Source organism: Synechococcus sp. MU1611, assembly GCF_020514255.1.
Classification (GTDB): domain Bacteria; phylum Cyanobacteriota; class Cyanobacteriia; order PCC-6307; family Cyanobiaceae; genus Parasynechococcus.
Genome location: NZ_VTLC01000002.1, coordinates 109522 through 164075, shown reverse-complemented (window position 1 = coordinate 164075; position 54554 = coordinate 109522). Strand labels below are relative to the sequence as shown.

The window sequence follows — 54554 nt, the reverse complement described above, 5'->3', positions numbered from 1 at the left end:
GCGTTGCTTCCTCTGAAAAGAGGCTCTCTCCAATAATGGCTCCTGTTTGTTCAATGGCGAGCTGGCGTTCGCCGTCAAGGATTTGAACAAGTCCATCCAGGATGAACACCATGCTGTCTGAGGGTTCGCCCTTCTTCATCAAGATGGTTTCTGCTTGGATCACCTCGATCGAGACATATTCAGCGAGGCTTTTGATCTCATCGGTGTTGAAGGAATGCTTCAGGTTGCCTTCGCGCTGAAGAATCTCGATCAGTGCGTTGCGATCCATAATCGATAAAACGTTGATCAGACCTTAAGGGTTTTTTGTCAATCAGCTGTGCACTTGGCAAGACGCAGCCGTTGTTCTTAGTCCTGAAGGTATGTGGTTTGTTGAAGGCTGCTTTCGAGGTGATCAAGAAGACGACGTGATTCGTCGATGCGGAGTTGGCCGTTGTTGATGGCCGCCTCCGCCGCCACCCGCAAGCGCTCAAGTAAGGCGCGGGGGTCGTGCTCCATGGCCTCGAGCACATTGGCATTGGTGTCACCCCGTACGACGTGGTCAATGCGATAGCTACCGCCTGGGCTGAGGCGGATGTGGACGGCGTTGGTTGTGCCAAAAAGATTGTGCAGATTGCCCATCACTTCCTGATAGGCGCCGCTGAGAAAAAGCCCGATTAGATACGGGCTGTTGTCATTGAGCTCGTGGAGCTCTAGCAGATGTTTGGGTTGTCCATCCCCGATGAAGCGATCCAGGCGTCCATCGGAATCGCAGGTGAGGTCGGCGAGATTGGCCAGTCGTGTCGGCCGTTGATCCAGCTGTTGGATGGGCACAACTGGAAACAGCTGATCGATGGCCCAGGTGTCGGGTGCCGAGCGGAAGATCGACAAGTTGGCGTAATACGTTCCTGCCAAGGCTTTGCTGAGGGCTGAGAGCTCTTCAGGGATGGCTTGATCTTTTGGCAGCCGTTTTGCAATGGCATCGGCGCAGGCCCACGTCAGCTGTTCGGCTGTGGCTCGGTCGGGCAGACCCATGTATCCAAGCCGGAATGCGGCGAGAGCATCCTGCTTGAACTTCAAGGCGTCGTTCCAGGCTTCCTGAAGCCGCACCAGCTGCGCATCCGCTTTCACCGACAGCTGTTGGATGGTGGCGAGGGTGTCCCGGAGGTTGCGAACGGTGAGTGGTTCGTCTCCTGTGGCGTTGGGAATCGAGGCCGGGAGTGCGCTACTTCCCAGGATGTCGAACACCAGCAGGGAGAAATGACTGGCAATGGCGCGGCCGCTTTCGCTTACCAGCGTGGGCACGGCAACATCATTGGGTTCGCAGCATTCCCGCACCGTGGCCACGACATCGTTGGCGTAGTTCTGGAGCGAGTAGTTCGTGGAGGCTGCCGATGCTGTGCGGCTGCCGTCGTAGTCGATGCCGAGTCCGCCGCCGACATCCAGGAATCCCATCGGGGCCCCTAGGCGGGTGAGCTCCACATAGATCTGCCCCGCTTCTTGGAGAGCGTCCTTGAGAACGGCAATGTCGTTGATCTGACTGCCGATGTGGAAGTGCAGCAGGCGGAGATCCTGGAGCAGATCGTGGTCCCGAAGACGTTCCACCGTTGCCAACAACTCGGGAATGGAGAGACCAAATTTGGCCTTGTCGCCGACGGAACTGCCCCAGCGCCCTGTGCTGCGGCTGGAGAGCTTGGCTCGCACACCGATGTAGGGCGCAGCACCCAGATTTTTGCTGGCTTCAATAATTCGGTCGACTTCGTCTGGCTGTTCAATCACAACCACAGGTTGCCGTCCCAGGCGTCGCGCCAGGATTGCCGTTTCGATGTACAGGCGATCTTTGTAGCCGTTGCAGATCAACAAGGCTTCGGGATCGTCCAGCAGCGATAGAGCGATCAGCAGCTCCGCTTTGCTGCCAGCTTCCAGCCCGAAGTTCCAGCGGTGGCCGCAGCTCACCAACTCCTCCACCACGTGGCGTTGTTGGTTGCATTTCACCGGGAAGACACCTTGGTATCGCCCTTGGTAGCTGTATTGCGCGATGGCGCGTTCAAAGGCTGCGTGGAGCCGTTCCAAGCGGTCTTCGAGGATGTCGTCGAAGCGAATCAGCAGCGGCAGGGCAAGATTTCGGCTTTTGAGCTCCGACACCAGATCCACCAGATCCAGGCTTCCGCCGCGATCTCCTTGGGGTTGGACGCTGATGTGCCCGCGCCCGTTGATGGAGAAGTACGGATCCCCCCAGCGGTCGAGCCCGTACAGCGCAGCACTGTCTTCAATCGACCAGCCTTCGCTGTCAGCCACTGGCATTCGTCGTGGGGAATGGACGGAATCTAGGGACATTCCCTGCGCTGCCCAAGGCCTGTGCTTGCCAAGCGGGGTGGCCAGCACTGACGATGGCGGCGCTTTTAATTGACACACACCATGGCCGAACGCACGTTCATCGCCATCAAGCCCGACGGCGTCCAGCGCGGCCTGGTTGGCGAGATCCTCGGCCGCTTCGAGCGCAAGGGGTTCAAGCTGGTGGGCCTGAAGCAGATCACCCCCAGCCGCGCCCTGGCTGAGCAGCACTACGGCGTCCACAAAGAGCGTCCCTTCTTTGCCGGTCTCGTCGACTTCATCACATCCGGTCCTGTGGTGGCCATGGTTTGGGAAGGCGATGGTGTGATCGCCAGCGCCCGCAAACTGATCGGCGCCACCAAGCCCCTCGAGGCTGAGCCCGGCACCATTCGTGGCGACCTGGCCGTCAACATCGGTCGCAACGTGATTCACGGTTCCGATGCGCCCGAAACAGCTGCATTTGAGATTGGTCTTTGGTTCGAAGCCTCTGAGCTGAACGACTGGTCCCCATCCGATCAGGAGTGGCGGGTCGAGGGCTGATCGCTCAGTTTTCGAATCGGTTCCAGTGGAAAGCCTCCAGCAACGCCTTTGCGGCCGCGTTGGGGGCTTTTTGCATCACGGCGCCGGCAGTGAGCTCGGCGGTGATGGCAGCGAGGAGAACACCATTGCGGTGATGACCGCAGGCCAGCCAGAGTCCTGGAAATGGGCCTGACCCAAGCAAGGGGCCTTCGTCTGGCGTGCAGGGTCGGAACCCCCACCAACGCTCCATGGGCGGCCAGTTAGCGGCCATGGGGAGCAGGCTGGTGATGCCTGTTTGGAGTTGTTTTTGGCCATCGGGTGTGAGGCCTTCCGCGAATCCAGCGTCCCGTTCGCTGGTGGCCCCCACAACGATTAGTCCGTCCTCACGTGGAACCAGATAGGTCCCGGGGCCGAAGATCACGCGCTTGAGCGCTTCCCGCGGCCCTTGCAGGGAGAGCATTTGACCCTTAACAGGGAACACCGGGAGCTCGGGCACCAGGTGTTGACTCCAGGCGCCGCTGCAAAGCACCGCTTGTCGGCAGTGCAGCTGTTGCTCGCTTCCTTCGGCACTGCGCAGATGGATCCCGCAGAGGTGTCCCGCGGAATCACGCTCTAGAGCAATCACTTCGGCGCCTTCCATGAATTGAACGCCCAAGGAGACGCAGGCGCGCTCTAGAGCTCGCATCAGTCGACGGCGGTTGTCGATTTGGCCGTCTTGTTCGAAGAGCAACCCTGTCGTCCAATCCGGGCCCAAACCTGGAATCTCTCGATCCAGGCTGGCGCGGTCGAGTGTTTGTCCGAGCTGGGCCGTTGGGTAGGCGTCCCGTTCGCTTGCTGTGCGGAATGGCACCACGATGCCGCTGGTGCGAAGTCCGCAGCTCAAGCCGCTGTCACTTTCGATTTGGGCGACCCAGCGGGGAATCCCCTCCAAGCTGGCCTGCCCCAGGCGTAGTAGATCGCCGCTCAGGCCTTCGGCATGGGGCGCCAGCATGCCCGCAGCAACAAAACCTGCCGCTTCGCTGCGGCGTCGGCTGATCACCAGCACTGTTTGGTTGTGACGGGCGAGTTGATGGGCAATGGCTAAGCCCATCAACCCACCCCCCAGCACGAGCGTTGCTGGCGTCTGTGCAGGGGTCATGGCTGGCTTAACTCTCCAGGCGGGGTGATGCAGCGACCGTCAGCAGATGCTCCAGCTGGCCAGCCGCTTGTTCCATGCTGTCAGGCCCTTGGCGCAGTGTGCTGCAGATGCTCGCCAGTGAAGTGGCATCACCGCGTGATGAGGCATCAATCCCATCCAGCAACAGGTTGATCATCCGGTTGCTGTTGCGGCAGCGTTCACTGCTGAGCAGCAGCATTTCAGCAGCCAGTTCAGCGTCGAAGAGAACCGCACTGTGAAGTGCCTCTCGCGAAAATCGCAGGATTTCTGTGTTGGCCTCCAGCACCCGAACCCGCGCGCCGTGCCGGGTCTCTCCTATTCCAAACAGGGCCATTTCCCCAAGAACTGCGCCCGCCCCCACTTCAGCAATGGTTCGGGACGCGTTCCCGTTCTGATGGATTTCGATGGAGAGATGGCCCTGTTGCACCAGCAAGAGCGAGTCAGCGACATCGCCTTGTTCAATCAGAACGGCATTGTGTTCAGGGAGAAGCAGCTCGGGTTCAAGTTGCTTCAAATGGGTCTGAAGCAGATGCCACAGCCTGAGGTTGATGGGTTCTTGCTCCTGTGCTTCGGGGTCCATTCCGGCCAGGCAACGACACCCATCCTGATTGGCCAGGGCCTGATTCCATAGGATCCCGGAAACTGCAACACACCAGGGGCGCATGGCCGACGCAGCAACCCAACCGGCCTGGGAGGCCGTGATCGGTCTCGAGACCCACGTGCAGCTGGGAACGGACAGCAAAATTTTCACCGCGGCGTCGACCACCTTTGGCGATGACCCCAACACCCACATTGATCCGGTGGTGTGCGGTTTGCCCGGCACGCTGCCTGTTCTGAATCAGAAGGTTCTCGAATATGCGGTGAAGGCCGCGATGGCGCTGAATCTCAACATCGCCGAACACAGCAAGTTCGACCGTAAGCAGTACTTCTATCCAGACCTGCCGAAGAACTATCAGATCTCTCAGTACGACCAGCCGATCGCTGAGGAGGGTTGGATTGAGGTGGAGGTTGCTGAAAAGGGAAAAGACACCTACCTCAAGACGATCGGGATCGAGCGTCTGCACATGGAGGAGGACGCCGGCAAGTTGGTGCATGCCGGCAGCGACCGCCTGGCGGGATCCACCCATTCCTTGGTGGATTACAACCGCGCCGGTGTGGCCCTGGCCGAGATCGTCAGCAAGCCGGATCTGCGCACCGGTCGCGAGGCGGCGGAATACGCCTCAGAGATCCGCCGGATCATGCGTTATCTGGGTGTGAGCGACGGCAACATGCAGGAGGGATCCCTGCGTTGCGACGTCAACATCTCGGTGCGCCGTGGGCCGGATGCGCCCTTCGGCACGAAGGTGGAGATCAAGAACATGAACTCGTTCTCGGCCATCCAAAAGGCCTGCGAGTACGAGATCAAACGTCAGATCAAGGCCTACGAAACCGGTGAGCCGATCGTTCAGGAGACCCGCCTCTGGGATGAGGGCAAGCAGCTCACCAAGAGCATGCGCAGCAAGGAGGGGGCCAGCGATTACCGCTACTTCCCTGATCCCGACCTGGGCCCCATCGAAGTAAGCGCCAATCAGCGGGAGTCCTGGCGCTCGGAACTTCCGGAGCTGCCGGCAGCCAAGCGGCATCGCTATGCCCAGGACCTGGGTCTGTCCCAGTACGACGCCAGGGTGCTCACCGACGAGCGGCCGATGGCGGATTACTTCGAGGTTGTTGTGAGCGCCGGTGCCGACGCCAAGCTTGCAGCGAACTGGATCACCGGCGACATCGCCGCCCATGTGAACAGCAACCGGCTTAGTTATGCCGAACTGCCCTTCCGCCCGGAGCAGTTGGCTGAGATGGTTCAACTGATCGATGGTGGCAAGATCAGTGGAAAAATCGCCAAAGAGATCCTTCCGGAGCTGCTTGAAAAAGGCGGCTCTCCCAAGGCGATCGTCGATGAGCGTGGCCTCGGGATGATTAGCGATCCGGCTGCGATTGAGGCGATCGTCGACGAGCTGCTCGGTGCTCATCCCGATGAGGTGGAGGCCTTCCGTGGTGGCAAGACCAAGTTGCAGGGCTTTTTCGTTGGACAGTTGATGAAGAAGACTGGTGGTAAGGCCGATCCCAAGCTGGCCAACCAGATTCTCAGCAAGAAACTCAAGGGTTGATGAGCGGAGCAGCAGCCATTCCCGACACCTGGAAGGAGTGGTTGCTGCAGAACCGAGATCGTGGCTGTGATCCTGAGGAGCTAATGCAGCGGGCTCTCGGTCAGGGTTTTGCGCGAGATGCGATTGCGGACGTTCTCCAATCGACATCGCAGGCGCCGACTGCTAAGGGCTCACCCACGGCTGATTGGCTCACCTGGTTCGAGGCACCCCTGACTCGTCCTGAACATCGGCCGCGTGCCTGGCGCCTGGATACGTCTCTCGCCCAGGTCTATGAGTTGCCTGCACTTCTCAGCCACGAGGAATGCGAGGCGGTGATCGAAGCCATCAATGCGTCACTGCAGCCATCGACGGTGACCCGTGGCACCAGCGATTACCGCACCAGCCGAACCTGCCATCTGCGTCAGAACCATCCGCAGCTTGCTGCGCGTCTTGATCAGCGGTTTGCGGCGCTGTTTGGCGTGGATCCGCGTCTGTCGGAACCCATCCAGGGTCAACGCTATGACCCAGGCCAATACTTCAAGGAACACACGGACTGGTTTGCGCCTGGGACGAAGGAATACGCCACGCACACAGACAGCGGTGGGCAACGCACTTGGACGGTGATGGTCTATCTCAATGCTGTTGAACGTGGCGGAGAAACCCTGTTCCGCCGCCTTGGCCGTTCCTTCACGCCTTTGCCTGGTATGGCGTTGGCCTGGAACAACCTTCAGGCCGATGGAACCCCCAATCCCTTCACGCTGCATGAAGCCCTGCCCGTGGAGGAGGGGAACAAATGGGTGATCACCAAGTGGTTCCGTGCCGACGTTGGGCGGAACGGTTAACCACGATTCGCCTCCCCCATGCTGCTGAGCAGCGCCATGGCTTGGGTTTGCCAAGCACCGGGTTTGCCTTGATTGGAAAGAACGTGATCCGCCAGGGCACGTTTGCGACTCAGGGGCCATTGGGCGGCGATGCGGCCTTGGGCGGCTGCAGGACTTAGGCCGTCGCGCGCGATCAATCTCTTGAGTTGCTGGGATTCATCGCAGTCCACAAGCCAGATTTCGCTGCAGAGTGATTCCAAACCCGCTTCGAACAACAGCGGAATCATCAACACGATCGCTGGCGTCTCGGCATGGCGTGTGAGTTCTTGATCGAAGCGGTCCCGCACGATCGGGTGAATCAGTTGCTCGAGCCAGTGCCGCTCAGCGGAGTCTTGGAACACGATCCGACCCAGTGCCGCTCGGTCGATGGTCGCTGCCTCCTTTGCTTGAACTGCTGAGCCATACCGCTGCAGCACGGTATTGGTGGCGTTTCGACCGGGCTCGAGGGCCTCTCGGGCGAATTGATCCGCATCCAACACCGGGAGGCCTTGTTGCGCCAACCAACGGCCCACGCTGCTTTTGCCGCTGGCAATCCCGCCTGTGAGCCCGATGCGTCGTTGCGAGAACCGCTCGCCAGGCGCCATGGTGTCGGAGCAGGATGCATTCAGTGTCTCGCGGCGGATTAGCGGTGGCGATGGCTTCTTCTTGGCAACCAATCCAGGGTGGTGTCACGGCATCGGAGGGGTTCCAAGCGGCAGGCATCGTTGCGGGTCTCAAGCCCTCGGGCAAGCCAGATCTGGCCCTGTTGTTGGCACCGGAGGCGGCCGTTTGTGCTGGCACCTTCACCACCTCAGTGGTGCGGGCGGCCTGTGTTGATCTTTGCCGTGATCGCCTCTCCAGCAATGGTGGCCAGGTCCGTGCGGTGTTGATCAATTCTGGTCAGGCCAATGCCTGCACCGGTGATCGCGGTCTGGTCGACAGCCAGCGCGCCACCCAAGTGCTCGCTGATCAGCTCGGCTTGGATGCGGAGTCGGTGTTGATCTGCTCCACCGGCGTGATCGGTGTGCCGATCCCGATGACGACATTGTTGGCCGGGTTGGCTCCTTTGGTGGAGACCTTGGATGATGAGGGTGGTGATGCCGCTGCCAACGCCATCCTCACCACAGATCTGGTGGATAAGCAGGTGGCGCTTGAACTGGAGCTGGAGGGTCGCCGGGTGCGCATTGGAGGGATGGCCAAAGGCTCGGGAATGATTCATCCCGACATGGCCACGATGCTTGGCTTCTTCAGTTGCGATGCCGGCGTCGACGCCGCCGTCTGGCAGGGGATGGTGCAGCGGGCGGTGCAGCGTTCCTTCAATGCCATCACCGTGGACGGAGACACCAGCACCAACGACACCGTGCTGGCCTTCGCGGCAGGCCCGCCGCTGCCGAAAGAGCACCATGCAGTTCTGGAACAGGGCCTCACCCAGGCGATGCAGCACCTCGCCAAGGCCATTGCCCGGGATGGCGAAGGAGCGACCTGTTTGATCGCAGTACAGGTCGAGGGAGCTGTGGATGAGGCCTCGGCGTTGCAGGTGGCGCGCACGGTGTGTGGCTCTTCCTTGGTGAAAACCGCTGTCCATGGCCGGGATCCGAATTGGGGGCGGATCGTGGCTGCTGCAGGTCGCTCCGGCGTGTCCTTTGATCCAGATGCGGTCGCCCTGTGGATTGGTGCGCATCAGTTGATGGCGGCAGGTCAACCCTTGGCCTTTGATCGTGGTGCAGCCAGCGAAGTGTTGCGGCAGGATCACGTCACGATTCGCCTCTCCCTGGGGAATGGCACAGGCTGCGGTCAGGCCTGGGGTTGTGACCTTTCGGATCAATACGTGCGCATCAACGCCGATTACACTACGTAAGCTAAGAACCCTGTGATCACCCCCATTCGGAGGAATTGATTTCTAGGGGTAACATCCTTCAGTTACGTAATTAATTCCTGCTCTAGTCCACCGAAATCAACAGGAATCACGGGTGATATCGATGCAGCGCTTTCAGATAGAGAACCAATGATTCATCAGACGTGTTCATTGGGATGCAAAAGCTCCCGAGGAAGTTCTTTGTTGCCAGAAAAAGCCGAGCAGGCTAATGCTTCTTGCGCAAAATTCCTTGCCAATTGGCGCGATTAACCCTTTGAGTGCAACACTATGGGGCAATAATATGTTACGTGCCCTTCTGGATTTGCGTGGCATATTCTTGGTGCTTGGCAAAGGCAAGTCGAATAACCGGATTCAATCTTTTTAATTCAAGAAAGCTAGTCGTCAAAGTGTTAATTGCTGCCCCGGAAGTATTGTTGGCTCAGTGCACATATTTACAGCCCTCAAAGGAGTAATGCACAAGGTGCATGGCATAAGCTATTTTCTGGCTTCTCGCAGATACTTAAATAGGTCTTCCTCAGTAGAAAGATTATAAATATTGCCATAAGATTCCATTGTTTTGATATAGTTGATTGACCCAAGATTTTCGGTGAGAGAATGAAGCAATTCGCGGTTATCAAATCTCTTAAAAGGAGGCTTATGCTCAGGATTGAACAACGACCTTTTCCATATTACTGTCTGAGGATTGCCAGATTTAACTATTGTGGAATAATCATAAGAACGCAAATAATGATTTATTAAGTAGAGAACCTTGTAAGTATCGCCATGCCATTTTTGAGAGACTTCAACATTATCTTGAACACTCCAACGCCTTGCTTCATAGCATAATTCTTGCGATCTAAGAGAGCTGTACATGTCACTTGGAAGAGTGTCGTCTATCAGAATCAATGACTCCGGCCTGCAAAAGCAGAGAGAGTTGCAGAGGTCCGCAAAAGTTTGTTCATATGTGTGAAGCCCGTCCAAATAGACAATATCAAACTTAATGTCTTGACGGAAGCCGTTGAAAAATTTGTCGCTTTTTGTGCTATAAAACAACACCTTTGAGCTTGAGTATTGTTGAGTATCAAACTTAAATCTTGGGTCAACAGCGACCTTAGTCCCATCAAATGACAAGCTATTGAATACCTGCCCTTTCCATACTCCGATCTCAAGATAGTTCTTTGCATCAATAATAGCGCTTAATTCATTAATCCTTCTAATCGTATCGATGGTCATTTTGAGATTTTAAGAAAATAACAACCAGTTAAGCATTGGATTAGATGAAGTTGCGGATTTCATTAAGGTTTATATGAACTGACGCTATGAGCAGTTAAGTATTCAAAAAAAATCAAACTGCTCAATTAATAAATCAGCCTGTCCCTTCAGTAAAATGAAGTCAAGTCGGTGGTTGCGTTGCTAAGCGTCTTCAGCAAATGAAAAGACTTTTCGCCACTGCAATCGCCTTATCAATGCTTTGTGCGCTGCCAGCAGCCGCTGAAACTGTGCTTAGCCATCGTGATTTGTCTCATAACTAATCTACTGAACATAGCAACAGTTTAATATGGCTTATTCTTAAAATAGAAATGAATGATTTAGAATAATGCAATGAAAATGGCGCCTTGTATATGGCCAATCAGGCAATCTAATCTTTTTATCGAGAGAGTAGAGATTCATTTGTGGTGAAGATAAGTAAATGAAGCACCTAATTGCTGTTGCTTCTCTAATGGCTTTTCTATTCCTGCTCAGGCGGAGGCAATTTATCTACTAATTAAATCAGATGTGAAGGGTGCTGGTTTAGCAGTTCACTCAATCCAAATGTCCTCACAAGAGCGGTGTGCAGAGGAAGCTGCTTCATTAGTGATTAGATGTTAGGGTTACATCTATCAGGATTTGAGATCTGCGTGGACAGCGTGAAAGAATTGCAAGAGCAGCTGAGAAAGGTTGCCTATGATTTTATTCCAAAAATCAAAGAGCCCCTACGGCATATACACACACGCAAATACAAATTCAGTTGTATAGATAAAAAAGGAGATGACAAACAAGAAAATTCCAGCCTCTTCTCTCTGGTTCTCGTTGAAACCAGAAAATCGCAGAGTCGAGCGCTGAAAATAGCAGTCAAAGCTCTCCTGAGGAAGGTCAATGCGCCATTAACTTTGATATGCGGGAGCAAGAATGCAGTAGACGTTTATAATATAATGCAATCGTTAGAATGCGGAACTTACAAAATTCTGCTGATAGAAGAAATTATTCAATGCGCAAATGACTATAACGAGTTACTGATGAGTATTGATTTTTGGAATAACATTTACCGTACGGAAAAGGTCATTGTTTTCCAGGCTGACTCAGCGGTATGCGAAAAGAGTGATTTTATAATTAACGATTTTCAGAATTTTGATTATATTGGTGGCCAATGGAAAATTTGTCGCCCTTGCGGTCTTGATATCTACGGTGGATCTGGGGGTTTTAGTCTCAGAGACAGGAAATTTTCTATGCAAGCACTGCAATTATTTGGAGACGTGCCTTGGCAATTCGGTGAGGACGGTTTTTATGGTTTTTTTATAGACGTCCTTGGAGGAAATGTAGCCAGAGAAGAAGAGATTAATCAATTCTGCTCAGAGAAACAATGGAAAGAGGGCTGCTTTGCTGTTCACAAGCTGAGGGTTGATCTTGACGATCAAGAACTTATTCAATCATTGGCAATTCATTGTCCCCAATGGTTAAAAATAAAGAATATTGATCATCGCATTTTTAATGTTGATTAGCTTCGACTGCGCGATTTGAAGCCTCCGTTCTGAATCCCTGTCACAATCCGAGTCTTCGTCAGACCACCTGTGGACAAGACCAGCACTCCTGACGCTCCCGATGTGACCCAGCCCCGTTTCTGGGTGGGCCCCCTTGTGGCTGGTTGTTGTTTTGCCCTCGGCTACGGCATCACCGATCGGGTGCTGACGCTGCAGACCAATGCTGAAGATCCCGCCCCTCAGGCCTTCGCTCCGCTTGCGTTTCCAGGGGATTCCTTGCAGGAGATCCGAGCCCGGTTCAGCGATGGCGATGCAGATCTGCAAGTGGATGTCACAGCCCTAGAGGCCGCCGATGCTGCGAGCCGACCGGCCAAGCCAGCGGTCAAGACAACGATCAAACCCGATCTCGCTCTGCAGACGCCCCAACCCCCGGTGTGGACGGCCCCTGTTTGGTCTGATCCCCAAACCATCGCCCCAGATCCCGAGCTCGATCTGCAGCAGGCAGTCCCCGAAGCAGGTGGACCCGCGCCATCCACAGTCCAGGAGGAGGAGCTGGACTTGGGTCTGGTGGATGACGGCACCAACGATTCGCTGGTCTTCCCTGAGCCCACAGATGCCGCCCCTGCTGTTGTCCTCCCTGCCGATGATTCATCGGTGTTGATGGCTGAGCCGGGTTCAGCTGTAGTGCCCCCGGGCGCGGAAGCTTTTTTTGAAACCATTGAGCCCGTGATCCCTCCTCAGCCCTGATCTCCTGTTGGATCTGCCACAGTTGAGCCTGTCTGCTTTCGGTTCATGGGTTCCTCGGAGGCCTTGATTCGCGCCACCGTGAATCGCATCAGCGCGCGCCTGGGCCACGGCTTTGCGGACGCTGCAGCGGAGCTGGCGGTGTTGGCGCAAGACGCCCCGCAGCGGCTGCGTCAGGAATGGGATCTATTTCAGGACGAGGTGCTTGCAGAGGCGGAACGGATTGAGCGGGGTGATCAGGCAGTGGTAAGCACGGATGGGGAGCCCTCCGCGGAACAACCGGAGACCCCTCAAGCGGTCATTGATCGCCTCCGGGCCACGGTGGCTGATCTCAGTCAAGCGGTCGAGGCACGCCCCTGATGCTCGGACTGCTGCGAGCGCTTCGGATCTGGCGCTCTGTCCTGACCCTGCTGCTGTTGCTTTGGTGGGATGGTCAGTCCTGGACTTATCGCGGTGGTGTGACGGCGGAGCGTCGTGCTCGTCGTCAGCAAGGCCGAGCTCGCTGGTTGACGTCTGAGCTGCTGTCTCTGGGTTCAGCTTTCATCAAGCTGGGGCAGCTGCTGTCTGCAAGGCCAGACATCCTCCCTGCGGGCTGGGTGGCTGAACTTGAGGCGCTGCAGGACAGCGTTCCGGCATTCAGTTTTGATCAGGTGCAGACCGTTCTCGAACGAGAGCTTGGTCAGCGCTGTGCAGAGGTCATCGACCTTGACCCGGAGCCCCTTGGTGCTGCCTCTTTGGCCCAGGTGCACCGCGCCAGCCTGCGGAGTGGCCGGCAGGTGGTGCTCAAGGTGCAGCGGCCTGGCCTGGACCGTCTGTTTCGCCTTGATCTTGAGGTGATGCAGCAGGTGGCGGCTGTGCTGCAGCGCCACCCCAGTTGGGGCCGTGGTCGAGATTGGCCGGCGATGGCACGCGAATGTCGACGTGTTCTGCTGCGTGAGCTGGATTTCCGGGTTGAGGCCCAGTATGCGGCGCGTTTTCGTCAACAATTTCTGGATGACGAACGGATCAGGATCCCAGGTGTGATCTGGGAGTTGAGCAACCGCCGTGTGCTTTGTCTCGACTATCTGCCAGGCATCAAGGTCAATGACCGTGAGGCGTTAATCGAGGCCGGTATTGATCCAGTCAAAGTGGCTGAAGTGGGTGCGGCCAGCTATCTCAAGCAGTTGGTGCGGTTTGGTTTCTTTCATGCCGACCCCCATCCCGGCAACCTTGCCGTCGCTAGCGATGGCGCTCTCATCTACTACGACTTCGGAATGATGGGCCTGTTGTCGGATGGTTTGCGTCGACGCCTCGGGGCCATGGTTCGCGCTGCTGCCGCCAGGGATTCAGCGGCGTTGGTGGAGGAAATGCAGGCTGCCGGGGTGATCTCCAGAGGCATTGATGTTGGTCCGGTCCGTCGTCTTGTGCGGCTGATGCTGCAGGAGGCCCTGACCCCACCGTTCACGGCCAATGCGATCGACAAACTCTCCGGAGATCTCTACGACCTGGTCTACGGGCAGCCCTTCCGTCTGCCGGTCGAACTCATCTTCGTGATGCGAGCGCTATCCACGTTCGAGGGAGTTGGCCGCAGTCTCGATCCCGCTTTTAGCTTGGTTGCAATTGCCAAGCCCTACCTCCTTCCACTTATGACCTCAAGCGGCTCTGGCAGCAATGATCTGTTCAATGAACTCGGCCGTCAGGTCGGGGCTCTCAGCAGCCGTGCTGCTGCCTTCCCACGACGTCTTGATGAAAGTCTTGAACGCCTAGAGCAGGGCGACCTTCAGCTTCAGGTGCGTCTCGGTGAATCGGATCGCCAGTTCCGCCGGATGGCCCTTGCACAGCAGTCCATCGGCCAGTCGGTGCTGCTCGGATGCTTGGCTTTGGCCACAGCCATTGTTGGTGCGAGTGCCCGCCCGCTCTGGTCGATTCTTCCGGCTGCTGCTGCTTTGCCTGTTGGATTGGGCTGGTTCCAAATGCAGGTCAAGATCCGTCGCGATCAACGGTTGGAGCAGTTGCCCGGTTCCAACCGTTAATCGTCTGGGGCCTGAGATCAGGCCTTGCCGCGGGGGCCCTGGGCGACAGCACCGGCGTAAACGGCCTGGCTCCCCAGTTCGTCTTCGATGCGCAGCAGCTGGTTGTACTTCGCGACCCGCTCACTGCGGCTGAGGGAACCGGTCTTGATCTGCCCGGCGCGTGTGGCGACGGCGAGATCGGCAATCGTGGTGTCTTCGGTTTCGCCACTGCGGTGGCTGATCACGCTGGTGTAACCGGAGCGACCTGCTAGATCGATGGCCTGAAGGGTTTCCGTGAGTGAGCCGATCTGGTTCACCTTGATCAGGATCGAGTTGGCCGTGGCGCTGTCGATGCCTTGCTGAAGGCGCTTGGTGTTGGTCACGAACAGGTCATCACCCACGAGCTGCACCTTGCCGCCGAGGCGTTCGGTTAGCAGCTTCCAGCCATCCCAGTCGTCTTCGGCCAGGCCGTCTTCGATCGAAACGATTGGGAATTTGTCCACCAGTTGTTCCAGCTGGCCGACCATCTCTGCGCTGGTGTAGCTGCCACCATCAAAGGCATAGCGACCGTTCTCGAAGAATTCGGTGCTGGCGACGTCCAGAGCAAGGGAGATCTGCTCGCCGGGCTTGTATCCCGCCTTGGTGATCGCTCCCACCAGGATTTCACCGGCTTCCACGTTGCCCAGATTGGGGGCGAAACCGCCTTCATCGCCCACGGCGGTGCTCATGCCTTTGGCACTGAGCAGCCCTTTGAGTGTGTGGAACACCTCGGTTCCCATGCGCAGCGCTTCGCGGAAGCTCGGAGCCCCATGGGGGACCAGCATGAATTCCTGGAAATCCAGGCTGTTGGCGGCATGGGCGCCACCGTTGATCACGTTCATCAACGGCACCGGCAGCAGGTTTGCCATTGGACCGCCGAGGTAGCGGTAGAGGGGAATTCCCAGGCCGTTGGCGGCAGCGCGAGCGGTGGCCATGCTCACCGCCAGGATGGCGTTGGCACCCAGGTTGGATTTGTTGTCGCTTCCGTCCAGCTCCAGCATCGCGGCGTCCACAGCGGCCTGATCCAGGGCCGAAAGGCCGCAGAGGGCTGGTGCGATCCGCTCTTCGATGTGATTCACGGCTTGGCCTACACCTTTGCCCATGTAGCGGTCGCCGCCATCACGCAGTTCGTGGGCTTCGTGGGCGCCGGTGCTGGCACCACTGGGAACGATGGCCCGTCCCATGGCACCTCCTTCGAGCAGCACTTCGGCTTCAACCGTTGGGTTGCCGCGGGAATCGAGCACCTCTCGGGCCACGATGGTGTCGATGACGAGGTCGAGGGAATCGATCACGTTGGGACGCACGCTTAACCCGGGGATCCTATGAGTCGCCCCTCTCTCCCCTGTTGTGACGGGCCATACCTGGCCAGAATGATGGGAGGTAAATCCTGAACGACGCTCACCCATGCGGATGCTTCACACCATGCTTCGGGTTGCTGATCTGGAGCGGTCTTTGAGCTTCTACACCGAAGTTCTGGGCATGCAGCTTCTGCGTCGAAAGGATTACCCCAGCGGCCGCTTCACCCTGGCTTTTGTTGGCTATGGATCAGAGCAGAATCACACGGTTCTGGAACTCACCCACAACTGGGACACCGAGAGCTACATCTTGGGTGACGCCTATGGCCACATCGCTCTGGGGGTTGAGGACATCCGCAGCACCTGTGCCGGGATTGCCGATAAGGGAGGCCGCGTGGTGCGGGAACCTGGCCCGATGAAGCACGGCACCACCGTCATCGCCTTTGTTGAGGATCCGGATGGCTACAAGGTGGAATTGATCGAGTTGTCCTCCAAAGTCCCCGCCTGAAACGGATGACCCCATCCCCAGCGTTGAACGGCAGCCTCACCCATGAGCCGGATCGCTTCAGCGATGCGGCCTGGGATCTTTTGCTGAGTGGTCAGGACGTCGCCCGTCGCTGGCGCCATGAGCAGTTGGATGTGGAGCATCTGATTCAGGTGCTGTTCACCGACCCCTCCTGCCGCCGCATGGTGGAGGGATTGCCCCTCCCAACCGATGCGCTCTTGGATCGATTGGAGGATGTGCTGGCCGATCAGCCCTCTGGGCGCGGCGATGAGTTGTTCATTGGTGATGACCTGGAGCAGCTGCTCGATGCGGCCGATGCCATTCGTCGGCGCTGGAATGGCGACGTCATCGATTTGCCGGAATTGCTGATGGCCATCGGTGCTGATCCACGGATCGGTGCCGAATTATTTGCTGGCTTTGGTGTTTCAGCGGATGAGCTTGAGCAGCTGATCCAAAGGGGTTCCGCTGAAGCCTCTCCCCCCCAGGAGGCTCCACGCCGCCAACGGGTGGCCCGCGCTCCGTCATCGTCCCGTCAGCCCCGTGCGTCGGTTCCTCCCAACGCAACTCTTCTCTCCCCTGACCCTGAGGTCGTTGCGCCCGTCCTCGCTCCAGAGCCTGCGCCGCAGCAGCCCACGGCGTTGGAGTCCTATGGGCGGGATCTCACCGAAGAAGCAGAGGCGGGCAGCCTCGATCCGGTGATCGGTCGCGATTCCGAAATTCGCAACTTGATCAAGGTGCTCTCACGCCGGAGCAAAAACAATCCGGTGCTGATCGGTGAACCCGGCGTTGGCAAAACAGCGATTGCGGAGCTGTTGGCCCAGCGGATCGTGGCGGGTGAAGTGCCGGAATCTCTACAGGGTCTGCGCCTTGTGGCTCTGGACCTTGGGGCCTTGATCGCCGGCGCCAAGTTCCGTGGTCAGTTCGAGGAACGCCTGCGGTCGGTGCTTGAGGAGGTGAGCGGCTCCGATTCCGGCGTGGTGTTGTTCATCGATGAGCTCCATACCGTTGTTGGCAGCGATCGCAGCAGCACCGATGCCGGCAGCCTGTTGAAGCCAGCCCTCGCCCGTGGTGATTTGCGCTGCATCGGCGCCACCACGCCGGAGGATTACAGGCTCACGGTGGAGAAGGATCCTGCCCTCAACCGCCGCTTTCAGCAGGTGGTGATCCGGGAGCCAGATCTGGAGTTGAGCCTCGAAATTCTGCGGGGCTTGAAGGAGCGCTACGAGCTTCATCACGGCGTCACGATCACCGATGAAGCGATTCAGGCGGCCAACCGTCTCGCCGATCGCTACATCAGCGACCGCTGTCTGCCGGACAAAGCCATTGATCTGATCGATGAAGCGGCGGCGCAACTGAAGATGGAGGTCACCTCCAAGCCGCAGGTGGTGGAGGAAGCCGAGGCGGATCTGCGCCGCGTTGAACTGGCCTTGCTCGCTGCTGAGCAGGCGCCTGAATCGGAGCGGATTCAGTTGCAGCGCAACCGGCTTGAAGTGTCGACGCGATTGGACGATCTGCGGCGTCGCTGGCAGCAGGAGCGCGGTCAGCTGGAGGAACTCGGTCAGCTGCTTCAGCAGGATGAAGACCTGCGCCATGCCATCGCTGAAGCCGAGCGGGATGGCGACCTCGAGGAGGCGGCTCGGTTGCAGTACGACCAGTTGCATCGGGTGCAGCAGCGTCGGGATGAATTGGAGGCGTCCCAGGCGGAGGCGCAGACCTCCGGAACTGCTCTGCTGCGCGAGCAGGTGGAGGCCGGTGACATCGCTGATCTTGTGGCCCGCTGGACCGGGATCCCAGTGCAGCGGCTGCTGGCGGGTGAGCGCCGCAAGCTGCTGCAACTGGACGCCCATCTCGCCGAACGGGTGATTGGCCAGGGCGAGGCGGTGATCGCCGTTGCCGCTGCCATTCGCCGTGCCCGTGCTGGCATGAAGGATCCGCGTCGCCCGGTGGGATCGTTCCTGTTCCTCGGGCCGACCGGCGTGGGCAAGACCGAGCTGGCCAAGGCGCTTGCAGCGTCGTTGTTCGATGAAGAGGAGGCGCTGGTTCGCCTCGACATGAGTGAGTTCATGGAGCGCAATGCCGTGGCTCGGCTGATCGGTGCTCCTCCTGGGTATGTCGGCTACGAGGAAGGCGGGCAGCTCACTGAGGCTGTGCGGCGTCGTCCCTATGCGGTGCTGCTCCTCGATGAAGTGGAGAAGGCGCATCCCGATGTATTCAACCTGCTGCTCCAGGTGCTGGATGACGGCCGACTCACCGATTCCCAGGGCCGCACCGTCGATTTCCGCCACACCGTGGTCGTCATGACGAGCAACCTGGCCAGTCCGGCGATCCTTGAACATGCCCGCTCGGGATCCACGGACGAGTCAGCCCTTCAACAGCAGGTGGATGCAGCGCTGTCGAGTCAGTTCCGGCCTGAATTCCTGAACCGTATCGATGAGGTGATTCGTTTCCGCCCCTTGGAGGTGGCTGATCTGGTGCGCATTGTTCAGTTGCAACTGCAAGATCTCGCCGCCCTGTTGGCCGAGCAGGGTCTTGCTCTTCTTGTGGATGATGCTGTCGCCGAGGCCATGGCCCGTCAGGGCTATGAACCCGAGTACGGGGCGAGGCCACTGCGACGGGTGTTGCGGCGCCAGCTGGAAAATCCGCTCTCCACGCTGCTGCTCGAGGAACGCTTTACCGGTGCCAGTGGTGTGACGGTGCGGTTGGGCGAGGCCGGTGCAGATTCCTTGGTGTTTGATCCCATGGGAGTTTGAGGGCATCCGGTAGGGTGGTTGTTTGGCGAAGTGCCAGCCGGCACCGTTGTCAACTTCCGGTCCCATCCCCGTGACCAGCCCCATCTCTGAGGACACCACCACATCTGACGGCTCAAAGGCCGCCGCCGATCCCACCCAATCCGGTGGATTTTTGGCGGACACGGTTGATGAGCTGAAACTCGTGGTTTGGCCCAGCCGCCAGCAATTGTTCAGCGAATCCATCGCTGTGATCCTGATGGTCAGCCTTTCGGCGGCCACCATTGCGGCTGTCAGTCGCTTCTTTGGGTGGGCTTCGTCCCAGGTGTTCCGCTGACTCGATATCACCTTTCTCGCCGTGCCCGACGACCTGACCACACCGGACGCCCCTGAGGTGCTTGATCTGCCAGCCCCGAATGAGGGGGAAGATGGCACCTTGCCTTTGGAAGCTGTCGCCAACACGGCCATTGCCCGCTGGTATGCCGTTCAGGTGGCCTCCAGCTGCGAGAAAAAGGTCAAGGCGACCCTCGAGCAGCGCGCCGTCACCCTGGGGGTGAGCAATCGGATTCTTGAAATTGAGATTCCCCAGACGCCTGCCGTCAAGTTGAAGAAGGACGGCACCCGTCAGTCCACTGAGGAAAAGGTGTTTCCCGGCTATGTGCTCGTCCGGATGGTGCTGGATGAGGACACGATGATGGCGGTGAGAAGCACCCCGAACGTGATCAATTTCGTGGGTGCTGAGGACCGCCGTGCCACTGGTAAGGCCCGTGGTCACATCAAGCCACGTCCCCTCAGTCGGTCTGAGGTTGATCGCATCTTCAAGCGGGCGGCTGAGAAGAAGACCGTCGTCAAGGTGGATCTGACCGAAGGCGATCAAATTTTGGTGACGGCGGGTCCGTTCAAGGATTTCCAGGGAGAGGTGATCGAGGTGTCCGGCGAGCGCAACAAGCTCAAGGCCCTGCTCTCCATCTTTGGTCGAGAGACGCCGGTTGAACTGGAGTTTTCTCAGATCAGCAAACAGAACTGATCCATGCGGCGGCCGTCTCCCTGCGGAGGGCGGCCTCAGGAGTGGGCAACCATTCCGCCGCACCCGACCCGAGGGTCTGGTGATCCGCAGCTGTCCAAACCACCCAGCCGATGGCCAAGAAAGTCGTAGCTGTGATCAAGCTGGCCCTAGATGCCGGCAAAGCAAACCCCGCGCCGCCGGTGGGCCCTGCCCTCGGTCAGCACGGTGTGAACATCATGATGTTCTGCAAGGAGTACAACGCTCGGACGCAGGACAAGGCCGGTTATGTGATTCCGGTGGAGATCTCGGTCTTTGAAGACCGCAGCTTCACCTTCATCACCAAGACGCCTCCGGCGTCGGTGTTGATCACCAAGGCCGCGAAGATCCAAAAGGGATCCGGTGAGTCTGCCAAGGGCAGTGTTGGATCGATCAGTCGGGCTCAGCTCGAGGAAATCGCCAAGACCAAGCTCCCTGACCTCAACTGCACCAGCGTTGAGTCCGCTATGCGGATCATCGAAGGCACCGCCCGCAACATGGGCGTTTCCATCAGCGACTGACGTCGCTGCATCTCTTCTCCAACCCATTCGGGGGAGACATCGCTGATGTCGCCTGAACCCCACCTCTGAACATGCCCAAAATCTCTAAGCGCCTGGCCAGCCTGGCCGGCAAGATCGAGGAACGTGCTTACGCCCCCCTCGAGGCGATTGCCCTGGTAAAGGACAACGCCAACGCGAAATTCGACGAGACGATGGAGGCCCATGTGCGCCTCGGCATCGATCCCAAGTACACCGACCAGCAGCTGCGCACCACTGTGGCCCTGCCCAATGGCACCGGCCAGAGCGTGCGCATCGCTGTGGTGACCCGTGGTGAGAAGGTGGCTGAAGCCAAGGCCGCGGGTGCTGAACTCGCCGGTGAAGAAGAACTGGTGGAAACCATCAGCAAGGGCGAAATGGATTTCGACCTGCTGATCGCTACCCCAGACATGATGCCCAAGGTGGCCAAGTTGGGTCGGGTCCTCGGCCCCCGCGGCTTGATGCCCAACCCCAAGGCGGGCACCGTCACCACGGATCTTGCGGCTGCGATTAAGGAATTCAAGGCCGGCAAACTTGAATTCCGTGCCGACCGCACCGGCATCGTCCATGTCCGTTTCGGCAAGGCCAGCTTCAGTCCTGAGGCCCTGCTTGAGAACCTCAAGACGTTGCAAGAGACCATTGACCGCAACAAGCCCAGTGGTGCCAAAGGCCGTTACTGGAAGTCCCTGTATGTGACCTCCACCATGGGGCCCTCCGTTGAGGTCGATTTCTCTGCCCTGCAGGACATTGAGCAGGGGAGCTGATCAGGCTCTCCTCTACACTCAACCTTTGGCGAAAGCCAAATCGGGCACGCGCCCGGCCAGAGACAGCAGGATGTCTCTGGGCATGACGTCAGTCATTCCCATTGATGTAATCCCTGCCGAGGCAGACGCGACACGGTTTTGTCCCATTCGGGGTTGGATCGGCACGCGGCCTCGTCTTCGTTCAGAAGACTCGATCGGCCGTGTGCCCGGCTTGTTCCTTTGATCCGATCCAATCCCTATGGGCCGCACGCTGGAGAACAAGCAGCAGATCGTCGGAGAGCTCAAGGAGCTCCTCGCCGACGCCGAACTGGCACTTGTCCTTGATTTCAAGGGCCTGTCCATCAAGGAGATGTCTGACCTGCGGGATCGTCTGCGGGCCAGCGACAGCGTTTGCAAGGTGACCAAAAACACCTTGATGCGCCGTGCCATTGATGGCGACAGCAACTGGGCCAGCCTCGACTCCCTGCTGACCGGTACCAACGCCTTCGTCCTGGTGAAGGGCGATGTTGGTGCTGGTGTGAAGGCCGTTCAGACCTTCCAGAAGGAACTCAAAAAGTCCGAGACCAAGGGCGGCCTTTTCGAAGGCAAGCTTCTGTCGCAGGACGAGATTAAAGCCATTGCTGATCTCCCCTCCAAGGAGCAGCTCATGGCTCAGATCGCCGGTGCCATCAACGCCGTGGCCACGAAGGTCGCTGTGGGCATCAACGAGGTTCCCTCTGGTATGGCCAGGGCGCTCAAGCAGCACGCCGAAGGCGGCGAAGGCTGATTCGGCTCTGCCGAGACCACTGTTCATTGATCTGTTGCTTCCCCTTTCAAAACCATGTCTGCAAAAACCGACGAAATTCTCGAATCGCTGAAATCCCTCTCCCTGCTTGAAGCTTCCGAGCTCGTTAAGCAGATCGAAGAGGCTTTCGGTGTGTCTGCCGCAGCATCTGCTGGTGTTGTGATGGCTGCCCCCGGCGCTGCTGGTGGTGGCGGTGGCGAAGCCGCTGAGGAGAAGTCTGAATTCGACGTCATCCTCGAAAGCTTCGACGCTGCAGCCAAGATCAAGGTCCTCAAGGCCGTCCGCAACGCCACCGGCCTCGGCCTCGGCGATGCCAAGGCTCTGGTGGAAGCTGCCCCCAAGCCCGTCAAGGAAGGCATCTCCAAGGCCGACGCCGAAGCTCTCAAGAAAGAGATCGAAGAAGCAGGCGGCAAGGTCACCCTCAAGTGATCGCCTAGGGAGAGGGCATGCCCCTCTCCCCCGCTTGTTGTCGCTCAGCCACCGGTCCCTCGTGGGCCGGTTTTTTTATGTTTTTCGGCTGCCAACAAAAAAGCCCCGCCAAAGGCGGAGCTTTCGTCGAGAGGAACACGTTCAGGAGTCTGTCCTTGTTTCGACCCTGAAGAGGCGTTCAGCACTCCTCACACAAATGCAAACTAAGAGCGAGGATTTGATTGTCAGCCCCTTTCTGGTCGCTCTCTCGACTGGCACTGTGCCGGTTTGCCGTCAACGGCCGTAGGGAATCACCTGCAATCGAATCGGGCCACTGCTAACGATGCGGCTGGCTGTTGTTCGACCTGCTCTTCTGCGCGTTGGTCTTGCGGCAGGGAGGGGAGGTGGTGCGACCGGTGGCATCGGCGTTCCCAATCGCCTGAATCCGGAACGTTGGCCATGACTGCTGGCCCGTGCGAGCAGCAGGTTCACCGGTGCCTTGTGGGCAAAGTACAGATGGTTCAGCTTGCGCCCTTGGTAAACGCGCCGTTCCAGTGCCCAGCCAGGTTCCAGTTGCAGGGGGACGAATCCGTTGGGATCACGACGGTGGACCGGGGCCTGCCCGACCAGGAGTGGTGCCCGTTGCTGGGGGTCGAGGGCCTCAAGTTTCAGTGATGCGCCGGATTGTTTGAGACGGAAGCGGAAGCGGGTTCCGAGATCTTGGTCATCGCTGCGCAACGAGTAGCCATTGCTGTCCAGGTAGCGCTTGCAGATTCTGGTGAAGTCGAAGCGATTCAGGCTGGGCTCCACCAGTCCGTCCTGGCGTGGCGTCCAGCAGCGCGGTTGGGGCTTGATTTGTTCCAGAACCAGCAATTTCCACTGGGCCCTCCCAACGGGTTGTGCGAGTACAGCGAAGCGCTCCTGTGGAACTGCTGTGCTCTCAAACAGGGGCCGCGCCGCGCCCTCCTGCGGTAGGCCAGCGCCCATCAGCCCCACGGCAGTCAGGCCGGCAGCCCGCAGGTAGGTTCGGCTCATGCACGGTGACGCCAGAAACTGTGTTGTACCGAACAGTGTTGGGACAGATCAATGGCCGAAGGACGGGGACGTGTCGTGGCTGCAGCGACGGACGGCGCCTGCAGCGGCAACCCAGGTCCGGGAGGTTGGGGCGCGTTGTTGCGTTTCGAAGACGGCAGTGTTGAGGAATTCGGGGGCCATGCGCCCGACACCACCAACAACCGCATGGAATTGCAGGCGGCTTTGGAGGTGTTGCAACGCCTTGAGCAGCTGCCCCGTCATCCGGACCTCACTCTGCGTACCGACAGCAAATACCTGATTGATGGGCTGGGCTCCTGGATCAAAGGCTGGAAGCGCAAAGGCTGGAAGACGGCTGCCGGCAAGCCAGTGCTCAATCAGGATCTCTGGAAGGCTCTGGATGCCGCCCGCTTGGATGACGTCCCGCTGCGGTACGTCAAAGGCCATAGCGGCGATCCAGACAATGAACGGGTGGATCGCATCGCTGTGGCGTTCTCCCATGCCGTCCAGCCGGATTTAGCCCTGCAGCAGGGATCATCCGAGCCGCCGTCTGCGGAGGCTGCTCTAGAGGCTGCCCCAGAGGCCGCTCCCAAGCCTTTGCTGCAGTTGTTGTCACGATTGGAGTTGGCGGATCGCTTGGCGCAGGGCGGATACAGCCTGTCGTTGCTGGAGCTGGCGCAGCTGGTGGAACAGCCGTTCAAACAGCTGGAAACCAAGCGGGAGAGCTGGATCTGGAGGGACTGGACTGTCCATCCCCAGGAGGATGGCCGCTGGACCCTGCAACGCCGCGAGGCAGGATCAGGACAGTCCTGAGGCAGAGCATGTCGCCGTCCTCTTCGGCCGGACCGCTCAGCAGCGGTGTCTTCTATCAACGTTGGCTTGGCCCGGTCTTGGCGCGAGACGACGGTCTGGATGCTGAACAGCTATCGCGTACAGCGCTCACGGCGCTGGCTCAGGCCAGCCTGCGGCGTCGTTGGCCAGGGGTGTCCACGGTGCTCGATGGCGTGGCGGCTGATCTGCAACGGCGTGATCTGCGCTTGGAGCAGATGTTGTTTGGCTGCCGTTTCCCCAACCCGGTGGGCTTGGCAGCGGGATTCGACAAAAACGGCGTGGCGGCTGGTATCTGGGATCGCTTCGGCTTTGGTTTCGCTGAAGTGGGCACGGTGACCTGGCATGGCCAGCCGGGCAACCCCAAACCACGCCTGTTTCGTTTGGCGGAAGAACAGGCAGCGTTGAACCGGATGGGATTTAACAACGATGGTGCCAAGGCGCTGTTGAAAACCCTGGAGCGACAACGTTTGGACCCGCCGGGTCGTCGCCCATCTGTTCTGGGGATCAATGTCGGTAAATCCAAGATCACAGATCTGGAGCAGGCTCCGGATGACTACGCGGCCTCCCTGGAGTTGTTGTCTCCTTTGGCGGACTACGCAGTGATCAACGTCAGCTCCCCCAACACCCCCGGGCTGCGGGATCTGCAAGACACCACCCAGCTGCGACGGCTTGTGGAGCGGCTGCGACGCCTGGCGGCCTGCCCTCCGCTGCTGGTGAAAATCGCGCCGGATTTGGATGATGAGTCGATTGATGCCATTGCTCGCCTGGCCTTTGAGGAAGGCCTGGCTGGCGTGATCGCTGTCAACACCAGTCTCAATCGGCTTGGCCTGGAGCAACGGCGTCTGCCTCAGACGGGACGCACCCTGGCGGAGGAGGCCGGTGGCCTCAGCGGTGCCCCCCTGCGTCACCGAGCTCAGGAGGTGGTTCGTCGGTTACGGGCCAGTGCCGGCCCTGCGTTGCCGTTGATCGGCGTGGGTGGGATTGACTCCGCGCAAGCCGCCTGGGAGCGCATAACCGCAGGTGCCTCCCTGGTGCAGCTCTACACCGGTTGGATCTTTCAGGGGCCGGATCTGGTGCCGCGGATTCTGGAGGGTCTGCTGTTGCAGTTGGATCGCCATGGCCTCCGCAACATTGCGGAGGCATCCGGCAGCGGTTTGCCCTGGCAGGACTGAACTGGATGCATCAAAGCCATCTCATCTGCTTGATGTTGTGCCTTTGAATGTCTCTTGGTGTTGACAAGATTGACGACAATGGATTTGTGTCGATGAGTGTTCTCCCAAGATTGGGATTTCCGGTCTCTGCAGGGGAGCGAGACGGAATTCCATTCTTCAATATTGATGCACGTGAGTTGGTCGCTAAGGGCATCCGTTTGCGAGATCAGCAGACTCTTATTGTCAGCGGTGTAATGTCCGAAAGGCAGACTGAAAGTGTTACGAAGTGGCCCATTTTGGGAGACCTGCCGTTAATCGGTAGCCTTTTTAGGGGGTCGTCTTCCACAAGAACAAAAGAAGAGCTTGTGATTGTCGTCACCCCATATATTTTAAATGATGATCAAGGTGGAGCATATGGCTATGGCTATGGCTATGTCCCAGGGACCCAACAGGTCAGGACAGTTTTAGGCGCTGGTTATCGCTAAACTCGGCCTAAGGTGAAATCAGTCGTAGAGCAAGTGGCGCAAGTGTTTGAAAAGCTTTAATTGTCCCTGAGATGGCCACTGAACCGATTCCATTGCCTTGATGTGAGCTTTCGTCCGCAGGTGCATCAACGTTTTTACTGGCCAGCTCTAGTTGCTTAGATTTGATTAAATCTCCATTGTTTTTGAAGAGCTGGCTTGCATATTTTAAATCTTGTGATGCTCGTTTGTTGTCGCCGAGTTCTCCTCGACACAGCCCCCGGGCGACCCAACTCAATGGTTCGCTTGGCGCTACGGCAAGCGCGCTACTGAACAGCTCTTCAGCTCGTTTCCATTGGCTTTGTTCTGCAGCTGCGACGCCGGCATTGTGGAGAGATGCATGGCTGAGCACATCTTTTGCAATCCCTTGGGCCCCCTGCCAGTGAGTCTGTTCGAGAGCCCCGTCATCGAGCTGAGCTCCACTGAGGTCGGCATGGCGCAGGTCTGTTCCGTAAAGCGTGCTGCCCCTCAGATCAGCGCCGCGCAGGGAAGCCCCCCGGAGGTTGGTGAACTGCAGGTTGCTCTTCCGCAGATCTGCTCCGTCAAGGCGTGCCTGTCCGAGGTTGGCGCGTTGTAGTTGGGCACGCTGAAGGTCGGCATCGCGGAGGTCGGCGTGGACAAGATCCAGATCTGCAAGGTGACAGTCCGGACAATTTCGTTGCTGCAGCAAAACAATTAGGTCGTCTGCTCGTGCCGCCAATGGTGCAGCGAGGAGCAGTGTGAACAGCAGCACTCGGGCTGGCATCGGCAGTGGGCCACTCTGGTGATGTCTCTGCGTTCTATCGGGAGTCGGGATGGGCGTCGACCTACGCCATGGCGGCAACCGCGAAGTAGCCGCCGCAAGGTTGAACTGCAGGCCATCGCAGTTACTGGATGCCAGTGCCTCCCTTACTCCCTGGAGCCCGAGCTGCTCCCGTATCCCCCTAGTTGCCATCCGCGACTACCCCGATCGTGGTCAGACGTCCCTCCGCCAGGCGATGGCGGGCTTGCATGGCGTGGATCCTGATGCTGTGCTTCCTGGCAACGGGGCAGCTGAGTTGTTCACCTGGGCGGCGCGCGACGCTGCTGCTGCTGGCGTCAGTGCGCTTCTCGCTCCCGGGTTCGCCGACTACCGGCGGGCTTTGAAGTGTTGGAACGCTTCTCGGATCGACGGGTCCTTGGCATTGACCTGGGATCACGCCGGCCCGCTGGTGCATCCCGCCCTGAAGGGGGCTGTGTTGTGGATCTGCAATCCCCACAACCCCACCGGTCAGCTCTGGAGCCGTGCCTCGTTGGAGCCGCTGTTGGAGCGCTATGCACTGGTGATCTGCGATGAGGCGTTCCTGCCCCTGGTCCCCAATGGCGAACAGCAGTCGCTGATTCCGTTGGTGGCCGACCACTCCAATCTGGTGGTGATCCGCAGCCTCACCAAGCTGTATGGCATCGCCGGGCTTCGGCTGGGTTACGCCGTTGCGCACCCGCAGCGGCTGCAGCGTTGGTCTGAGTGGCGGGATCCCTGGCCTGTGAATGGCATCGCTTTGGCTGTTGGCGAAAGGTTGTTGGCATCGCCTCGGCGTTACCGCCGTTGGTGTGAGCGGGTTCAGCGTTGGGTGGCCATAGAAGGCGCCTGGATGCAGCAGCAGTTAGCGGCGCTGCCTGGCATCACCCCCATGCCGTCGGCGGTGAATTACCTGCTGATTCGCGCCAACAGCTCCCTGGTGCCGTTGCGGGAAGCGATGGAGCAGCGGTATCGCATCCTTCTTCGCGATTGCCGCTCCTTCGAGGGCTTGGGTGAAACCTGGCTACGGATCGGGTTGCAATCTCGCCGCAACAACCGCCGCATCGTCAGGGCGTTGCGTGAGGAGTTGCAGCGCAACCCTCTGACTTGACTCAGTTCACCAGCGTCTGAAGCAAGGCAGCCAGTTGCCGCTCGGCATCCCGTTCCGCCAGGGCCTGCATGCCTTCACGCATCTGGGCCAGGGGATCGGAGGCAGCATTGGTTGGCCCCAGCCGTGCTGCCAGGAGCCTTTGAACAGTGTTCAACAACACGGGCTGATCCGGCTGGTGTTGATGCACGATCACGGCAGCACCCAGAGACGCGGCGCAGGCGGCATTGGCCTCCTGATGTTGATCTGCCGCCTGCGGGAACGGCACCAGCACGCTGGGAGTCCCGCAAACCGCTAGTTCACTGAGGCTGCCGGCCCCCGCGCGGCTGATGGCCAGGTCGGCATGTTGCAGCAGCCCGGGAATCTCGTCGCTGAAGCGGCGTTCCACCAGCTGTGGATGCTGCAGCTGCTCGATGTCGGGATCGTTGTCGCCGGTGAGGTGCACCACCCGGCAGCCCTGCTCCAACAGGGCCGGCACCGCAGCACGCACCATGCGGTTCAAGCCCACCGCGCCTTGACTGCCGCCCATCACCAGCAACAGTGGGCCTTCGCCCGAGGGGACCCAGGCCGGCAAGGGTTGCGCTGCCAGGAAGCTGGAACGCACTGGCGTGCCGGTCAGTACCGGCTGGCTGCCGGGGATGCGCTTGGCGGCAGCGGGGAGGCCAATGGCCACGGCGCTGCAGAAGCGACCCAGCAACCGCGTGACGCGCCCCGGGATGGCATTGGATTCATGCAGCACCACGGGAATGCCGCACCAGCGCGCCGCAAGGATCGCCGGGGCAGCGATGTAGCCGCCGGTGGTGAAGACCACATCGATCGCGTTCCGGCGGATCACCCGCCGCACGCTGACGCTGGCCAGCAACAGACGCAGCAGCTGCAGCAACTTGGTCAGCCCACGCCCCTGCAGGCCGCCGGCGTTCACGCACACCAAGCCAAAGCGTTCGGGCACCAGGCGCGTTTCGAGTCGATCGGGCACCCCAAGCCAGCGCACGGGCCACTGGTCTTCAACGGCTTCTGCAACAGCCAGAGCTGGAAAGAGATGGCCGCCGGTGCCGCTGGCAGCAATCAGAAGCCGGGTCATCGCGTCGGCCGTCTCCGCTCACCACGCCTAACTTAATTGGGTTGTTGCGTTCCGGCCCGTGCGTCGTTTCCTGGGAGCCACGCTGGTGTCGGCCATAGCGCTGGTGCTATCTCCGGTCCATGCCCTTGAGCAGCCCGGTCGTGAGGGCAGTGCGGTGGAGAGCTTCAGCTCGCGTCTGCAAACGGTGTTGAACAGCAGCGGTCCTGCGAGTGGTGCCCCTACGGCGTTCGACACGGTGGCCAGCGTTGAGCTGCAGCCCGTATTGGCCCAGCGCTATCAGCGATTTCGTCAGGATTTCCCTGAGGTCACCTGGCAGGTGGAGCCTGCAGAGCCAACGCCGGATGGCCGTCAGACCCTCACCTTGAGGGTGCGTGGTGCAGCCGAATCCGAGGGGCTGAACTACGCCTTGGAAGCCTCGGAGCAGATTGCGATTCGTCTGGAGGGGGGGCAGCTGGTGGAGCAAGAACTGTTGGCACAGCAGTCGTTGCTGCGCAGCGGTGAACGCCCGTTGGCCGTCAACGTCTCGATCCCCGATGTGGTGCTGACCGGCAGTCGCTACGACATTGATCTGGTGGTTGAAGAGCCGCTGGGCCAGGCACTGGTGGCGGGCGGCTTGCTCGACCTCACCGATGAGCAGTTGTCGGCTCAGATTCGCCCCAATCTGCCGCTGGCGCCTTTGGGTGGTGGTGGCTTGTTCAAGAGCGTTCAGGCACCACAGCAACCTGGTTCACAAACTTGGGCCGTGATGCTGGTGCATCCCGATGGGGTGGTGACGGCCACCAAGCGGGTGCGCGTGGTCAGCAGCCATTAGCTCTCTCCCATCGCAGGGTTCCAGCGATGCAGAGCCGACACGTCCTCATCGCCATGGCCGCCGTTGATCAGATCGAGTTCCAGCTGTTCCACCAGCGTCGTCACGGGGAGATCCAGTTTGACTGCTCTGGCTGTGTCGAGGGCGATACCGAGATCCTTGCGATGCAGGCTGAGCCGGAAGCCGAGGGGGTAGCTGCCTTCAAGCATTGCGGTGCTGCGATGCTCCAGAGCCCAGGACCCGGCTGCTCCGTTTTTGAGGGCGTCGACCACCATTGGCATGGGTAGATCCAGGCGCTGGCCCAGGGCCACTGCCTCAGCCACGGCGGCATAGCTGCCGGCCACCAGCACCTGGTTCACCGCCTTAACCTGCTGCCCTCGTCCCACGCTGCCGAAGTGGTGGATGGAGGAGCCGATCACCTCGAGAATCGGCCGAACACGCTCGAGCGGCTCGGTGGCTCCTCCAACCAGCACTGTGAGGCTGCCGCGTTTGGCGCCCTCCGTGCCGCCGGTGACCGGGGCATCCAGGTAATGGACGTTCTGGCGTGCCAGGCGCTCCGCACAGCGTTCGGCTGTGGCGGGAGCAATGGTGGAGCAATCCAGCACCACGCTGCCGGTGGTGAGTTGTGACGCAGCTCCGTGGGGTCCGAACAAGACCTCCTCAACGGCTTCGTCGTCGCTGACGCACAGAAGAAGAACGTCAACGCCGGCGCTGGCCTCGGCTGGGCTGGAACATCGAGTTGCACCCTCGAGCTCTGGCCTGGTTTCGGCTTTGCGGCTGCGGGTGTGCACCCTCAGCCGCAAGCCGGCGCGGTGCAGGTTGATTGCCATCGGCAAGCCGAGCGCTCCTAGCCCCACGAAGCCGAGGCTTAAGTCAGATCTGGTCATGACTCATGGCAGACCATTCAGATCCTGATTGATAAGTGTCACCAGAATGGATGCATTGCGAAGGCTTCATCCATGCGCATCTCCAACGCTTCTCTGGCTCTGGCTGCACTGATGGCAGCACCGGTCATGACGATGGCCCCATCGGCAATGGCTGGGCGGGATCAGTCCCCCGAGCAGAGCCAGGTTCTATTCCAGGCCCGTAAGACCTGGTTCAAAGACAACTACCAGCGTCGACTGGAGCTCCTGCAAAGCCATCAGCTCTGTGTTGATTCGGCAGCATCCGCGAATGCGATCAAGACGTGTCGTAAGGACATGAAAAAAGCCCGGAAGTCCCTCAAGCAGGACTACCGGGCATACGTGAACAAAGTGCGGAATCAGCTGGGGCTTCCGGCGCGCACCGGCAAGAAGCGCGATGCCAAAGGCAGGAAGCTCCAGGCCTGAACGTCTGATCAGGCGGCGTCGAGGGCAGCCACACCAGGCAGCACCTTGCCTTCCAGCAGTTCAAGGCTGGCGCCGCCACCGGTGGAGATGTGAGACATCTTCTCGGCCAGGCCAGCCTTCTCAACGGCTGCAACGGAGTCACCGCCGCCGATGATCGTGCAGCAGCCCTTGCCGCTCAGGTCCGCCAGGGTGGTGGCGATGGCGTTGGTGCCAGCAGCGAACTTGTCGAACTCGAACACGCCCATGGGGCCGTTCCAGATCACGGTCTGGCAATCCGCCAGGGCGTCCTGGAACACCTTGATCGAGTCGGGGCCGATGTCGAGGCCCATCCAGCCATCAGGGATGGCGTTGATGTCAGCGATCTGACTGTTGGCGTCGGGGGCGAAGTTGTCGGCCAGCATCACATCGGTAGGAAGCAGCAGCTGCACGCCCTTGGCCTTGGCCTTGGCTTCCAGCTCCTTGGCCAGTTCCAGCTTGTCCTCTTCCACCAGGCTCTTGCCCACTGAGAGGCCGCGGGCCTTGTAGAAGGTGAAGATCATGCCGCCGCCGATCAGCACCTTGTCGCACTTGTCGATCAGGGCCTCGAGCACGCCGATCTTGGAGCTCACCTTGGAGCCACCGACGATGGCGGCCAAGGGACGCTTGGGCTCGTCGACAGCACCCTGCAGGTACTGAAGCTCCTTCTCCATCAAGAAGCCGGCGACGGAGGGCTTGAGGAACTTGGTCACGCCTTCGGTGGAGGCATGGGCACGGTGGGCGGCGCCGAAGGCGTCGTTCACATACACGTCAGCCAGACCAGCCAGTTTCTCGGCGAAGCCTGCTTCGTTCTTCTCTTCTTCAGCGAAGAAGCGAACGTTCTCCAGCAGCACCACATCGCCGTTGGCCATAGCGCCCACCTTGGCTTCGGCATCAGGGCCGATGCAGCTGTCGGTCTTGGTTACGGATTTGCCCAGCAGTTCGCTCAGGCGAGCCGCCACGGGGGTCAGGCGCATGGCGTCGTTGACCTGGCCCTTGGGACGGCCGAAGTGAGCAGAAAGGATCACCTTGGCGCCCTTGCTGATCAGGTCTTTGATCGTGGGCAGGGCGGCACGGATGCGGGTGTCGTCGGTGATCGCACCGGCATCGTTCAGGGGCACGTTGAAGTCAACCCGCACGAGAACGCGTTTGCCGCTCAGGTCGCCGGCTTGGAGGCTGGCCAGGGAACGCTTCGCCATAGGGTTGTCTCGTGCGGTAAGAAAACGGGGTGACATTAACCCGTGTGAAGGGCGATAGCGCCGGCGAGTTCAATGTGAATGTGTTTCAGCGGGCCACCTGTTCTGTGCGTTTGCGTTTGTGAGCACCCCAACGATTCAGTGGTACCCCGGCCACATCGCGAAGGCGGAGCAGCAGCTCAAACGCCATCTCGACAAGGTGGATCTGGTGATTGAGGTCCGCGATGCCCGGATTCCTCTTGCCACAGGTCACCCCCATCTCAACCGCTGGCTGAAGGGCAAGCAGCACCTCTTGGTGATCAATCGGCGTGACATGGTCACAGCGGCCGCCAAGGAGGCCTGGGAGGCCTGGTTCAAGGCCCAGAGTCAGAAGACGGTTTGGTGTGATGCCAAGGCCGGTACTGGGGTGAAGCAGGTGCAGCAGGCCGCGATCCGTGCCGGAGATCAGCTCAACGAACGCCGTCGCAACCGGGGCATGCGGCCCAGGCCGGTGCGGGCCCTCACCCTCGGATTTCCCAACGTGGGCAAGTCCGCATTGATCAATCGTTTGGTGAGGCAGAAGGTGGTGGCCAGTGCCCGGCGGGCGGGGGTGACGCGAACCCTGCGCTGGGTGCGGCTGGGGCAAGACCTGGATCTCCTTGATGCACCAGGGGTTCTGCCCCCCCGGCTCGATAACCAGCAAGCGGCCCTGCGGCTCGCCCTTTGTGACGACATCGGCCAGGCCGCCTACGACGGTGAACTGGTGGCTCAGGCCTTTCTGCAGCTGTTGATTGATGCCGAATCGCAGGCCGCAGCCGGAGTGACGCTCCCGCTCCTGCAGGAGCGTTATGGCATTCCATTGAGCGGTGAAACGGCGGACCCCGCCCTTTGGCTGGAGGCCGCAGCGTCCCGCCACACCTCTGGGGAAACAGCGCGCATGGCCCAGCGGCTGCTGGATGATTTCCGTAAATCGGCCCTCGGCAGCATCGCCCTGGAGCTGCCGGCATGAGTCCGCAGTGGAAGCGTCCTCCGCTGCCGGAAGAGACCTTTACCGATCGCTTTGGGGAGGGTGAGGGAGAGCTGCTCACGCTGACGTATCCCAAACCGCTGCCGATGCGGCTGGACCGTTGGCTGGTCAGTCAGCGCACGGAGCAGAGCAGAGCCCGGATTCAGAAGTTCATCGACGCGGGGTATGTGCGCGTCAACGGCAAGACCGGCAAGGCCAAAACACCGTTGCGTCAGGGCGACGAAGTGCAGCTGTGGATGCCGCCCCCGGAACCGTTGCCTTATCTCAAGCCAGAGCCGATGGATCTGGATGTGCTGTTTGAAGACGATCATCTGATCGTGCTCAACAAGCCCGCAGGTCTGACGGTGCACCCGGCACCGGGCAACAAGGACGGCACCTTGGTGAATGGTCTGCTGCATCACTGCCCGGATCTGCCTGGGATCAGCGGCAAGCTGCGCCCGGGGATTGTCCACCGTCTCGACAAAGACACCACCGGCTGCATCGTGATCGCCAAGAGCCAGGAGGCCCTGGTGCGGTTGCAGGTTCAGATCCAGAAACGGATCGCTTCCCGTGAGTACTTCGCCGTTGTCCACGGTGTGCCCGACGGCGACTCCGGCTCGATCGTCGGCGCCATCGGTCGTCATCCGGTGGATCGCAAGAAGTACGCCGTGGTGAGCACTGAAAACGGTCGTTACGCCTGCACCCACTGGACCCTGGTGGAGCGTCTCGGGGACTACTCACTTCTGCGGTTCAAGCTCGACACCGGGCGGACCCATCAGATTCGCGTCCACTGCGCCCACATCAATCACCCCGTGGTGGGGGATCCCACCTACAGCCGCTGCCGCAAATTGCCGATCGAACTGCCCGGCCAAGCGCTGCATGCCGTGCAGTTGGGGCTGGACCATCCAATCAGTCGCGAACGGATGGTGTTTGAGGCACCCCTCCCGCCTGTGTTGGAGAAGTTATTGGGGGTGTTGCGGCGGCGCGCCGCGTCGGGTTGATGGGGAGAGTTGCAGGTTTAGTGGCGCACTCGACAAGTGCTGAATCCGCTTTTTTATGGTGAATAATCCACAGGCCGATCGATGGTCATACGGGTTCGTTGCAACAGAACTTGGGTCTCCGCTTTGATCCGTTCCGTGCGCCGTGAGGTGCTTCCTGCTGCCTTGCGCCGGCACCTGATCGTGGTTGACCTTTCACAGACTGCCTGAGTTCAGCGGGGCAGCCTTGGGCAGGCCTCCACCAGCGTCTGGCTGATCGGTGCCTGAGGTGCGCTGAAGATCCGGTCCCCTGGGCCCTCCTCAACCACCTTTCCCTTGTCCAGCACCATCACCCGGTGACAGAACCCACTGGCCACCGAGAGGTCGTGGGTGATGAACACGATCGCAAGGCCCAGCTCCTGCTGCAGCTCCCTCAGTAAGCCCAGAACATCCGCCTGCACTTCCGCATCAAGCATGCTGACGCTCTCATCGCAGATCAGCACCTTGGGCTTCAAGGCCAGGGCGCGCGCGATCGCCACCCGCTGTTGCTGGCCACCGGAGAGCTGCTTTGGCAGGCGCTCCTGAAACTGTTCTGCCGGGCTGAGTCCGACCCGTTCCAGTAGGCGTCGGGCTTCCTCCCGGGCTGCAGCTTTGGAGCAGATGCCATGGATCAGCAATGGATCGGCGATGGCATCAGCCACCTGCAGGGCGGGGTTCAGGCAGGCCAGAGGGTCTTGAAACACCATCTGAAGGGCCCGACGGGCTGACCGCAGCGCTTCTCCGCGGAGGCTCAGCAGAGCCTGGCCGAGCAGGTCGACCCGTCCGCCGCGGATGGGATTGAGCCCCATCAAGGCCCGGCAGAGGGTGCTTTTGCCACAGCCGGATGCTCCGACAACTCCCAGGCTTTCCCCGGCCCTGAGCTCGAAACTCACCCCATCCACTGCCTTAAGCCAGACAGGAGACCAAGGCGCGCCACCCACGGCATGCCAGCAGCGCAGTTCCTCCACCTTCAGCACGCTGCTGTTGTCAGGACGCGCCGGCGACCTCCCACCTTCCCGGGCCTGTGCTGCGGCGACCAGGCGTTGCCCCACGGACGACTTCGGCCTGGTGAGCAGCTGATGGCTGGGGCCGTCCTCCACCTTGCGTCCGTTGTCGAGCATCGCCATGCGGTCGCACCAGCGGGCGGCCATGGCCAGGTCATGGCTGATCAGCAGCAAGGCACTGCCCAGTTCTTTGCAGAGACCGCTGAGCTCCGCCATCACCTGCCCTGCTACAGCCACATCCAGGCTGGTGGTGGGTTCATCGGCGATCAGCAGCGGCGGTTCCAGGGCAATCGCCAGGGCAATGGCCAGGCGTTGTCGCATGCCACCGCTGAGCTCATGGGGGTAGGCGCGGAAGCGGTTGGCACCGATGCCCACCCGCTCCAGCAGCTCTCGGGCCCGTTCTTGGTGGGCCGTGTTGCTGGTGTCAGGCCGGTGGGCCTTGAGGGTGTCGATCAGATGTCCCCCCACGGTCATCAGCGGATTCATCCGCGTCATCGGGTCCTGGAACACCAGACCCACCGCCTCACCGCGCAGCTGTCGCAACTGCGGTCGCCTGAGCTGGCGTGGATCCTGGCCGGTTAAGTCCAGCCGTCCTTCACAGACGGTTCCCCGCGGCAGCAGCTGCATCACGGCGCGGGCCACGGTGCTTTTACCGCATCCGGAAGATCCCACCAAGGCCAGGGTCTCCCCGGGCTCGAGGCTCAAATTCAGCCCATCCAGCGTCCAGCACTCACTGCCGGGGTAGCGCAGTCGCAGCTGTTCGAGTTCCAGAACAGGCCGGCCCATGAACAGTGCGGCAGGAAAGACGGGAGGTCCTGCACTGAATACCATGGATTGATCCGCTGGGTCGGATGCTCAACGCCGCCTCAACACCCAAAGAGCCCCGAACCAGCACTGGTTCGGCTGCGGTGGCGTGTGTGTTGCCAGAAGTCCGGCGCCATCCCATCCGCCATCCGGATGACTACGACATCTCTCTGCCGGACTGGTTGAGGGAGTGCATCGCCAATGTGCCGCCCGGCATCGGTCAGAGCTGCCCTACGGATTCCGAGGCGCTGCTGGTGTCGGCCTTCGATTTCGGTTTTCAGCTCCATGAGGGACAGTTCCGGGCCAGTGGTGACCCCTACATCGTTCATCCGGTGGCGGTGGCGGATCTGTTGCGGGATATCGGCGCCAGTGCCCCCGTGATTGCTGCTGGGTTCCTCCATGACGTGGTCGAGGACACCGACGTCACCCCCGATCAGATCGAGCAGTACTTCGGTTCAGAGGTGCGTGAACTGGTGGAGGGTGTCACCAAGCTCGGCGGAATTCACTTCAACGACCGCACGGAAGCTCAGGCGGAGAACCTGCGGCGGATGTTCCTGGCGATGGCCAGCGACATCCGCGTGGTGTTGGTGAAGCTGGCGGACCGGTTGCACAACATGCGCACCCTTGGTGCTCTGAAGGAGGAAAAGCGCCAGCGGATCGCCCGTGAAACGCGCGAGATCTATGCACCCCTCGCCAACCGGCTCGGCATTGGCCGCTTCAAGTGGGAGCTGGAGGATCTGGCGTTCAAATTGCTGGAACCGGAGGCCTTCCGTGAGATTCAAGAGGAGGTGGCGACCAAGCGCAGCGAGCGGGAGGAACGGCTCGGTGTCACGGTGGGGCTGCTGAATGAGCGGCTGGAACGAGCTGGCTTAGAGCACTGCGAGGTGACGGGTCGTCCCAAGCATCTCTATGGCATCTGGAGCAAGATGCAGCGTCAGCAGAAGGAGTTCAACGAGATCTACGACGTGGCGGCGTTGCGGATTCTCACCACCAATGTCGAAAGCTGTTATCGCGCGCTGGCGGTGGTTCACGACACCTTTCGTCCGATTCCTGGTCGGTTCAAGGACTACATCGGGTTGCCGAAACCCAATGGGTATCAATCCCTCCATACGGCGGTCATCGGTCGGCATCGCCCGATCGAAGTGCAGATCCGCACCCTTGAAATGCACCATGTGGCCGAATTCGGGATTGCGGCTCACTGGAAATACAAAGAAGGAGGCTCGCCGGCCAGCAGCAGCAGTGATGCGGAGCGGTTCAACTGGCTACGTCAGCTGGTGGATTGGCAACAGGAAGGCGGAAATGACGATCACAACGACTACCTCTCGTCGATCAAGGAAGACCTGTTTGACGAAGAGGTGTTCGTGTTCACACCGAAGGGTGATCTGCTCGGTTTGCGCAAGGGGGCAACCGCTGTCGACTTCGCCTATCGCATCCACTCCGAAGTGGGCGACCACTGCCATGGCGTCCGTATCAATGATCGGCTCTGCCCCCTGGCTACACCACTGCAAAACGGCGATTTCGTTCAGGTGCTCACCAGCAAGACGGCTCACCCCAGCCTGGATTGGTTGAACTTTGTGGCCACGCCGACGGCGCGTAATCGCATTCGTCAGTGGTACAAGCGCAGCCACCGTGATGAAACGATTGAGCGGGGTAAGGATCTGCTGGAGCGGGAGCTGGGGCGTGATGGCTTCGATGCCCTGCTGAACAGTGAGGCGATGCAGCGGGTGGCGCAACGTTGCAATGTGCCCACCACCGAGGATCTGCTGGCATCACTGGGGTTCGGTGATGTGACGCTGCAGCAAGCGCTCAACCGTCTGCGGGAGGAGATGCGCCTGCTGGCGGAACAGCAGCAGGCGCCGCCCAGCAATGAGGAGGTGGCGATGGCTCTGGTGCCATCGCGGGATGTCGCGCCGGATCGTTCTGGAGGCGAAGGGGCGATCCTGGGGCTGGAGGGATTGGATTACCGCCTAGGAGGCTGCTGCAGCCCGCTGCCGGGCGAATTGATCGTGGGCACGGTGGCCCTCGGCAACCACGGCATCACCATTCACCGGCAGGACTGCTCCAATGTGGAGACGATTCCGCGGGAACGGCGTCTGCCCGTGCGCTGGAACACCACCCACGCCGAACGGGAGAAGCAACGCTTCCCGGTGCAGCTGCGGATCGAAGTGATCGATCGCGTCGGCATCCTCAAGGACATCCTGATGCGTCTCTCCGATGGCGCCATCAACGTCAGTGATGCCAGGGTGACCACCGCAGCGGGCCGGCCCGCCCGCATTGATCTGCGGGTTGAGTTGGACGGTGCGGATCAGCTCAGCCGCACGATGGACCAGATCCGCTCGATGGCGGATGTGATCGGGATTGCTCGGGTGGGAACGGGTTAGCGACTGCTGCTCACCACAGGACGGGCCCCGCGCCGCACAAACAGGCGGTAGGCCATCCAGCCGCTGGCGATGGCCAGCACCATCCCCACAACGGTCGAGCCCAGCAGGATGCGTTGGGTGAAGTCCCAGCCCTGGGACCACAGGCTGCTGCGATTGAGCTCCGCCAGGTTGATCCCGCCTCGGCCAGGGCCCAGCAGCTGACAGCCCACCAGATAGTTGAACCAGTAGAGGGGCAGGTAGGTGAGGGGATTGCTCACCAGGGTGCCGGCGGCGGCGAGAAGGTGGTTACCACGCACCACGGTGGCGACGCCCACGCTGAGGAAAATCTGCAGCCCGAAGAAGGGGTAGCAGCCGCAGAACACGCCGGCGGCTAGGCCGCGGGCCCGTTGGGCTGGTGTTCCTTCCTGTTTCCACAGCCAGAGGACCCCGCGGCGCATCCGGAGGCGACTGAGGCGCAGCAACCGGCGCATGAACCCAGCGAAAGACGGCCGGATCTTAGGTATGGATCACCAGCAGCGATGGCTGTGCCCAGCACCGACACGATTGCGGCGGTGGCCACCGCAGTGGCTCCAGGCCAGGGCGGGATCGCCGTGATTCGTCTCTCCGGGCCTGATGCGGAAACGGCGGGGCGCACCGTTGTGCATTGCCCGGGCCGTCAGGAGTGGGGATCGCACCGGGTGGTGTATGGCCACGTGATCGATGGCGCAGGCCGGCGTCTTGATGAGGTGTTGGTGCTGCTGATGCGGGGCCCACGGAGCTTCACCGGGGAGGACGTGGTGGAGATCCATTGCCACGGCGGGGTGATCGCTGTTCAGCGGGTGCTCGAACAGGTGCTGGGGCAGCCGGGAGTTCGTCGGGCCCTGCCTGGCGAGTTCAGCCAGCGGGCGGTGCTCAACGGTCGGCTCGACCTCACTCGCGCCGAGGCGGTGAGTGAGCTGGTGGCGGCCCGCAGCCGCCGGGCGGCCGAGTTGGCGATGGCGGGCCTTGATGGCGGGATCCAGGCCCAGATCACAGATCTGCGGGAACGGCTGCTCGACCAGCTCACCGAGCTGGAGGCTCGGGTGGATTTCGAGGAGGATTTACCCCCTTTGGATGGCGATGCCTTGCTGCAGCAGCTGCAAGCTGTGCGCGTCGAGCTTGAGCAGCTGGTGCGGGATGGAGAGCGGGGAGATGCCCTGCGCCAGGGCCTACGCGTGGCCTTGGTGGGTCGCCCCAATGTCGGCAAGAGTTCCCTGCTCAATCGTCTGAGCCGCCGCGAGCGGGCGATCGTGACCGATCTTCCGGGCACTACCCGGGATCTGCTGGAGAGCGAGATCGTTCTGGAGGGGGTGCCGATCACCCTGCTCGACACCGCCGGCATCCGCAGCACCGACGATGCGGTGGAGCAGCTGGGCATTGCCCGCAGCGAGGAAGCACTGGCCACGGCGGATGTGGTGCTGTTGGTGCTGGATGGCCATGCGGGCTGGACCGCCGAAGATGCAGCCTTGTTGGCGCGCATTCCGGAGCAGATCCCCAGGATCCTGGTCGCCAACAAGGCGGATCTCCCTGCGGGTTTGTTCCCCCAGCCGGTGGATGTTCAGTTGTCTGCCTTGGAGGGCACGGGGGAGGCAGACCTGGTGCAGGCCCTGCTCGAGCGTTGTGGTGCGGCAGGAACCGACGGCATGTTGGTGGCGCTGAACCAACGTCAGCGTGATCTCGCCGCCCGGGCTGTCGAGGCCCTGGCCCGCAGCCAAGAGGTGGCAGCGCAGCAGCTGCCCTGGGACTTCTGGACCATCGACCTGCGCGAGGCGATCCGATCGTTGGGGGAGATCACCGGGGAAGAGCTCACCGAAGCGGTGCTGGATCGGGTGTTTTCGCGCTTCTGCATCGGAAAATAGATGCATCGGACTTCAGGAACCGTTTGGACTGGCAATCCCCGGCACTCACCGCTGCGTTGGAGACCTGGCTGGAGGAAGACATCGGTCGCGGTGATCTGACGGCTGCTGCGTTGAAGGGCCAGCAGGGTCAAGCCCATTGGGTCGCCAAACAGGCGGGGCGGTTCTGCGGTGGCCCGTTGGTGCAGCGCTTGTTTCAGCGCCTTGATCCTGGGGTGAGCGTGCATTTGCTGCGGGAGGACGGCGCCGCCGTCGCTGAGGGCGAATGCCTGCTGGAGCTGCAGGGACCTGCAACGGCTTTGGTGGCAGGAGAACGCACCGCCTTGAATCTGGCCATGCGCCTGTCGGGCATTGCCACAGCCACCGCTGATCTGGTGGCCCAACTCCAGGGCACGGGTGTTCGTCTTGCCGACACCCGCAAGACCACGCCTGGGCTTCGCGCGCTGGAGAAATACGCCGTGCGCTGTGGTGGGGGCATCAATCACCGCATGGGGCTTGATGACGCGGCCATGCTCAAGGAGAACCACATCGCCTGGGCGGGGGGCATCACAGCGGCCATCGCAGCCGTGCGCGAGCAGGCGCCTTGGCCCACGTCCGTGATTGTGGAAGCAGAGACCGACGTCCAAGCGCTGGAAGCGGTTCAGGCGGGCGCCAATGGGGTGCTGCTCGACGAGTTCACCCCTGAGCAGCTCAGTGCCCTGGTGCCTCGCCTGCGTGACTGCAGCACTAGTGGGGTGGTGCTTGAGGCCTCGGGCATTCAGCCCGAACAGCTGCAGGCCTACGCCGCCACCGGTATCGATCTGATCTCCACCAGTGCGCCGGTTACCCGCAGCCGCTGGCTCGATCTGAGTATGCGCTTTTCCTCTCCAGAGCGTTAACCCCCGTTGGAGAGAGGCGCCCAGGAAGGGCTGGTTTCCACCTGAAGCAGCAGCAGCATGGCGTCCTCCGATCCGACCGTCCACGACCGGTGACCTCGACCAGCGCGCGTGCCCTGGTCGCCTCCAAAAGACAGATCACCGGGCCCCATCGTCACGGTCTGTCCGTCCATGGTTTCAACGGCCCAGGAGCCCTGGAGCGGCACGATCCATTGGGGTTTCGGATTTTCATGCCAGTCGTAGATGCCTCCTGCAGGCAGCACCAGGGTGATGAGGGTGGTTGTTTCCGTGCCATGGCGGGTTGACCAAAGAGGAGCAGCACCAGCCGCGAAGTTGGCGAATTCATGGCCCTCCAAGGCATGCCGTGACTGCCTGCTGATGCCGTCGTCATCCACCCAGACGCGCCAGTAGGGAATCGTTGGTGATGCCATGACAGAGCTGTGATCGCTCCCTCGCTTTAGCGGTGGGGAGAGGGGGCGTGCCCCCGTTGACATTCCTCGGTTGACAGTGCCGCGGGATGATCGGGGGCTGACCTTGTCACCGCTGCCCTCCATGCTGCGCATCGCCCAGGCCCTCGAAACCCAGTTGCGCGGTGCCATGCAACGGGCCTTCCCTGAGGCGGAAGCGGTGCTGGATCCCCAGCTGGCACCGGCGAGCAAGCCGGAATTTGGCGACTTTCAAGCCAACGGTGCTCTGCCCCTGGCCAAGCCGCTGAAGCAGGCCCCACGGCAGATCGCCACGGCGATTGTGGAGCAGCTGCAGGCTGATACGGCCTTCACGGAACTGTGCCTGGAACCCCAGATCGCCGGGCCTGGTTTCATCAACCTCACGATTCGCCCGGAGCGGTTGGCGGCGGAGGTGTCGGTGCGGCTGGGGGACGAGCGGCTCGGCGTGCCGGCGGTGACGAACAAGGCACCGGTGGTGGTCGACTTCTCGAGCCCCAACATCGCCAAGGAGATGCATGTGGGGCATCTGCGCTCCACGATCATTGGCGATTCGCTGGCGCGGGTGCTGGAGTTCCGTGGCCATCCCGTGCTGCGCCTCAATCACGTGGGCGACTGGGGCACCCAGTTCGGCATGTTGATTACCCATCTCAAGCAGGTGGCGCCGGAAGCACTTGAGACCGCCGATGCGGTGGATCTCGGAGACCTAGTGGCCTTCTACCGCGAGGCCAAGAAGCGCTTCGATGACGATGAAGCCTTCCAGTCCACCTCCCGCGATGAGGTGGTGAAGCTGCAGGGGGGCGATCCGGTGTCGCTCAAGGCCTGGGGCCTGCTTTGCGATCAGTCGCGGCGTGAGTTCCAGAAGATCTACGACCGGCTCGACATTCGCCTGAGTGAGCGCGGTGAATCGTTTTACAACCCCTTCCTGCCGGCGGTGATTGATGGGTTGAAGTCCGCCGAGCTGTTGGTCACCGATGACGGCGCCCAGTGCGTGTTCCTCGAAGGCGTGCAGGGCAAGGACGGCAACCCCCTGCCGGTGATCGTGCAGAAGAGCGATGGCGGCTTCAACTACGCCACCACCGATCTGGCGGCAATCCGCTACCGCTTTGGTGCTGCTCCTGAGGGGGATGGTGCCCGCCGTGTGGTGTACGTCACCGATGCCGGCCAGGCGAACCATTTCGCCGGTGTGTTCCAGGTGGCCGAACGGGCCGGCTGGATCCCTGAAGGCGCTCGCCTCGAGCACGTGCCCTTTGGCTTGGTGCAGGGGGAAGACGGCAAGAAGCTCAAGACCCGCGCGGGCGACACGGTGCGACTCCGGGATCTGCTCGATGAAGCCGTCGAGCGCGCCGAGACCGATCTGCGCTCACGCCTGAAGGAGGAGGAGCGCAGCGAGTCGGAGGAGTTCATCCAGCATGTGGCGGGAACCGTGGGTTTGGCCGCGGTGAAATATGCCGACCTCAGCCAGAACCGGATCACCAACTACCAGTTCTCCTTCGATCGGATGCTGGCGTTGCAGGGCAACACGGCGCCCTATCTCCTTTATGCCGTGGTGCGCATCGCCGGCATCGCCCGCAAGGGTGGTGACCTTGCCGCCACCACCGCACAACTGCAGTTCAGTGAGCCCCAGGAGTGGGCCCTGGTGCGGGAGCTGCTCAAGTTCGACGCTGTGATCGCTGAGGTGGAGGAGGAGCTGCTGCCCAATCGTTTGTGCAGCTATCTGTTCGAGCTCAGCCAGGTGTTCAACCGCTTCTACGACCAGGTGCCGGTGCTCAAGGCAGATCCGGAAGCTCTGGCATCCCGCCTGGCCCTCTGTCGTTTGACGGCGGACACCCTCAGACTGGGGCTCGGACTGCTGGGCATCGCCACCCTGGACCGCATGTGAACGACAACATCCAACCGTTCACACCCGATGGCGCTCCTGCGGCCCGTGGTGCCGTTGAGCAGCTCAAGGCTTACAGCGCTCCGCTGGAGGGTCGCCGCACGATGTTGCGGCTGGATTTCAACGAAAACACGATTGGCCCCAGCCCCCTGGTGGCCCAGGCGCTGCGCAACTTCAGCACCGAAGAGATTGCCGTGTATCCGGAGTACGACGGCCTGCGGGAGGCGCTGCTCCAGAACCTGGTGGAGACCGGCTGTCGGCTGGGGTTGCAGGCTGATCAGGTGGGCCTGTTCAACGGTGTGGATGCCGCCATTCATGCCGTGTTTCAGGCCTATGGCGATGCCGGTGAGACGTTGCTGACGACAGTACCCACCTTCGGGTACTACAGCCCCTGCGCCGGGATGCAGGGCATGACGATCGAGGCGATCCCCTACCAAGGCGAGACGTTCGAGTTCCCCCTGGCCGCCATTCAGGAGGCATTGGCGGCTCGCACGCCGCGGTTGCTGTTGATCTGCAATCCGAACAATCCCACCGGCACGCGTTTGCCAGCGGATCAGGTGATCGCTTTGGCTGCCTCAGCCCCGGGCACCTTGGTGGTGGTGGATGAGTTGTATGAGGCCTTCACCGGAGACAGCGTCTTGCCGAGCGCTGATTTCATGGCCACACCGAACCTGCTGGTGTTCCGTTCCCTGGCCAAAACGGCTGGTTTGGCGGGGCTGCGCATCGGATTTGCCATCGGCCATGCCGATGTGGTCGATCGGGTCAGCCGCGTTACCGGCCCCTATGACGTCAACAGCGTGGCCGTGGCCGCGGCGTTCGCTGCCTTGGCGGATCAGTCGTATGTGGATGCCTACGTGGCCGAGGTGCTGCGGGCTCGCGATTGGACCCTGCAGGCGCTGCGGGATGCTGCCGTTCGCCACCACTGCGATGGCGGCAACTATCTGCTGATCTGGCCCCAGCGACCCGTTGATGCAGTTGATGCGGCGTTGCGCGAGGCGGGAATCCTGGTGCGCTCGATGGCGGGTAAGCCCCTGATTGATGGGTGCTTCAGGGTGAGTATCGGCACCACCAGCCAGATGCAGCGCTTCATGGAGGCGTTCCTCCCCCTGGAGCAATGAACCGTCTGTTGCTGCTGGCCACCGGCGGCACCATTGCCGGCTGTGCCGCCGACAGCACAACGCTGAACGATTACACCGCGGGCGTGCTCGGGGGTGATGCCCTGCTGGCGGCGGTGCCGCAGCTGCAGGACCTGGCGTCGATCGCGGTGGAGCAGGTCGCCAATGTCGACAGCGCCGATCTGCTGTTTGCGCATTGGCGCGCTCTGGTGGGGCGTATTCGTGATGCCTTTGCGGCGGACCCAGAGCTGGCAGGGGTGGTGATCACCCACGGCACCAACACGCTGGAGGAAACCGCCTGGCTGCTCCAACTGCTGATCGATGATCCCCGGCCGGTGGTGCTGGTGGGGGCGATGCGTCCGGCCACGGCTCTCAGTGCCGATGGCCCGTTGAATTTGTTGCAGGCGGTGCAGGTGGCCTTGAGCAGAGAAGCCCGCGGCCACGGCGTTTTGGTGGTGATGGATGGCCAGATCCATGGCGCTCGAGCTGTCACCAAGGTGGCCACTCAGGGGGTGGGGGCTTTTGCCAGTCTCGGCAGCGGGCCGTTGGGTTGGGTCGATGACGTTGGCGTTCACCTGCCAACGACGAGCGGATCCCGGCAGGTGCCCTTCGCTGGGCTCCCATTACCCGAGCGATGGCCCAAGGTGCCGATCGTTTACGGCTCTGTTGAGCCCGAGCTGCTCATGCTCACCGCTTGTCTTCAAGCGGGTGTTGCGGGCCTGGTGTTCACCGGCACTGGCGCCGGCCAGTTGTCGGCAGCGGAGCGTTCGGCCCTTCAGGCTTGGCCAGGGAAGCGGGCATTGATGTTGCGGGCAAACCGCTGCGGGTCTGGACCCGTGCACCACCATTACGAGGATGAACGGCTTGGGCTGCTGCCCGCAGGCAACCTCAATCCTCAGAAAGCGAGGGTGTTGTTGTTGCTTGCTGTGCTGGCGGGTTGGAACCGTGTTCAGCTGGCTGCGCTGATTACTGCATCACCGTGATCACGGTGGTGTCGTCGAGGCTGCCCGGCAGGGTTTGTGACCGGCCAACACGGCGCACAGCGGTTCCGCCCATGGCATCGAGGAAGGGCTGCACACCCTCCTGATCACACCCTTCGGGCGCGTCCCCGTTGACGTACTGCACTGGAATCACGCGTTTGGGGTTCAGCTGATTCACCACCGCCGCGGCTTCCTCGGCGTTGTAGATCTTGCTGCCACCGCCAACGCCGATGATCAGCACATCGGGGTTGCCCAGCAGCACCCGGTCGGCGGCGGTGAGCTCTCCAGCGGTGGCACCGAGGTGGGCAAAGCTGAGGCCCCCTTGCTGCCAGCGCCAGATGGTGGCATTGCCAAAGCGGCGTCCGCCCATCCGGTCGTGGGGGCTGGCAAAGCCCTCCAGGCTTAGGCCACCGATGCGATACGACCCCGGTTGTGCCAGAAAGCGGCCACCGGCGATGTCGCGGGCCCCTTCATCGGCCAGTTCTGAGTTGGCCAGAACAACGCCGGCCGTCAGCCGGGGTTCAGGAAGCCCTGCAGCACAACCGACTGCCTTGTAGGGGTTGAGCAGCACCGACTGGCCGCCGCCTTGGATCAGCAGGGCCCGTTGCCCGTAGCTGCTGATCGACACCCCACCGCCCGCCAAGGCTGGAGAGATCAGGCTCAGTGCCAGGCCTGCAGCGGCGGTCACAGCGGAACGCAGGACGGACATGGGCGGGAATGAACTTGCTCTGGACGCTAACAGCGTTATCCCTCGGCTTCCCGCAGGAAGTTGGCCAGCAGTTGGTGGCCTTGATCGGTCAGCACGCTTTCGGGATGGAACTGCACCCCCTGCAGGTGCTGATGCTCCCGGTGCCGCAGGCCCATGATCGTGCCGTCCTCAAGCCAGGCGGTCACCTCAAGGCAGTCCGGCAGGGTGTCGCGCTCGGCGATGAGGGAGTGGTAGCGGGTGGCCGTCAGCGGTTGGGGCAGGCCTGCGAACACGCCGTCGCCTTTGTGCAGCACAGGCGAGGTCTTGCCATGCATCTGCTGCTGGGCGCGTACCACCCGGCCGCCATGCACCTGGGCGATGGCCTGATGGCCCAGGCATACCCCCAGCGTGGGCACGGTTGCCGACAGCTCTTGGAGGATGTCCAGGCAGACGCCCGATTGATCGGGGTCCCCCGGGCCGGGCGACAACAAGATCGCGTCGGGGTTCAAGGCTCTGATCTGCTCAAGGCTGATGGCGTCATTGCGATGCACCTGCAGCTCCGCCGCCAGCGGATGCTGGGCGGCCAGCTCACCGAAGTACTGCACCAAGTTGAAGGTGAAGCTGTCGTAGTTGTCGATGACCAGCAGCATCTGCGTGCGAATCGGGAGTCAGAGCCCCAGGCGGAGCAAGAGCGGCGGAAGCAGGAGAAACACAGCGATCAATAAAGAGCTGATAGCCGCTGTGAGCACAGCTGCAGCAGCACAGTCTTTGGCGATGCGGGCCAATGGGTGATAACGCCGGCCAATGGCCAGATCCACCACCGCTTCCATCGCTGTGTTCAGCAGCTCCAACACCAGCACGGCAGCCACCGTAAGCACCAGCACGGCCAGGCGGATCAGATCCAGTTGAAGCCAGGCGGCGAGACCAAACACCACCAGCCCCGTCACCACATGGATCCGGAAGTTGCGCTGGGTGAGGAAGGCGTAGCCGAGGCCTTGGGCGGCGTAGCGAAAGCTTGCCGGCAGATCGCCAGCGATGCGCCAGCTGCCCCGTCGTCGCATTCCGTTGGGCACCATGGCCACCTCCTCCGCTGCTGCGTCTGCGGATGGTGTCCGGGGCGATTCGCTGGTCATCGGAACGGAATTCGGCATCCGCAGGGCGAACGCCCGCTCATCGAAGCCTACCCGGGTTGTCCAGATCACCCACCCTCAAGAAGCCTTTCCTGCAGGGCGAGCATCGCGGCGAGGCTGTCGTCATCGGGATGGTCCCAGCCCAGCAGGTGCAGCAGGCCATGGCTCACGAGCCAGCGCAATTCCCGCTTCAGGCTATGCCCCTGCTCTTGGGCCTGACGCCGGGCCGTTTCCAGAGAGACCACGATGTCTCCGAGTTCGATGCTGGGTCCGTCCATCCAGTCGCCGGCGTCGTCGAGGGCGGCAAAGGACAACACATCCGTGGGGCCCGTTTTCTGGCGCCAGGTGCTGTTCAACGCCGCAATGCTGGCGTCATCGGTGAAGCGCAGCCCCAGGCTCAGTTCCTCTGCCGTGCGCACCAGGGTCGGACAGTCCAGGCGCGAATCCCCGCAAAGAGTGCTCAGCCAATGCTCTACCTGGTGGATCCAGGCTGTCTCGTCGAGCAGGTCGGAGGCGTCGCAGGGCTCTAGCGGCGCCTCGTTTCGATCCAATGCGAGGTCGAGCTCCATGCCTAGCCCGGCAGGGTCGGTCGACCTAGCCAAGCCACGAGGGTGATAAAGCCGAGGAATCCCATGGCGGTGAGGCCGAGGTGAAACAGGCTCTTGCTGCCCTTGCGCACCATGTTGCGCATCGCCTGTTTAATGAAGCTCGGCGGTGGAGTGCTGTCGGAGGCCATGGGATCAGGAATCGGTGTCGGCGCCGGGGCTGTCGACACCTTGGCGCAGAGACGCGTCGATGAAGGGGTCGAGGGCCCCATCCATCACCGCTTGCACATCGTTGGTTTCTTCATTGGTGCGCAGGTCTTTCACCATTTGGTATGGCTGAAACACGTAGTTGCGGATCTGGTTTCCCCAGGCTGCTTCAACAATGTCGCCGCGGATGTCGGCGATTTCGGCCGCCCGTTGCTCCTGGGCGATCACGAGCAATTTGGCCATCAGCAACGCCATCGCCTTCTCCTTGTTCTGGAGCTGGGAGCGCTCCTGGGTGCAGCGCACAAACAGCCCGGTGGGGATGTGAAGGATGCGCACAGCCGTTTCCACCTTGTTCACGTTCTGGCCACCGGCGCCACCGGAGCGTGAGGTGGTGATCTCCAGGTCCTTTTCAGGAATGTCGAGCTTGACGTCCTCCTCGATCTTGGGCATCACCTCCACACCGGCAAAGCTGGTCTGGCGCTTGTCGTTGGCGTTGAACGGTGAGATGCGCACCAGGCGATGGGTACCTTTCTCGTTGCGCAGGTAGCCGTAGGCGTAGCGCCCTTCGATCTCGATCGTGCAGCTCTTGATCCCGGCTTCTTCCCCTTCGGAGAGTTCGTCGACGGTCACCTTCATGCCGTGGTCTTCGGCCCAACGGGTGTACATGCGCAGCAGCATCTGCGCCCAGTCCTGGGCATCCGTTCCACCGGCTCCTGCATTGATGCTGAGGACGGCCCCCTCTTTGTCGTATTCGCCGCATAGCAGGCGCTCGAGTTCCCAGCGATCCAGTCCCTGGCGCAGTTGGTTCAGGCCGTTCTGGGCTTCCTGCAGCAGGTCTTCGTCGGGTTCCAGCTCGTAGAGCTCAAGGGTGGCCTTGGCATCGTCCACAGCGCCGCTCCATCCGGCCAGCTGACTCAGCTGAGCTTTCACCTCATCCAGGCGCCGCATCTGCTTCTGGGCGTTCTGCTGGTCATCCCAGAAATCAGGCTGGGCGGCGAGTTGCTCGAGATCTTGTTGTCGTGCGTTCAGTGCAGGAACGTCAAAGACAGTCCTGGGCATTGCCCAGGCGGTCAGTGAGCTCGGAGAGATCGCGTTTGAAGTCGGTGAGATCCAGCAAGGACTCGGTCCTGATCAGCTTCTGACGCTATCAGCGCAGTTGCTGCATAGGATCCGACCACTGGTATGTACAACGCAATGGCCAAGGTTGAGATCTACACCTGGCGCACCTGTCCGTTCTGTGTCCGCGCCAAGGGACTCTTGGATCGCAAGGGGGTGAGCTACACCGAACACAGCGTGGATGGGGATGAGCCCGGCCGTGATGCCATGGCTGCGCGTGGTGATGGTCGCCGCAGTGTTCCGCAGGTGTACATCGATGATCGCCACATCGGCGGTTGCGATGACCTCCACGCCCTGGATCGCTCCGGTGAGCTCGATGCGCTGTTGAAGGCCTGATCGATGCGCCAGCTGTTTGTTCTGGATCCGCTGGGGCAGATCAATCCAGCCAAGGATTCTTCCGCTGCGCTGATGCAGGCCGCCCATCGTGCCGGCGATGAGGTGTGGGCCTGCACGCCCTCCGATTTGATTGCCCGGGGGGATGAACCCCTCGCGCTCGCCCTGCCTGTGACGCCGGAGCCATGGATCACGGTTGGGGTGGCTGAACGTCAGGCCCTGGGTGGCTTTGATGTGATCTGGATGCGCAAGGATCCGCCCGTGGATGAGGCGTATCTCTACGCCACCCATCTGTTGGAGGTGGCCGAGCGGGCTGGGGTTCGTGTGCTCAATCGCCCCAGTGCGCTGCGCAGCTGGAACGAAAAGCTGGGGGCGTTGCGCTTCAGCCGCTGGATGGCTCCAACGCTGGTGGCGGGGCGGGTGTCTGAATTGCTCTCATTTGCCCAGGAGCAGCAGGAAATTGTGCTCAAACCGCTGGGGGGGCGCGCGGGCCTCGGCGTGATTCGGGTCAATGGCCAGTCCCCGGGCTTGAAGGCCCTGCTGGAGTTGGTGACGGAGCAGGAGAGGTTGCCGGTCATGGCCCAGGCGTTCCTGCCGTCTGTGAGCGAAGGCGACAAGCGCATCCTGTTGGTGGATGGCGATCCCCTGGGAGCGATCAATCGGCGCCCTTCAGCCGGGGAATTCCGCAGCAATCTGGCCGTCGGTGGCCAGGCGGAAGCCACAGAACTCACCGACCGGGAACGTCAGATCTGCGCCGCCCTGGCCCCGGCGTTACGGGCGGAGGGGCTCTTCTTTGTGGGCATCGATGTAATCGGCGGCATGCTCAGCGAAATCAACGTCACCAGTCCCACGGGGGTGCGTGAAGTGGAGCGGCTGATGAACCAGCCCCTGGCCGATCAGACGATCGAGCGGTTGCGTGCGCTGGTCTGAAGTTCCAGCTGGTCGGCCAGTACGGCCAGTTTCAGTCCCACTTCCTGCAGCTCTCGCTCGGCAACGGATCCCCGCACCAGACCGGCTCCAGCGGTGAGATCCAGGTCGCAGCCCCGGGCGTGCCCACAGCGGATGGCCACCCGCAGTTCGGCATCCCCGGCACTGTCGATCCAGCCGATCGGTGCGGCATAACTGCCCCGTTCAAACGGTTCCAGGGTGCGCAACCAGGCCATGGCGTCTCGGCGGGGCAACCCGGCAACGGCGGGTGTGGGGTGTAGTTGTTCGGCAAGCGACAACACGGGCTGACCGTGGGTTTCCGCCGTGATTGGGGTGTGCAGGTGGGTCAGGTTGCCGTGCCGGGCCAGTTGGGGTTGCCAGCGGCGTCGTGGGGACAGTCCGTTGCGGCGCAGTTGGTCGGTGATGGTTTCCACCACCAGTTCGTGTTCGCGGCGGTCCTTGTCTGAGCGCAGTAGCTGAGCGCCCGAATCCCCCTGCCCAGCCGTACCGGCCAGGGCATCACTGCGCAGCCAACCGGCGCGAAGGCTGAGCAACCGTTCCGGGGATGCACCGAAGAAGGCATCCCCCGCATGGCGCTGCCAGAGGAACCGGCAGCTGCCGGCCTGTTGTCGCCGGAGCCGTTTCAACAGCGGCAAGGGGTCGAACGTTTCGGCCAAAACGATGCGGTGCTGCACGGCCAGCACCAGTTTGTGCAGGTCGCCGTTGTTGACCAGATCAATCCCGTGGGTGAGTGCTGCGGCGTACCGCTGCCGCCAGGTTTCCGGTTCCGTTGCCGCCACCAGCGCCTGGGGTTTGAGCGCTGTTGGCGTGGTTGGCGTCTGGAGCAGCTGTTCCTGCTTGAGCCAGAGCTGTTCTGCTAGCTCGCGGCAGTCCGCTGCACTGCTCACGATCCCGTTCAGCCGCAGCCAGCCGCGGCGTCCCTGACGGCTGAGTTGCCAGCGGGGCAGCACCGCATGCACTGAAGGAACCACCGCTTCACTTCGGCGGCGTTCACTCACCTGATCGAAGAAGCGGAAGCGCAGCAGCACCCGGGGGCGTGCATGGGCCGGGCTCTCCGGTGCTGTGTCGTGCAGGCGGCTGAGGCAGATGTCAGCGAAGCGCTGGGCCTGTTCAAAGCGACGACTGCCAGCCAGCTCCAGTTCCTGGCAGGGCCCTGCTGCAGCCAGGCAGAGGCCCGGGGCGCTGTCCCACAGCACCTGCAAGTTTTCCTGCTCCGCCAGCTGCGGCAAGGCCAGAAGCGGGTCGACCCCTGCGATCGGCAGGGCCAGGCTGAGCAGCGCTTCATCGCCGTCACAGGCCATCCATCCCCGCTGGGCTGCGGAGAGGAGGGAGCTGAAACAACAATCAGCCGACATCCGCGGCGTTTTTGGCCAGGGTTACTGCTCAAATGTATGGGTCTTCGCCCTGCGGGAACGGGTCCTGTCCATGTCTGAGCCGCAGGCTGTCGCATCCCGTTACGCCGATCGGCGCCGTTTGTGGAAGGCAGCCATCAAGTGGCCGATGTATTCCGTCGCCGTGATGCCAGTGCTGGTCGCGGCTGGATGGCATTTCGGTGTTGAAGGGTCCTTGCGATGGCTGCAGCTGGGGGGCTTTTTGCTGGCGGCCATTTTGTTGTTGCTCTGGGAAAACCTCAGCAACGATGTTTTTGATGCGGCGACGGGTGTGGATGCCACCGGCAAGCCCCATTCGGTGGTGAACCTCACCGGCCGCAGGGATCGCGTCGCCCAGGGGGCGACCGCCGCGTTGGTGGTGGGGTTGCTGTTGATGGCGTTGCTGGCCTGGAGCAGCACCTGGGCGGTGTTGGCCCTGGTGTTGGTGTGTTGCGGCCTGGGCTACGTGTACCAGGGCCCTCCGTTTCGATTGGGCTATCGCGGCTTGGGTGAGCCCCTGTGCTGGCTGGCGTTTGGGCCCTTTGCTACCGCTGCTGCCCTGTTGGTGTTGCAGCCCAGGGGGGCTGTGTCGATCCCATGGGGCACTGCCTGGATGTTGGGGGCAGGCCCAGCTCTGGCGACCACCCTGGTGTTGTTCTGTTCCCACTTCCATCAGGTGGAGGAGGACGCGGCCCATGGCAAACGCTCGCCGGTGGTGCGTCTTGGCACGCGAAGGGCGGCGGCACTGGTGCCCTGGTTTGTGGCCTTGACGCTCGCTTTGGAGTGGGTGCCCGTGCTGCATGGGGACTGGCCTGCATCTGTGGTGTTGAGCGGACTCGGTCTCCCTGCGGGGGTGCAGCTAATGCGTCTGCTTCAGCGCCATCACGACCGGCCCGAGCAGATCAGCAGCAGCAAGTTTCTGGCGTTGCGCTTTCAGGGCTGGAATGGTCTGGGGTTGAGTGTGGGCCTGGCCCTGGCCCGCGTCTGGAGCGGCGGATGACGCTCCGGTTGCAGCGTTGCTCCTTTCGCTTTGCTTTGCTGCAGCCGCTGCGAACGGCAGCAGGCGTTCTGACAGAGCGCTGTGGCTGGTTGCTGCGTCTCGACGACGAACAAGGGGCGGTGGGCTGGGGAGAAGTGGCACCGCTTCAGCAGCAGCAGTTCACGTCGCCGTGGTCGTCTTGTGAGGGCGCCCTCGCCTCCCTGCCGGATGTGCCCTCCAGGGTGCAGTTGGAGGCCGTGCTGCGCGATGCGCCGGGGCCTGTGGGCTTTGGCCTTGGTGCGGCGCTGGCGGAGTTGGATGGGCTGGTGGGAGGTCAGGCGTCCCAGGGGTGGCTGAAAGCTCCTACGCCGGCGCTGTTGTTGCCGGCAGGAGAGGCCATGCTCACGGCCCTCGAAGCTGTGGCGGAGTCAGCGAGAGGCCTTGAGGGGCGCACCTTCAAGTGGAAGGTGGCGACGGAGGCGGATTCCCTGGAGCGCCACCTGCTCGATCAGCTGCTCCAGCACCTGCCGCCCACGGCTCGATTGCGCCTGGATGCCAATGCCGGTTGGGATCGCAGCACGGCGCAGGCCTGGATGCAACGGTTGTGCGATGACCCACGCCTGGCCTGGTTGGAACAACCTCTGGCGGTGGAGGATCAAGCCGGTCTGGAGCAGTTGGCGGCGCTTGGACCGGTGGCCCTGGATGAATCACTCCACCAGCGGCCGGAGCTGCGGCGCAGCTGGAGCGGCTGGCAGGTGCGGCGGCCCGCGCTGGAGGGTGATCCCAGAGTGCTGTTGCGGGAGCTGCAGGCGGGGGTGCCCCAACGGATGGTGAGCACAGCCTTCGAAACCGGTATCGGTCGGCGTTGGCTGGAGCATCTGGCCGGGCTTCAGGCGCAGGGCCCTACGCCGGCGGCACCGGGTCTTGCCCCCGGCTGGACGCCATCGGGGGCGTTGTTTTCCACCGATCCAGAGGTGGTCTGGGCCGCGGCGATATGAGCGAGTTCGAGCAGCTGGAGCGCGGTCTGGCGGCAGGGCAGTGGGTGAGCCTGTCGCCGGAGGCGGATGCTGCTCCCATCGATCATCTGCCGCCAGGGCCGGGGGTGCTGGTGCGCAGTGGTGGCAGCAGTGGCGGCAGCCGTTGTTGCGCCCAGCCCCTGGACCATCTGGACCGTTCGGCAGCAGCCACCGCGCACTGGATAAAGGGAATGGCTCTCGACCCCGCCGCCACCCTGCTGCTCAATCCACTGCCGATGGCGCATGTCAGTGGTCTGATGCCTTGGTGGCGAGCCCGTTGCTGGGGTGCCTCGCATCAGCAGTTGCAGCCGGGGTTGATGAAAAACCCCACCGAATTGCTCGCGTGTTGCCGGAGCCTGCCCGCCTGGGGGACCAAGCCTGTGTTGCTTTCGTTGGTGCCCACGCAGCTGGCGCGGCTGCTGGTCCATCCCGACGGGGTGGCCTTCCTGCTGGAGATGCAGCTGATATGGATCGGTGGTGCTGCTCTGCCGCCTGCGTTGGCGGAGCAGGCTCGCGCCTTGATGCTGCCCCTGGCGCCTTGTTACGGCTCCACTGAGACGGCGGCGATGGTGGCGGCCTTGCCGCCGGCCCGCTTCCTGGATGGTGAGCAGGGTTGTGGGGATCCATTGGTAGATGTGGAGCT

At 61.4% G+C, this 54554-nt stretch carries 57 protein-coding genes (2 of these 57 only partly in view); 35 read left to right on the top strand and 22 right to left on the bottom strand.

What is annotated here, in order from left to right; all coding sequences use genetic code 11:
- Positions 1 to 268, bottom strand: the start of a protein-coding gene (locus FZZ92_RS05335; protein WP_226422743.1) for a methylglyoxal synthase. It extends 626 nt beyond the left edge of the window; 268 of the gene's 894 nt are visible here — the first part of the coding sequence; its start codon is at positions 266 to 268; its stop codon lies off the left edge, out of view.
- A 77-nt stretch (positions 269 to 345) separates the two neighbouring features.
- On the bottom strand, positions 346 to 2280 hold the full coding sequence (speA, locus tag FZZ92_RS05330) for a biosynthetic arginine decarboxylase (protein WP_226422742.1): 1935 nt from the start codon (positions 2278 to 2280) through the stop codon (positions 346 to 348).
- 114 nt (positions 2281 to 2394) lie between these two features.
- Between speA and ndk the strand changes: the two genes are divergently transcribed.
- Positions 2395 to 2850, top strand: a complete 456-nt coding sequence (ndk, locus tag FZZ92_RS05325) for a nucleoside-diphosphate kinase (RefSeq protein ID WP_115024564.1) — start codon at positions 2395 to 2397, stop codon at positions 2848 to 2850.
- A gap of 4 nt (positions 2851 to 2854) precedes the next feature.
- On the opposite strand, the gene FZZ92_RS05320 is transcribed toward ndk, so the two are convergent.
- Both FZZ92_RS05320 and FZZ92_RS05315 read right to left on the bottom strand, forming a co-directional pair.
- Positions 2855 to 3967, bottom strand: a complete 1113-nt coding sequence (locus tag FZZ92_RS05320; protein WP_226422741.1) for an FAD-dependent oxidoreductase — start codon at positions 3965 to 3967, stop codon at positions 2855 to 2857.
- A gap of 7 nt (positions 3968 to 3974) precedes the next feature.
- Positions 3975 to 4565, bottom strand: a complete 591-nt coding sequence (locus FZZ92_RS05315; protein ID WP_226397448.1) for a cyclic nucleotide-binding domain-containing protein — start codon at positions 4563 to 4565, stop codon at positions 3975 to 3977.
- Between the two features lie 82 nt (positions 4566 to 4647).
- On the opposite strand from FZZ92_RS05315, the gene gatB reads away from it, so the two are divergent.
- Together gatB and FZZ92_RS05305 are read left to right on the top strand one after the other, a co-directional pair.
- Positions 4648 to 6129, top strand: coding sequence for an Asp-tRNA(Asn)/Glu-tRNA(Gln) amidotransferase subunit GatB (gene gatB / locus FZZ92_RS05310; RefSeq protein ID WP_226397447.1), 1482 nt, complete (start codon positions 4648 to 4650; stop codon positions 6127 to 6129).
- Positions 6129 to 6950, top strand: coding sequence for a 2OG-Fe(II) oxygenase (locus tag FZZ92_RS05305; RefSeq protein WP_226422740.1), 822 nt, complete (start codon positions 6129 to 6131; stop codon positions 6948 to 6950). The genes gatB and FZZ92_RS05305 overlap by 1 nt, the downstream gene beginning before the upstream one ends.
- Here the strand turns inward: FZZ92_RS05305 and coaE are convergent.
- On the bottom strand, positions 6947 to 7573 hold the full coding sequence (gene coaE, locus FZZ92_RS05300; RefSeq protein WP_226397445.1) for a dephospho-CoA kinase: 627 nt from the start codon (positions 7571 to 7573) through the stop codon (positions 6947 to 6949). The genes FZZ92_RS05305 and coaE overlap by 4 nt on opposite strands.
- A gap of 50 nt (positions 7574 to 7623) precedes the next feature.
- Between coaE and argJ the strand changes: the two genes are divergently transcribed.
- Positions 7624 to 8826 carry a bifunctional glutamate N-acetyltransferase/amino-acid acetyltransferase ArgJ gene (argJ, locus tag FZZ92_RS05295; protein WP_226397566.1) on the top strand — a complete coding sequence of 401 codons (1203 nt, stop codon included), beginning with the start codon at positions 7624 to 7626 and terminating at the stop codon, positions 8824 to 8826.
- Between the two features lie 492 nt (positions 8827 to 9318).
- On the opposite strand, the gene FZZ92_RS05290 is transcribed toward argJ, so the two are convergent.
- Positions 9319 to 10056 carry a class I SAM-dependent methyltransferase gene (locus FZZ92_RS05290; RefSeq protein WP_226397444.1) on the bottom strand — a complete coding sequence of 246 codons (738 nt, stop codon included), beginning with the start codon at positions 10054 to 10056 and terminating at the stop codon, positions 9319 to 9321.
- A gap of 665 nt (positions 10057 to 10721) precedes the next feature.
- Here FZZ92_RS05290 and FZZ92_RS05285 point away from each other — a divergent pair.
- From FZZ92_RS05285 to FZZ92_RS05270, 4 genes are all read left to right on the top strand, one after another.
- Positions 10722 to 11582 carry a DUF5672 family protein gene (locus FZZ92_RS05285; protein WP_226397443.1) on the top strand — a complete coding sequence of 287 codons (861 nt, stop codon included), beginning with the start codon at positions 10722 to 10724 and terminating at the stop codon, positions 11580 to 11582.
- A 69-nt stretch (positions 11583 to 11651) separates the two neighbouring features.
- Positions 11652 to 12308, top strand: a complete 657-nt coding sequence (locus FZZ92_RS05280) for a hypothetical protein (RefSeq protein ID WP_226422739.1) — start codon at positions 11652 to 11654, stop codon at positions 12306 to 12308.
- Positions 12309 to 12353: 45 nt separating this feature from the next.
- Positions 12354 to 12665, top strand: coding sequence for a hypothetical protein (locus tag FZZ92_RS05275; protein ID WP_226397441.1), 312 nt, complete (start codon positions 12354 to 12356; stop codon positions 12663 to 12665).
- Positions 12665 to 14317, top strand: a complete 1653-nt coding sequence (locus tag FZZ92_RS05270) for an AarF/ABC1/UbiB kinase family protein (RefSeq protein WP_115024555.1) — start codon at positions 12665 to 12667, stop codon at positions 14315 to 14317. The genes FZZ92_RS05275 and FZZ92_RS05270 overlap by 1 nt, the downstream gene beginning before the upstream one ends.
- A gap of 17 nt (positions 14318 to 14334) precedes the next feature.
- On the opposite strand, the gene eno is transcribed toward FZZ92_RS05270, so the two are convergent.
- On the bottom strand, positions 14335 to 15627 hold the full coding sequence (gene eno / locus FZZ92_RS05265) for a phosphopyruvate hydratase (RefSeq protein ID WP_226422867.1): 1293 nt from the start codon (positions 15625 to 15627) through the stop codon (positions 14335 to 14337).
- Between the two features lie 112 nt (positions 15628 to 15739).
- Between eno and gloA the strand changes: the two genes are divergently transcribed.
- The 8 genes from gloA to rplL all read left to right on the top strand — a co-directional run bounded on the left by gloA (position 15740) and on the right by rplL (position 22416).
- Complete coding sequence (gene gloA / locus FZZ92_RS05260) at positions 15740 to 16138, top strand: lactoylglutathione lyase (RefSeq protein WP_226397440.1); 399 nt, start codon at positions 15740 to 15742, stop codon at positions 16136 to 16138.
- Positions 16139 to 16143: 5 nt separating this feature from the next.
- Positions 16144 to 18885 carry an ATP-dependent Clp protease ATP-binding subunit gene (locus tag FZZ92_RS05255; RefSeq protein WP_226422738.1) on the top strand — a complete coding sequence of 914 codons (2742 nt, stop codon included), beginning with the start codon at positions 16144 to 16146 and terminating at the stop codon, positions 18883 to 18885.
- Between the two features lie 70 nt (positions 18886 to 18955).
- Positions 18956 to 19198 (top strand): preprotein translocase subunit SecE, encoded by a 243-nt coding sequence (gene secE / locus FZZ92_RS05250; protein WP_186570826.1) that lies wholly within the window; start codon positions 18956 to 18958, stop codon positions 19196 to 19198.
- Positions 19199 to 19219: 21 nt separating this feature from the next.
- Positions 19220 to 19888 carry a transcription termination/antitermination protein NusG gene (gene nusG / locus FZZ92_RS05245; RefSeq protein ID WP_115024550.1) on the top strand — a complete coding sequence of 223 codons (669 nt, stop codon included), beginning with the start codon at positions 19220 to 19222 and terminating at the stop codon, positions 19886 to 19888.
- A 110-nt stretch (positions 19889 to 19998) separates the two neighbouring features.
- Entirely contained in the window at positions 19999 to 20424 is a 426-nt protein-coding gene (rplK, locus tag FZZ92_RS05240; RefSeq protein WP_006851160.1) for a 50S ribosomal protein L11, read from the top strand.
- A 71-nt stretch (positions 20425 to 20495) separates the two neighbouring features.
- A complete protein-coding gene (gene rplA, locus FZZ92_RS05235) occupies positions 20496 to 21203 on the top strand; it encodes a 50S ribosomal protein L1 (protein WP_226397438.1) in 708 nt (235 codons plus the stop codon).
- A 238-nt stretch (positions 21204 to 21441) separates the two neighbouring features.
- Entirely contained in the window at positions 21442 to 21969 is a 528-nt protein-coding gene (gene rplJ, locus FZZ92_RS05230) for a 50S ribosomal protein L10 (RefSeq protein ID WP_006851480.1), read from the top strand.
- 54 nt (positions 21970 to 22023) lie between these two features.
- Positions 22024 to 22416 (top strand): 50S ribosomal protein L7/L12, encoded by a 393-nt coding sequence (rplL, locus tag FZZ92_RS05225; RefSeq protein ID WP_115024546.1) that lies wholly within the window; start codon positions 22024 to 22026, stop codon positions 22414 to 22416.
- A gap of 273 nt (positions 22417 to 22689) precedes the next feature.
- Here the strand turns inward: rplL and FZZ92_RS05220 are convergent, their stop codons facing one another.
- A complete protein-coding gene (locus FZZ92_RS05220) occupies positions 22690 to 23430 on the bottom strand; it encodes a DUF3747 domain-containing protein (protein WP_226397437.1) in 741 nt (246 codons plus the stop codon).
- Between the two features lie 51 nt (positions 23431 to 23481).
- On the opposite strand from FZZ92_RS05220, the gene rnhA reads away from it, so the two are divergent.
- From rnhA to FZZ92_RS05205, 3 genes are read left to right on the top strand one after another with little or no spacing between them, the layout of a single operon-like run.
- Positions 23482 to 24240, top strand: a complete 759-nt coding sequence (gene rnhA / locus FZZ92_RS05215; protein ID WP_226397436.1) for a ribonuclease HI — start codon at positions 23482 to 23484, stop codon at positions 24238 to 24240.
- Between the two features lie 8 nt (positions 24241 to 24248).
- Positions 24249 to 25430 carry a quinone-dependent dihydroorotate dehydrogenase gene (locus FZZ92_RS05210; RefSeq protein WP_226397435.1) on the top strand — a complete coding sequence of 394 codons (1182 nt, stop codon included), beginning with the start codon at positions 24249 to 24251 and terminating at the stop codon, positions 25428 to 25430.
- Positions 25431 to 25477: 47 nt separating this feature from the next.
- Positions 25478 to 25894 carry a type II and III secretion system protein gene (locus FZZ92_RS05205; RefSeq protein ID WP_226422737.1) on the top strand — a complete coding sequence of 139 codons (417 nt, stop codon included), beginning with the start codon at positions 25478 to 25480 and terminating at the stop codon, positions 25892 to 25894.
- Positions 25895 to 25901: 7 nt separating this feature from the next.
- On the opposite strand, the gene FZZ92_RS05200 is transcribed toward FZZ92_RS05205, so the two are convergent.
- Complete coding sequence (locus FZZ92_RS05200; RefSeq protein WP_226397430.1) at positions 25902 to 26675, bottom strand: pentapeptide repeat-containing protein; 774 nt, start codon at positions 26673 to 26675, stop codon at positions 25902 to 25904.
- 49 nt (positions 26676 to 26724) lie between these two features.
- Between FZZ92_RS05200 and FZZ92_RS05195 the strand changes: the two genes are divergently transcribed.
- Positions 26725 to 27798 carry a threonine-phosphate decarboxylase gene (locus FZZ92_RS05195; protein WP_226397429.1) on the top strand — a complete coding sequence of 358 codons (1074 nt, stop codon included), beginning with the start codon at positions 26725 to 26727 and terminating at the stop codon, positions 27796 to 27798.
- 1 nt (position 27799) lies between these two features.
- On the opposite strand, the gene murG is transcribed toward FZZ92_RS05195, so the two are convergent.
- Positions 27800 to 28876 (bottom strand): undecaprenyldiphospho-muramoylpentapeptide beta-N-acetylglucosaminyltransferase, encoded by a 1077-nt coding sequence (gene murG / locus FZZ92_RS05190; protein WP_226422736.1) that lies wholly within the window; start codon positions 28874 to 28876, stop codon positions 27800 to 27802.
- A gap of 58 nt (positions 28877 to 28934) precedes the next feature.
- Between murG and FZZ92_RS05185 the strand changes: the two genes are divergently transcribed.
- Positions 28935 to 29687 carry a hypothetical protein gene (locus tag FZZ92_RS05185; RefSeq protein WP_226422735.1) on the top strand — a complete coding sequence of 251 codons (753 nt, stop codon included), beginning with the start codon at positions 28935 to 28937 and terminating at the stop codon, positions 29685 to 29687.
- Here FZZ92_RS05185 and FZZ92_RS05180 read toward each other — a convergent pair.
- Complete coding sequence (locus FZZ92_RS05180) at positions 29684 to 30571, bottom strand: NAD(P)-dependent oxidoreductase (RefSeq protein ID WP_226397426.1); 888 nt, start codon at positions 30569 to 30571, stop codon at positions 29684 to 29686. The two genes, FZZ92_RS05185 and FZZ92_RS05180, sit on opposite strands and share 4 nt — an antisense overlap.
- A 72-nt stretch (positions 30572 to 30643) precedes the next feature.
- On the opposite strand from FZZ92_RS05180, the gene FZZ92_RS05175 reads away from it, so the two are divergent.
- On the top strand, positions 30644 to 31012 hold the full coding sequence (locus tag FZZ92_RS05175; RefSeq protein WP_226422734.1) for a hypothetical protein: 369 nt from the start codon (positions 30644 to 30646) through the stop codon (positions 31010 to 31012).
- A gap of 8 nt (positions 31013 to 31020) precedes the next feature.
- Here the strand turns inward: FZZ92_RS05175 and pgk are convergent, their stop codons facing one another.
- The gene (pgk, locus tag FZZ92_RS05170) at positions 31021 to 32226 is read right to left on the bottom strand and encodes a phosphoglycerate kinase (protein WP_226422733.1); all 1206 of its coding nucleotides are present in this window, start codon (positions 32224 to 32226) and stop codon (positions 31021 to 31023) included.
- Positions 32227 to 32344: 118 nt separating this feature from the next.
- Between pgk and ylqF the strand changes: the two genes are divergently transcribed.
- Positions 32345 to 33211, top strand: a complete 867-nt coding sequence (ylqF, locus tag FZZ92_RS05165; RefSeq protein ID WP_226422732.1) for a ribosome biogenesis GTPase YlqF — start codon at positions 32345 to 32347, stop codon at positions 33209 to 33211.
- The gene (locus FZZ92_RS05160) at positions 33208 to 34209 is read left to right on the top strand and encodes an RluA family pseudouridine synthase (protein WP_226397422.1); all 1002 of its coding nucleotides are present in this window, start codon (positions 33208 to 33210) and stop codon (positions 34207 to 34209) included. Before ylqF ends, FZZ92_RS05160 begins: the two co-directional genes overlap by 4 nt.
- A 209-nt stretch (positions 34210 to 34418) precedes the next feature.
- Here FZZ92_RS05160 and FZZ92_RS05155 read toward each other — a convergent pair whose 3' ends face one another.
- Complete coding sequence (locus FZZ92_RS05155) at positions 34419 to 36059, bottom strand: ABC transporter ATP-binding protein (RefSeq protein WP_226397421.1); 1641 nt, start codon at positions 36057 to 36059, stop codon at positions 34419 to 34421.
- A 20-nt stretch (positions 36060 to 36079) separates the two neighbouring features.
- Here FZZ92_RS05155 and FZZ92_RS05150 point away from each other — a divergent pair, with 20 nt between their 5' ends.
- A complete protein-coding gene (locus FZZ92_RS05150) occupies positions 36080 to 38413 on the top strand; it encodes a bifunctional (p)ppGpp synthetase/guanosine-3',5'-bis(diphosphate) 3'-pyrophosphohydrolase (protein ID WP_226397420.1) in 2334 nt (777 codons plus the stop codon).
- On the opposite strand, the gene FZZ92_RS05145 is transcribed toward FZZ92_RS05150, so the two are convergent.
- Entirely contained in the window at positions 38410 to 38883 is a 474-nt protein-coding gene (locus FZZ92_RS05145) for a DUF2062 domain-containing protein (RefSeq protein WP_226397419.1), read from the bottom strand. The genes FZZ92_RS05150 and FZZ92_RS05145 overlap by 4 nt on opposite strands.
- Positions 38884 to 38931: 48 nt before the next feature.
- Between FZZ92_RS05145 and mnmE the strand changes: the two genes are divergently transcribed.
- Together mnmE and nadC are read left to right on the top strand one after the other, a co-directional pair.
- Positions 38932 to 40290 (top strand): tRNA uridine-5-carboxymethylaminomethyl(34) synthesis GTPase MnmE, encoded by a 1359-nt coding sequence (mnmE, locus tag FZZ92_RS05140; protein ID WP_226397418.1) that lies wholly within the window; start codon positions 38932 to 38934, stop codon positions 40288 to 40290.
- 23 nt (positions 40291 to 40313) lie between these two features.
- Positions 40314 to 41165, top strand: a complete 852-nt coding sequence (gene nadC / locus FZZ92_RS05135; RefSeq protein WP_226397417.1) for a carboxylating nicotinate-nucleotide diphosphorylase — start codon at positions 40314 to 40316, stop codon at positions 41163 to 41165.
- Here the strand turns inward: nadC and FZZ92_RS05130 are convergent.
- Positions 41162 to 41593 carry a cupin domain-containing protein gene (locus FZZ92_RS05130; RefSeq protein WP_226397416.1) on the bottom strand — a complete coding sequence of 144 codons (432 nt, stop codon included), beginning with the start codon at positions 41591 to 41593 and terminating at the stop codon, positions 41162 to 41164. The two genes, nadC and FZZ92_RS05130, sit on opposite strands and share 4 nt — an antisense overlap.
- Positions 41594 to 41714: 121 nt before the next feature.
- Between FZZ92_RS05130 and argS the strand changes: the two genes are divergently transcribed.
- From argS to FZZ92_RS05115, 3 genes are read left to right on the top strand one after another with little or no spacing between them, the layout of a single operon-like run.
- Positions 41715 to 43487 carry an arginine--tRNA ligase gene (gene argS / locus FZZ92_RS05125; RefSeq protein ID WP_226397564.1) on the top strand — a complete coding sequence of 591 codons (1773 nt, stop codon included), beginning with the start codon at positions 41715 to 41717 and terminating at the stop codon, positions 43485 to 43487.
- The gene (locus FZZ92_RS05120) at positions 43484 to 44602 is read left to right on the top strand and encodes a histidinol-phosphate transaminase (protein WP_226397415.1); all 1119 of its coding nucleotides are present in this window, start codon (positions 43484 to 43486) and stop codon (positions 44600 to 44602) included. Before argS ends, FZZ92_RS05120 begins: the two co-directional genes overlap by 4 nt.
- Entirely contained in the window at positions 44599 to 45582 is a 984-nt protein-coding gene (locus FZZ92_RS05115) for an asparaginase (protein ID WP_226422731.1), read from the top strand. Before FZZ92_RS05120 ends, FZZ92_RS05115 begins: the two co-directional genes overlap by 4 nt.
- On the opposite strand, the gene FZZ92_RS05110 is transcribed toward FZZ92_RS05115, so the two are convergent.
- The 6 genes from FZZ92_RS05110 to prfB all read right to left on the bottom strand — a co-directional run bounded on the left by FZZ92_RS05110 (position 45566) and on the right by prfB (position 49266).
- The gene (locus FZZ92_RS05110) at positions 45566 to 46288 is read right to left on the bottom strand and encodes an MBL fold metallo-hydrolase (RefSeq protein WP_226397413.1); all 723 of its coding nucleotides are present in this window, start codon (positions 46286 to 46288) and stop codon (positions 45566 to 45568) included. The two genes, FZZ92_RS05115 and FZZ92_RS05110, sit on opposite strands and share 17 nt — an antisense overlap.
- Positions 46289 to 46323: 35 nt before the next feature.
- The gene (locus FZZ92_RS05105; RefSeq protein WP_226397412.1) at positions 46324 to 46917 is read right to left on the bottom strand and encodes an aminodeoxychorismate/anthranilate synthase component II; all 594 of its coding nucleotides are present in this window, start codon (positions 46915 to 46917) and stop codon (positions 46324 to 46326) included.
- An 18-nt stretch (positions 46918 to 46935) separates the two neighbouring features.
- Complete coding sequence (locus FZZ92_RS05100) at positions 46936 to 47343, bottom strand: diacylglycerol kinase family protein (RefSeq protein ID WP_226397563.1); 408 nt, start codon at positions 47341 to 47343, stop codon at positions 46936 to 46938.
- 122 nt (positions 47344 to 47465) lie between these two features.
- A complete protein-coding gene (ybeY, locus tag FZZ92_RS05095) occupies positions 47466 to 47966 on the bottom strand; it encodes an rRNA maturation RNase YbeY (protein WP_226397411.1) in 501 nt (166 codons plus the stop codon).
- 2 nt (positions 47967 to 47968) lie between these two features.
- The gene (locus FZZ92_RS05090; RefSeq protein ID WP_115024505.1) at positions 47969 to 48133 is read right to left on the bottom strand and encodes a DUF3285 domain-containing protein; all 165 of its coding nucleotides are present in this window, start codon (positions 48131 to 48133) and stop codon (positions 47969 to 47971) included.
- A gap of 4 nt (positions 48134 to 48137) precedes the next feature.
- Positions 48138 to 49266, bottom strand: a protein-coding gene (gene prfB / locus FZZ92_RS05085; protein WP_115024503.1) for a peptide chain release factor 2 whose coding sequence is annotated in 2 segments (ribosomal slippage) — positions 48138 to 49190 and positions 49192 to 49266 — 1128 coding nt in all. Because the reading frame shifts where the segments join, the coding sequence is not laid out codon by codon here.
- Between the two features lie 77 nt (positions 49267 to 49343).
- Here prfB and grxC point away from each other — a divergent pair.
- Positions 49344 to 49601, top strand: a complete 258-nt coding sequence (gene grxC, locus FZZ92_RS05080) for a glutaredoxin 3 (protein ID WP_166016408.1) — start codon at positions 49344 to 49346, stop codon at positions 49599 to 49601.
- Positions 49602 to 49604: 3 nt separating this feature from the next.
- Positions 49605 to 50528 carry a glutathione synthase gene (gene gshB / locus FZZ92_RS05075; RefSeq protein ID WP_226397410.1) on the top strand — a complete coding sequence of 308 codons (924 nt, stop codon included), beginning with the start codon at positions 49605 to 49607 and terminating at the stop codon, positions 50526 to 50528.
- Here gshB and FZZ92_RS05070 read toward each other — a convergent pair.
- Entirely contained in the window at positions 50495 to 51901 is a 1407-nt protein-coding gene (locus FZZ92_RS05070) for an isochorismate synthase MenF (RefSeq protein ID WP_226397409.1), read from the bottom strand. The two genes, gshB and FZZ92_RS05070, sit on opposite strands and share 34 nt — an antisense overlap.
- 70 nt (positions 51902 to 51971) lie before the next feature.
- On the opposite strand from FZZ92_RS05070, the gene menA reads away from it, so the two are divergent.
- The 3 genes in view from menA to FZZ92_RS05055 are tightly spaced (each overlapping or abutting the next) and all read left to right on the top strand, a layout consistent with a single transcriptional unit that may run on beyond the window.
- A complete protein-coding gene (gene menA, locus FZZ92_RS05065; protein WP_226397408.1) occupies positions 51972 to 52916 on the top strand; it encodes a 2-carboxy-1,4-naphthoquinone phytyltransferase in 945 nt (314 codons plus the stop codon).
- Entirely contained in the window at positions 52913 to 53893 is a 981-nt protein-coding gene (menC, locus tag FZZ92_RS05060; protein WP_226397407.1) for an o-succinylbenzoate synthase, read from the top strand. The genes menA and menC overlap by 4 nt, the downstream gene beginning before the upstream one ends.
- A protein-coding gene (locus tag FZZ92_RS05055) for an AMP-binding protein (RefSeq protein WP_226397406.1) crosses the window boundary here: on the top strand, positions 53890 to 54554 show its 5' portion. It continues 502 nt past the right edge of the window; 665 of the gene's 1167 nt are visible here — the first part of the coding sequence; the start codon lies at positions 53890 to 53892; its stop codon lies beyond the right edge, outside the window. Before menC ends, FZZ92_RS05055 begins: the two co-directional genes overlap by 4 nt.

What these genes read in the sequence shown, in the direction of transcription:
- speA (WP_226422742.1), bottom strand. Translation starts at nt 2,280, where the DNA reads ATGCCAGTGGCTGACAGCGAAGGCTGGTCGATTGAAGACAGTGCTGCG.
- ndk (WP_115024564.1), top strand. Translation starts at nt 2,395, where the DNA reads ATGGCCGAACGCACGTTCATCGCCATCAAGCCCGACGGCGTCCAGCGC.
- FZZ92_RS05320 (WP_226422741.1), bottom strand. Translation starts at nt 3,967, where the DNA reads ATGACCCCTGCACAGACGCCAGCAACGCTCGTGCTGGGGGGTGGGTTG.
- FZZ92_RS05315 (WP_226397448.1), bottom strand. Translation starts at nt 4,565, where the DNA reads ATGGACCCCGAAGCACAGGAGCAAGAACCCATCAACCTCAGGCTGTGG.
- gatB (WP_226397447.1), top strand. Translation starts at nt 4,648, where the DNA reads ATGGCCGACGCAGCAACCCAACCGGCCTGGGAGGCCGTGATCGGTCTC.
- FZZ92_RS05305 (WP_226422740.1), top strand. Translation starts at nt 6,129, where the DNA reads ATGAGCGGAGCAGCAGCCATTCCCGACACCTGGAAGGAGTGGTTGCTG.
- coaE (WP_226397445.1), bottom strand. Translation starts at nt 7,573, where the DNA reads ATGGCGCCTGGCGAGCGGTTCTCGCAACGACGCATCGGGCTCACAGGC.
- argJ (WP_226397566.1), top strand. Translation starts at nt 7,624, where the DNA reads ATGGCTTCTTCTTGGCAACCAATCCAGGGTGGTGTCACGGCATCGGAG.
- FZZ92_RS05290 (WP_226397444.1), bottom strand. Translation starts at nt 10,056, where the DNA reads ATGACCATCGATACGATTAGAAGGATTAATGAATTAAGCGCTATTATT.
- FZZ92_RS05275 (WP_226397441.1), top strand. Translation starts at nt 12,354, where the DNA reads ATGGGTTCCTCGGAGGCCTTGATTCGCGCCACCGTGAATCGCATCAGC.
- FZZ92_RS05270 (WP_115024555.1), top strand. Translation starts at nt 12,665, where the DNA reads ATGCTCGGACTGCTGCGAGCGCTTCGGATCTGGCGCTCTGTCCTGACC.
- gloA (WP_226397440.1), top strand. Translation starts at nt 15,740, where the DNA reads ATGCGGATGCTTCACACCATGCTTCGGGTTGCTGATCTGGAGCGGTCT.
- FZZ92_RS05255 (WP_226422738.1), top strand. Translation starts at nt 16,144, where the DNA reads ATGACCCCATCCCCAGCGTTGAACGGCAGCCTCACCCATGAGCCGGAT.
- rplK (WP_006851160.1), top strand. Translation starts at nt 19,999, where the DNA reads ATGGCCAAGAAAGTCGTAGCTGTGATCAAGCTGGCCCTAGATGCCGGC.
- rplA (WP_226397438.1), top strand. Translation starts at nt 20,496, where the DNA reads ATGCCCAAAATCTCTAAGCGCCTGGCCAGCCTGGCCGGCAAGATCGAG.
- rplJ (WP_006851480.1), top strand. Translation starts at nt 21,442, where the DNA reads ATGGGCCGCACGCTGGAGAACAAGCAGCAGATCGTCGGAGAGCTCAAG.
- rplL (WP_115024546.1), top strand. Translation starts at nt 22,024, where the DNA reads ATGTCTGCAAAAACCGACGAAATTCTCGAATCGCTGAAATCCCTCTCC.
- FZZ92_RS05220 (WP_226397437.1), bottom strand. Translation starts at nt 23,430, where the DNA reads ATGAGCCGAACCTACCTGCGGGCTGCCGGCCTGACTGCCGTGGGGCTG.
- rnhA (WP_226397436.1), top strand. Translation starts at nt 23,482, where the DNA reads ATGGCCGAAGGACGGGGACGTGTCGTGGCTGCAGCGACGGACGGCGCC.
- FZZ92_RS05210 (WP_226397435.1), top strand. Translation starts at nt 24,249, where the DNA reads ATGTCGCCGTCCTCTTCGGCCGGACCGCTCAGCAGCGGTGTCTTCTAT.
- FZZ92_RS05205 (WP_226422737.1), top strand. Translation starts at nt 25,478, where the DNA reads ATGTCTCTTGGTGTTGACAAGATTGACGACAATGGATTTGTGTCGATG.
- FZZ92_RS05200 (WP_226397430.1), bottom strand. Translation starts at nt 26,675, where the DNA reads ATGCCAGCCCGAGTGCTGCTGTTCACACTGCTCCTCGCTGCACCATTG.
- FZZ92_RS05195 (WP_226397429.1), top strand. Translation starts at nt 26,725, where the DNA reads ATGGGCGTCGACCTACGCCATGGCGGCAACCGCGAAGTAGCCGCCGCA.
- murG (WP_226422736.1), bottom strand. Translation starts at nt 28,876, where the DNA reads ATGACCCGGCTTCTGATTGCTGCCAGCGGCACCGGCGGCCATCTCTTT.
- FZZ92_RS05180 (WP_226397426.1), bottom strand. Translation starts at nt 30,571, where the DNA reads ATGACCAGATCTGACTTAAGCCTCGGCTTCGTGGGGCTAGGAGCGCTC.
- FZZ92_RS05175 (WP_226422734.1), top strand. Translation starts at nt 30,644, where the DNA reads ATGCGCATCTCCAACGCTTCTCTGGCTCTGGCTGCACTGATGGCAGCA.
- pgk (WP_226422733.1), bottom strand. Translation starts at nt 32,226, where the DNA reads ATGGCGAAGCGTTCCCTGGCCAGCCTCCAAGCCGGCGACCTGAGCGGC.
- FZZ92_RS05160 (WP_226397422.1), top strand. Translation starts at nt 33,208, where the DNA reads ATGAGTCCGCAGTGGAAGCGTCCTCCGCTGCCGGAAGAGACCTTTACC.
- FZZ92_RS05155 (WP_226397421.1), bottom strand. Translation starts at nt 36,059, where the DNA reads ATGGTATTCAGTGCAGGACCTCCCGTCTTTCCTGCCGCACTGTTCATG.
- FZZ92_RS05150 (WP_226397420.1), top strand. Translation starts at nt 36,080, where the DNA reads ATGCTCAACGCCGCCTCAACACCCAAAGAGCCCCGAACCAGCACTGGT.
- FZZ92_RS05145 (WP_226397419.1), bottom strand. Translation starts at nt 38,883, where the DNA reads ATGCGCCGGTTGCTGCGCCTCAGTCGCCTCCGGATGCGCCGCGGGGTC.
- mnmE (WP_226397418.1), top strand. Translation starts at nt 38,932, where the DNA reads ATGGCTGTGCCCAGCACCGACACGATTGCGGCGGTGGCCACCGCAGTG.
- FZZ92_RS05130 (WP_226397416.1), bottom strand. Translation starts at nt 41,593, where the DNA reads ATGGCATCACCAACGATTCCCTACTGGCGCGTCTGGGTGGATGACGAC.
- argS (WP_226397564.1), top strand. Translation starts at nt 41,715, where the DNA reads ATGCTGCGCATCGCCCAGGCCCTCGAAACCCAGTTGCGCGGTGCCATG.
- FZZ92_RS05115 (WP_226422731.1), top strand. Translation starts at nt 44,599, where the DNA reads ATGAACCGTCTGTTGCTGCTGGCCACCGGCGGCACCATTGCCGGCTGT.
- FZZ92_RS05110 (WP_226397413.1), bottom strand. Translation starts at nt 46,288, where the DNA reads ATGTCCGTCCTGCGTTCCGCTGTGACCGCCGCTGCAGGCCTGGCACTG.
- FZZ92_RS05105 (WP_226397412.1), bottom strand. Translation starts at nt 46,917, where the DNA reads ATGCTGCTGGTCATCGACAACTACGACAGCTTCACCTTCAACTTGGTG.
- FZZ92_RS05100 (WP_226397563.1), bottom strand. Translation starts at nt 47,343, where the DNA reads ATGGTGCCCAACGGAATGCGACGACGGGGCAGCTGGCGCATCGCTGGC.
- ybeY (WP_226397411.1), bottom strand. Translation starts at nt 47,966, where the DNA reads ATGGAGCTCGACCTCGCATTGGATCGAAACGAGGCGCCGCTAGAGCCC.
- FZZ92_RS05090 (WP_115024505.1), bottom strand. Translation starts at nt 48,133, where the DNA reads ATGGCCTCCGACAGCACTCCACCGCCGAGCTTCATTAAACAGGCGATG.
- grxC (WP_166016408.1), top strand. Translation starts at nt 49,344, where the DNA reads ATGGCCAAGGTTGAGATCTACACCTGGCGCACCTGTCCGTTCTGTGTC.
- gshB (WP_226397410.1), top strand. Translation starts at nt 49,605, where the DNA reads ATGCGCCAGCTGTTTGTTCTGGATCCGCTGGGGCAGATCAATCCAGCC.
- FZZ92_RS05070 (WP_226397409.1), bottom strand. Translation starts at nt 51,901, where the DNA reads ATGTCGGCTGATTGTTGTTTCAGCTCCCTCCTCTCCGCAGCCCAGCGG.
- menA (WP_226397408.1), top strand. Translation starts at nt 51,972, where the DNA reads ATGTCTGAGCCGCAGGCTGTCGCATCCCGTTACGCCGATCGGCGCCGT.
- menC (WP_226397407.1), top strand. Translation starts at nt 52,913, where the DNA reads ATGACGCTCCGGTTGCAGCGTTGCTCCTTTCGCTTTGCTTTGCTGCAG.